Source organism: Flavobacterium sp. 2 (genome assembly GCF_049949195.1).
Lineage (GTDB): Bacteria > Bacteroidota > Bacteroidia > Flavobacteriales > Flavobacteriaceae > Flavobacterium.
In genome coordinates, this window is sequence record NZ_CP188206.1 from 1,730,144 (window position 1) to 1,787,814 (window position 57,671).

Consider the following 57,671-nt stretch of genomic DNA (forward strand, 5'->3'; position numbering starts at 1 on the left):
TCACACAGTATATCAATACGGGTCTGGTGGTGTGATAGGCTTAAAAATGAATCTTCATTTTCATCACCTGAACCAACCGATGACACAAAATAGTCCGTGTAGTTCATAAATTAATCTGATATTTCATTAAGAATCGTCCGGAAGGCTTTTTCAATCTGATCAAATGTCAATAGTTTGTCATGTATACCAGCGGCCAGCAACAGTCGGCTGTTCTCTCCCATCTCTAACTGTTCATTTAAAATTGCTGCTATCTCATTGCGAATATCATCCCTACCGGTAAGCATTTTTTTTAAATCTCTACCTAATATAACAGCTCCGGCAGTAAAGTCCGAATAATCATCATCGTCATAAATATCATAATGTTCTTCATCGAGATTTTCCTGGTGAATGGGAAGATAGGAATCTATTATATATGCCATGTCCTCTGCATCCTTGGTGGTTTTATAAAAACGGTCTTTCCAGGCAATGAGCTTCAAAATAAAAAAACCCGGCAAGGAAGCAACCTTTATTTCAACTTCTTCATCTATGATCATTGTTATAGTATCGCTCGTAATTTCCGTAAAGCCTTTAACGGACATTGCATGACTTTCCTCGGGTGGCCAGTATATTTTATCATCTTTTCGGGCTACTTCACCAAATGGCACTATGTCCAGTTCATATTTTCCATGGAAGTGGAACCTCTGCTTTTGATCAGGATCTTTGGTAAATCCATCTATAGCACACAGATCTGCTGATATTTTATCAAATGCGTCCCAGTCAGGTATAGCTATGGCTATATCAAGATCAAAGGTTTTTCTTGCAGGCTCCTGATTATAGAGGGCGCCAAAAACAATATCTCTTGCTGTAGCTCCAATAATAAAAAATTCCATACCGATTGAAGTGAAATATTGGGTCAATTCTTTCAGCAGAGGCTTTAACAGCGGATTATTGAGCTGTTCGTTCGAGATGTGATAACTCATTTTTCAATATGATATTTGCGGTTTCTATATTTCTTCCAATTCCACTTCCGATAAGATCAGCATAAACAAGTAGTGCAGGAACAATGGGCTGATCATGATAAAGTTGTCGATCCTCCCAAAACATTTTCAGCACTTCAACCTGACCTTCTTCAGAAGGTGCTAAACCGATATCACCAATAAGACTGCGCCAAATTCCGTCCGTATAAATTGTAAATTTTTCCGGAAACAGGTAATTAGTCATCATGGCTGCCGCAGGCTCACCACCCCAAAGCAGAACATCATCCGAATTTTTTAAAGGTACATTGGTCCAAGGCAGTGAAGATGAATTTGTAAATTTCATTTTCTTTTGTACAAGTCTGGGTCTTAACACATCATGGTACGAAATAACCCACCGATTAAGTAATTCTTCTTTATTTTTAAGAAATTTTCCATTTTTTGTTGTCATATAAAAATTAAGATCACCCAATTCTGCTATAACATTTGCTACTGATCCAAGTGCAACACCCGCTCTGGCTGCAAGCTCGCGATATGTAAAATTTATACTTTCTGGTTCACTTAACAAATGGAAAAGTATTTTTATTCCAGCTTCCTGAAAAGCTCTGGACTGATTCATTTTTTCTGGCTTATCTCTTTTTTGGCCTTCAATACGGACAAATAAACTTTTATGGGCAATAAAGCAGTTCCCAGCTGTATCAAGATAATTAATTTTCTCAAGAAAGTATTCCGTTGCTATATGTTGGGGGATATAATCAGCTATTAATATAACTGGGGAATTCTCATATTCCTGTAAATTTCTGAGCATAGACTTTATTACCCCACTATTCTCACGTGTTATATGTTTTTTGCACTCAATTATAAATGGCGTATCTGCAACAGTTAATATTCCATCATGATTATCCAAGTTTCTTTTAATAGAAATATCCAGCCCGGTCTTTTTCTCAAGCTGTAAAACTGCATCATCTAATATTCCCTCTCCTCTTCTCATTGTTCATTATTTTTTCGCGTTCATTTAAAATGAACAATCAAATTTAGTGAACATAATCATTATAACCAAATGAATGAATGAATTTTACAACATTAAAATACGCCTATAAAGTGATACCGTAACCAAAAATCCTTTTTCTTAAATATTACAGCTTTGTGATAGAACTGTCAGTTCCAAGCAAATGAAAAATAATTTGGGGAAACTATATATTCACGATTGTTTTTTATCATCCCAACTATTTGATTATCAACTAACAAAAACCTATTTCGGAAACGAATTAGTCACAAATATTACATAAAAACGTGACAAAAAAGATAAAATTTCCACAAAAAAATATGTTGAAATTGGGTAAAAAGGGTATGGGTATTTTTTATCTTGGAAAACTTAAGAGTTTTCCAAGATAAAAAATACCCATAGGGTCAAAGTTATAGTTTATTTTTTTTAAATGCAACTTTTCTACCAAAAGTATTGATTTTCAAAACATTAATTAAGGTCATAAAAAAGTATTAAAAGGATAAAATACCAATATCGTAAATGAATTTAAACAATTCTCAAAGCGAATCTGATAGTCTATAAAACTTCATACACGTTCCGATAATTATTTCATTTGAAGTATTGCTATGATAATCGTTAGTACAATTGCAACAATACCTAACCACTTTTGCCAATGAAAAGATTTCTTTGCCAATTCATCACTTCCTCCCATTTCATTTTTAATACCTTTTCCAACAGTAACTTGACCTTTATCAGTAGAGATGTTTCCGGTTTTTATCTTATCGCCGATATGAAAGTTATTTTTCACTATTGTAGGATTTGATATTTCTTGCACCTGTTGACGACTACCCAAAATATCAACAGCAGGTATAGAAATACTAAGAGTTTCATCTCTATTTTCTATAAGTGTTTTTATTGCATCCTTTAAATTTTTACCTTCAATAACCTTCCTCTCGAAACTAATAAATTCATTATTACTGGTATCTTTAAAAAAATCAAAAAGTTCTTTCAAAATCTCATCTAAGCTGTATATAACTAAAGACAGGCACATAAAATTGGAATTGGTCTCAACTCTGAAATTAATATACTTTTGTTTAGACTCCATAACTTTATCAATATCTTCAGTGGTAAAATCTCTTTTAAAATCACACACATCACCAATATTATTATTCCAGATACTAGTAAAATCTTCTTCTCCTGACCATACTTCTAATTCCTTAAGTTTGTCCGTTATTGGTATATAAACATTATCTAATAGTGGTGAGAATTTCTCTTCAATTTCAGATTGCACCTTATCATATAACTGCTTACTTATATAATTTTCATTTGGATTTAAATCCCGTCGCTTTCTATCTAAAACTGCCAATTCAGTACATATAGGAATATACTTCTCAATATATTCTTTCTTGTTATCATCTAGATAATCTATAAATTTGAATAATGCTACGACTTGTTTTGGTATCATTTATTTTTATGTAAAAAATTAATTGCAATGTATTTTAATCATAATTAGATCTAACAATCTTCATAGCTTCTTTACTCACCTGCTTCTCACTTTTAAACTCCTTCTCGTAAAAATAAAAAAAGATTTTATTATATAACGGAATTTCAAGAAAGATGAATTCGCCGGATGTATGCATATAATGAAACGATGTGTTTCTTGTTCTACCAACAACCAGATGAGAAATCCGTTTGGAATTGTCTTTAGTTGCAATTCTTTTCAATGATTTTCTGGTTTTTGTAGTAACTGTTCTAACTGAACCATCACGCATAAATGCAATTGAAAAATCAGATAAAAATGGTATGTAATCAGATTTTTTATGCCTTTTGAATTCTGTTCGTAAATCTCAAACTTGAAATTTATAATCAATTATTTCCAGCCATCGAATTATAACAAGCAAATCGTCAGGACTGTAATAAGTTTTCTTTAAATCTGCATTAGCAAGGATCTTTTGAACCTCTCTCTCAATAGAATTAAATAATTCCGAATTACATTTGGCGCACAATGGTATTGTTGCCTTAATATAAGCATGATCGAGTTCATTAACATCAGATTTGAATATTTTTTTCGGATTACTTTCAAATACCCACTTTGGAATAATATGTTCCTTAGTTAAATTTTCTTCTTCACCGCAAAACGAGCAAGAAGGAACTCTGATTTTATCTATCCATCCTGTTAGATAATCATCAAATAATTTCCTCATAACATACTTCCCGCGTTCTCTTGCAATTTTTCTTATCTCAAGCAATTTGGGTTCAATATTCATTTGTTTAGAGTTTATTATGATTATTTACTTATTTCTAAAATTTTTACTCTTTACTTTTTTTATCTCCTCTATTAAGAAAATAAATGAATTTTGAATTATTTCACCTGTCGATAAATGTTCTTTAGATGATGTCCACACAACTTCATTAGAATAATTTAAATTAAATTTATAATTATTCTCCGATAACATTACCGGCTTTTCATCTGGAAAGTAAAATCTGTTATCAGTAGCACTTGCAAAGCCTGACCATCGCCTTACAATCAATTTGTTATGCTCTGCTGTATTTGTAAATCTACCACTCCAATAAAAACTTACTGAAAAATTTTCACAATGAATAACGGTAGCATCTCTATCATTTGATTCATAAGTAAAATTTAAACCAGTAGATGTTTTATACAAATCAACTTTTTCTTTAAGTAGACTATTAAGAATATCAATTTCCTTGTCATAAATATTAACTCCTGCAGTGGAATTTATAATCTGATTTAATTCCCTGTTTAACCGTTCCTCGCTTAAAAAGCTACTTGCACTATCAATAATTGGGTCAAAGGTTGGCTCATTAAAATCAGGAATAGCGCCCAATACCGGTATATCTATAACTGGTTTATCATAGATAAGTTTTGCCAATTTAAGCAACTCACTATAGTACACCTTATCATCAACCATATTGTGATAAACTTTTGATTTAAGAAACCTTGGCGAACTAGTTTGAGAACTTCCAACTCTAAGAATAGGAAGAAATTTAATTTTTGTAATTGGTGATTCGAAAATCTCCTGAGTTATCATAGTACTTTCATAACCAACTCCACTTTTTCTTTCCTCGGCTCTAACTTTATAATTCGGTGTAAGTACTACTAAAACTTTATCCGCTTTTTCGATTGATTGCTCCATAAAATATGGTAAGTCTGAACCAGTATTTAGATGATATTGATCTAGAAGTACTATTACTCCATACTTCTCAGTCAAATCTTTAGCTAATTTTAAAACCCATTGCTGGTGTTCCGGGCTATCCCACGAATATGAAATAAATACAGTTTTTCTATTTTCTGACATTTTTATTTTCCTACTTATAATTATGATTTTACATTGACAATGTAAGATTATTTTTCGACACAGTGTAAACTCAGCTAAATGAGTTATAGACAAAGTACGTTCATAAACATACAAGAGTGGATACCTTTTTTATTACAAAAAATTAAAGCGCTTTTTTAATAATATTTCAAAATCAAAGTTTTGTGGGGGAATCATGGCGGAAACCACACACTCACCCAAATGCATCCGTAAGGAGCTGTTTTTCGCCGTATATGCTATGACCCTTCAGACAATTAAAATTGATGCCTCCTCAATCATTTTGTTGCGTTAAAAAAAAATAATAATCTGTAAGAAAGTTTTTCTATATTAGCCATACAGCAGTTGTAAAACATATTTCATTAAATGCAAGAGATAATTAAGAACATCTTTTTTATTGCTGAGGACTCAGAATTTTTATAAATCTAATTTAACTATGAGTATTGACTGGGAGAAAAAAATAGAGATTGATACACAGTGGATAGAAAGACAGCTAACAAATCATTTTAATGAAAAAAACACCAAAGTTGCAGTTAGAGCCTTTACCCCCAAAGTTTCTGGAACAAATTTCAGCTGTGATAATTTAATAGAACAACTCGGTTTTTTTTTACCTGAGTATGTTCATACCAACACTTCTAAAAAAAACAAACTTAAATCTTTAACAGCTAAGTACGGTCCCTTGCAAGCGGAAAAACATCTGAATCTTGCTTTATATCAGGAAGCTCAGGCTTTTTTCGGGAAAAAAAATCCTGCAACAGATGGAAAATATGGAGAACTTCTTTTGTTTGCCCTCACTGAAAGTATCCTTAAAAGTAAGATGGTTGCACATAAAATTGAGGGACTTTCAAATCCAAAAGATCAGGTAAAAGGAGGGGACGGAATTTTTCTTGGAAATTACGAAATCGAAGAAGGTGTTTTTAAGCCTGCAATCTTTATTGGTGAATCAAAAATAATGCAGGGATTCAGCGACAGTCTGGATGACGCATTTGAATCATTAAACAGGTTTCACAGCCCTGTTACACGTACCGAATTTAACTCAATGGAGTTTATTGTAGCCAATAAGACCTTTTTCACTGACAGCACTGATACCGATTATGAAGAGATTTATCAGATGCTTACACCTGGCTCAGATGTATTCAGAAACCAAGTAATGGTTCATCCCATCCTGATTATGCATAACAGCGCATCGATCGCTACATTAGAGAAAAAGGCAAAAGACAGTGAAGATCTAGAGTTGCTGCTAAGCTCTCATCTCAACTCAAAAAAAGCAAAAATAATTGAAAAAATAAAAAATAAATTAAACCAGTATCCTCTAATAGAGAAAGTGTATGTTGACTTCTTCTGTTTTCCATTTAATGATATCGATTATTTTAGGAATGGAATGTATTTCAACATTCATAAAGTCCAATATCCAAATCAGCCTTAGTTAAATGGAACATCTTTCCAAAATATATGATAACGACTCTCTTAATTTAGTAATCGAACAGCAGGTACTAGGTCTGCTAAAGAGAAAAATCGAGTCTTTGCCGAAAATAGCTGATGAATTTAGTGAAATTCGCAAAGCAGTCTGGCTTGCCTCTATTTTAGCAGAAAGCGACGATGAAAAACATCTAAAGAAAGTCCAGGATCTTGCTATTCTTCTCTTTTTAAACAATCCCGACGAAATCGAAATTTTGAAGATCGCATATGTTTTATTCTCCAGAATAGGAAACCTGGCAGCAACTGGACATTTAAAGACATTAATCAGCTTCTATCAAAAAAATGAAACTTTTGGAGAGGATATAATTTTGCAGCACGAGCTAATCACAAAAAGAACAGAAAATTCAATTCTTATTGATGAAAAACCTTACCTGCTGACGGATTTCCAGAAAAATCTTTTTACCAATATACATGAGCAGAAGTACATATCAATTTCAGCCCCTACTTCTTCGGGCAAGTCTTTCATCCTAAAAAAATATATTGAGACAGAATTAAAAATAAAAGAGAAATACTGCGTTTTCTATATTGTTCCCTCCAGGGCGCTGATCAACCAGGTAAGTGAGGAACTCAGGATTGACCTGCAGAACATCACCATTAAAAATGCTTTTATTGAGGATGAAAAAGACCACGAGGAGAAGCTGATTTATGTAATTACGCCGGAGAGGGCGGTAAAAATTATAAATTCTGAACATGGCCTTATTTTGCCAGACCTCATTTTTATAGATGAAATCCAAAATGTCGAAAATGAAGATGGAAGGGGAAATCTATTTGAATACGTGTACGAAGAACTTTCGAAAGTTCCGGAACATACCAAAATAATCACAGCTGGCCCCTTTATTTCTAATTCAAATGAAATCTTCAGAGAATTGTTCGACAAAGAAAGTAAAGTTGTAAATACCGATCTGTCTCCTGTTTTCCAGCTTAGAACAATTATTAAGCTCGAAGAAAATTCAATTTCGTTGACTCTTTTTGCAGGAAACAAAGTCTTCCACCAGATCAAAGAGGTAATAAAAATCCCTAAAATTGAAAAGACTTTCAACACTAATATAGGAAATGGACTCGCGCAGATCGTAGCTGCATTAAGCCATAAAAACGATAGTAACTTAATATACAGTTCTCGGGGCGACTATGCCGAATCTTGGGCACTAAAATTCGCCGAATCTGTCGCTTTGGATGGTGATCTGGAAGATGAATTGAAGGATTTAATTAAATATGTCAGAACGGATATACACGAAGAATATTTCCTACTTAAATGTCTCAAAAAAAGGGTGGCCTTTCATCACAGCTCCTTGTCGGAGTTTGTCAGAAAAGAAATTGAAACCCTTTTTGAGCAGGGCATTATCACCACACTCTTCTGCACCTCAACACTTCTTGAAGGCGTAAATCTACCTGCCGATAATCTCTTTGTCATTAAACCGGAAAAAAATACGGAGCAATTGAGTGATTTCGAATTTGGAAACCTTATAGGAAGAGCAGGCAGGCTTAAGAATACACTTTATGGAACCATTTTCTGTGTGAGCAAAAAGAATAATGTCGAATGGGCGGAAAACTACTATCAGGCTGATTATCTTAAGGAGGTAAGAACTTCCAGTTCAAGGGCACTGCCGGAAATTTCTACAGATGAATTAACTAAAACATCCTTAGAAATTGAGTCATCCAAAATTAGAAATCTAATAACTTCGTTAAGAAACAAAGCACTCAGAGATGATGAATCCATAGAAAAGTTCTTTGCCAAACATAAACTAGCAGCAACAGTTAAATCAGATATGATCCGATCAGTCAGATCTTCAGTTGAAAATGTGACTATACCATATAATGTAGTCAAAAGAAATCCAACAATCGATCCTATCCTTCAGGATAAACTATATAAAATAGTAGTGCAAGATTTACAAAGCTGGGTAATACATCCTAATTCAAATTTTAATGCACCATACAGAAGAGAGATAGCAAATAATATAGAATATAGTAATCAAAGTTTTTTCTGGCAGTTTGATTCTATCATTTCACGATTAAACGAAATCTTTGCCATGTCAAAGGAAATTTGGGTAAATGATCATATTTCAATTGCATCTTCCGGAATATGTATAAATGCAATGAACTGGATGCAGGGTAACAGTATTGGAGACCTAATTAGCAATAGAATTAAATTTTATTCAGAAGACGAACGAGTTAAGCCTGAAAATAGAATAGACGCTTCAAATCCCGAACATATCAACAGAATGATTAAAGAAGCGATTAAAATTAATTTAAAAGTGGTGACATTTTCACTATTAAAATATTTAAAACTACTTGTTGATATATTGGACGAAGTTCTGGACGAAAACCAAAAAGAAAGATACAAAATGACACTAGCCCTTCCTATTCAGGTTGAACTGGGTTCACAAGAACCTATTGTTCTTTCCTTAATTACGCAGGGAATTCCCAGAACTGTGGCATTGAAACTTTTTGAAATTTATAAAAAGACTGACGAATACAAAAATGAAATTAAAATATTTGAATGGATGCGACGACAGGAAATTATTCCAGGTCTAGAACCTATTTACAATAAATTCCTTGCGAAAAATAATTTTTTAAAGCAGCCTAATTTCCTCTAATACTTTGTTGCATTAATTTTTATAAATAGAAATAATCTTTTCAAAATTAAGCATTTACTTAAAAGATAAAGTTAATTTTCAATTACTGAATAATTTAAAATGTTTACGATTAATTAAAAATGAACAAAACATATATATTTCTTGACACAAATAACTGGATATACCTCTCCAATGGTTTTAACGTATATTCCAGCAAATATGAGGAACTGCATATAAAAGTATTTGAAATAATTGAAAAACGTGTTAAAGATAACAGCATCGTATTTTTAACAAACGATATAATTATCCAAGAATGGGAACGTAATAAGTCACAAGCATCTAAACAAATTACTGATTTTAAAAATAAATTTGACGGTCATAAGGATCACTTGAAAGCTATTGAAAAATTTATCGGTACTACCGACTCAGTTTCTGAAATAGAAAGTTTAAAAAATATTATAGAGGAAAAATATAACGAAAAGATTGAAAAACAAAAGCAGCATATTAAAAATGTTGAGCTTTTTTTTAAGAAACATACTTTAGTAATCCCCATTCCAGACTCAGCAAGACTTACAGCATCGAATCTGGCAGTGGAGAAAAAAGCTCCTTTTATTGGTGAAAAGCAAAATAGCACGGCCGATGCTATAATTCTTCTAAGCTCCATAGATTATTTATATGAAAATCATAAAATTCCATATTTCGATTTAGCTAGTAAGCCCGCCGCCGAAAGTTTTTACTTTCCAGACTCTTTTTTTGTTTCAAGCAATAGTGGTGACTTTTCTTCTGCAAAAGATCGGGAGCTCATCCACGATGATCTGGCACCATATCTGGAAAAAACTAAAACGAAATTCTACTTTTCTTTAGGAAAACTAATTAATGCCCTTGAAGAAAAATTTCTTTCAGTAGAGGAGCAAGATGAGCTAGAACAGATTGGAAATTTAGATTATTGTGAATTCTGTCATTTCGGAATAATTCAGTTTTCTCAATATTTTGAGGTTTTCAATCCGTTCAATCGTTATATAGATAAAGATCAGTATTCTTTAGATTTTGCAGAAGCAGAGTTGCAGGAACTAATTATTTCCCACAATAATTCTCCGATGTCAAAAATAGCAACTGGAGAATGCAGCGAGTGCTTTGCCGAATATATTCAATGTGAATGCAGTGCAATTACCCGAATTAAAGAAAACAATGCCATTTTTGAATGTGAAGGTAACTGTGGATTAAGTTATCGAGTTAATGCTGATATCGATAGAAAGGGTGTAATTTATAACTTGAATTACGAAATAATCAAACTTTATCAATGTGTAACTTGTCAATACGACTTTGAAGAGTTGGACGAAACAAACAATTGTGACGTATGTGCAGAATATAACAGGAAAATCAATGATTGATTTATATTTTAAATTCTTACATGTTATTTTCTTTATGCTGTTTTTTAAATCCAGTCTTGTTCTTTTCAAAATTACTTCAAAGATAATTTCTTCATAGCAGCCTAAATAAATTAAATAGAGCAAAAGTGTTCAACTGTCGAACACCTTGAGTAATTCTTTTTAAGAACATTATTTAATATAAAACATTATTTTTGGAGAATATATTAAAGAGAAAAGAATATTTTTGTTTTGAAAAAAAGTAAAAAATAAAAATCGGAAACTCTATTAAATCAAAGGGTTTCAAGGCGTTTTACCAAGTTTATCAATAAACATTAATATGGGAATTAGTTGTTCGATTGTAATCCCAGCAACTCCACATGACAAGGGAAAAATGCTTTAAAAAATTATCACTTCAAGTTTTGTGGCAGAATCGTGGCGCATACTATTTTTAACAATTAAGAATCCAGCAAAATCAAAGTCTAACGAGTTTAGGTTCGAAACTTTTAGACATTCACTTTTATGTATATACCAAATTTCTGATTGCGTTTATTGGTAATTGTTTTTTCGAGAGGCTCATTATATCAGCTTTCTTTGTTCACCAATAAGCACACACATTTTTGAAAGGTTTATGAGGTCATTACACAATTGATTTTTAAAGATGGGTACGGGATGATAACGTTTTATAAATAATACAAAAAAATTCTATTTTCGGAAGCAATACCTCCTCTATCCCCCTTGTAGCAGATTTTCTTAAATAGTCAGAAGAAGTTTCATTTATTTTTTAGTAATTGCGGGGATAATTAGGCTCTTCAAATCGTAATTTGTAGGCGATCTGCTTAAATTCAAAGCATAGTACCTTGCAAAAAATATCCGTCTGCGCAATGTTTTTTAATGATCCATACGTACCTGAGCAATAATAGATTTTAGATAAGGATGATCTGTATCTTTCATGAAATAAAAAATTTAATTATTAAAAGAAGAATTTTACTATAAGACATTATTATACTGGTAATCAGTTTCTTATAACTAAAAAAAAGTAAAAAAAAAGTAAAAAAAAAATAAGTTACGATATATTTTTTTTTTAATTTTATTATGTAAAACCAACACATATTATCTAAATAGGTATTTACAACTGCCCGACAAACTACACGAACCCGCACTTTCCTATTTTTATTATACTATTTATTCTATGCGTATATAATTCAGATTAGTATCTCATAAGCAGATACTTAACTGTTTTTACAGTCTTTCTATGCCTAATTTTTTTTGCAATTTGCAGATTCTCAAACACAAAAAAAATTACTTGGTTTTAATGTTAAACGTCTAAATCTAATAGTTAGAAATGAAAACCGCAACGCACGAAAAAGGGGTCAACGTTCAGCAGGAATACAGCTCTTTATTTAATTTTTTCAATCTAGAATTAGTGGTTTCTATAGCAGGAAAAAGCTGCAGACACGCCGCGGCTATGATAAATGTCACTGCGATTCTTTTAATGGTGATTTATCCTGTTCATGGCCAGCCGGAAAAACAACTTGCGGAAAAAACAGAAGGAACAACTTCGTTAGGCAGACTAAAACAAATTAATGCCGGAGTGTTGAATATCGGTTATGCAGAAGCAGGGCCTGCCAATGGGGAACCGGTAATTTTATTGCATGGCTGGCCGTATGATATCCATAGTTTTAATGAGGTAGTACCACTGCTGGCTGCAAAAGGATATCGTGTAATCACTCCTTATTTAAGAGGTTTTGGAACCACCCGTTTTCTCTCCGATAACACTTTTAGAAACGGTCAGCAGTCAGCACTTGCAGTAGATGTGATTGCTCTGATGGATGCTCTTAAGATAGAGAAAGCAATTATTGGCGGATTTGATTGGGGAGCACGGACAGCAGTAATTATGGCGGTACTCTGGCCAGCCCGCGTAAAGGGTCTTGTTTCAGTTAGCGGTTATTTGGTTGTAAATCTTGAGGCCAACAAAAAGCCATTACCTCCAAAAGCTGAGCTTGGTTGGTGGTATCAATATTATTTCTCAACGGAACGAGGAAAATTAGGATATACTCTAAACACTTATGAATTCAACAGACAGATCTGGCACCTTGCCTCTCCATTGTGGAATTTTGACAAAGCCACTTACGATCAAACAGCTAAATCATTTGATAACCCAGACCATGCAGCAATTGTCATTCATAATTACAGATGGCGTTTATCCCTTGAGCCAGGGGAAAACAAATACGATAGTTTAGAAAAACGCTTGGCATCAAGACCAGCTGTTACAGTTCCAAGCATTACAATAGGAAGTGATTTTGACGGTGCTGCTGCAGATGGTAAAGGATACGTTGACCAATTTACAGGTAAATATGAACATAGGGTGCTTTCGGGCATTGGCCACAATGTGCCGCAGGAAGATCCAAAAGCATTCGCAGAAGCTATAATCGATGTCGATAAGATTACAAAAAAAAATAAGGCACCTCCTAAAGTTCATAATTAGCAATACGCCGGCCCTGCATTCATAAATTTTAAAATAATATACAGATAAAAAAACATAATCATGGAAAATAACAACACAGTTCAAATCGACAAAGTTTTATACACCGCTAAAACCCATACTATGGGAGATCGTGATGGCGGAACATCACAAAGTTCTGATGGTATTTTAAATCTTAAATTTTCAGTGCCGGGAACAGGAACAGGCACCAATCCAGAACAATTATTTGCAGCAGGCTGGTCAGCATGTTTCATTGGCGCTATGAAACTCGCAGCAGGCAAATTGAAAGTAAGATTTCCAGCCGGCACAACGGTCGACACCGAAGTAGATCTCTGCTTGACTGATGATAAATTTTCTCTCCAAGCACGTTTAAACGTAAGCCTGCCAGGCTTGGACCGTGAATTAGCAAATTCTATTGTCGAGGCTGCCCATCAAATTTGCCCGTATTCAAAAGCTACAAGAGGGAACATAAATGTAGATTTAAATGTAGTATAAAAAAAATGTTATGCTAATTAATGCTGCATATCAACAAATTAGAATTTCAAAAAAGAACTCTAAATCACTGCAAATAAAAAAATAAAACTATGAATAGTAATCAATATACAGCACGTGTCATCACGATAATACTCATCGTGATCACAATGTCAGCGGCAGGCCAAAATGCAGTTGATGCTAAGGCGATTCGTCCCTTCAAAAAAATACATGTTTCCGATGCTGAACTAAAAGACCTGCGTCAACGTATAATAGCCACGAAATGGCCAACTAAAGAAACTGTATCTGATCAAAGACAAGGGGTGCAGCTGAACACTATGAAGAAGCTGGCAAAGTATTGGGCCGAAGATTATGATTGGCGTAAGGTGGAAGCTAAACTAAATGCTTTGCCACAATTTGTCACTACCATTGATGGCGTCGATATTCACTTTATACATGTTCGGTCTAAAAATAAAAATGCCATGCCATTAATAGTAACGCATGGTTGGCCGGGATCCATCATAGAACAGTTAAAAATTATAGACCCTTTGACCAATCCAACCGCATATGGCGGGAAAGCCGAAGATGCTTTTGATATAGTAATCCCATCGTTGCCTGGTTATGGTTATTCTGGCAAACCAGCCAATACAGGCTGGGACCCGGTGCATATTGCAAATGCTTGGATTACGCTGATGAAAAGATTAGGATACACTCGTTTTGTAGCACAAGGAGGCGATTGGGGTGATGCTGTGACTGAACAAATGGCAGTACTGGCACCGCCAGAATTGCTGGGCATTCATACTAATATGCCTGCTACAGTACCAGACAATATTGCAAAAGCACTTCAATTTGGCCCGGCGCCCGCTGGACTTTCTGCAGAGGAACAAAACGCATATGATCAGCTGGACTTTTTCTACAAAAATGGACTGGGGTATGCTCAGGAAATGGCAAATCGCCCGCAGACATTATACGGTATTGAAGATTCCCCGATAGGTCTTGCGGCTTGGATGCTTGATCACGATGCTCGCAGTCATGCACTTATCGCGCGCGTATTTGACGGTCAAACTGAAGGACTCTCAAAAGACGATATCCTTGATAACATAACTCTCTACTGGCTCACAGGTACAGCCATTTCTTCTGCAAGGCTCTACTGGGAAAACAAACTCGCCTTTTTCGAACCCAAGCACCTTGCTATACCAGTTGCTGTAAGTGTATTTCCTGATGAAATCTATGCAGCTCCAAAAAGTTGGGCCCAAAAAGCATTTCCAAAATTAATTTATTTTAATAAACTTGAAAAAGGTGGCCATTTTGCTGCCTGGGAACAGCCAGAGGCTTTTTCAAAAGAAATAAGAGCCGCTTTCAGGTCATTGCGATAATAAAGCAAAAAAAGCAATTCGAGGCTGTTAAGCATCTTATGTTAAGAGAAACAAACATTATTTTCTTAATCTGGGTAAGATCGCTATAAAGTAAAAATCAATAACCGTAATCAGATAAAACATAAAGCAATTTAAAAATGATTATAAAACCAATTTCAGTGACTAAAATTCAAGGCACTCCTATGATCTTAAAAAAATTAAATAAGGGATTTTGGAATATTACCTTTGATAATCCCCCTTTGAATCTTTTTGATCCCGAATTCTTAACAGGCTTGTCCATAGTAATGGATCAAATCGAAAGTGACCCCGATGTAAAAGTCATTCTTTTTGACAGTTCTGTAGAAAACTATTTTATAGCGCATTTTGATGTGGCAAGAGCCGCAGAAATGCCAAACCCAAAGACGGCCAGCGGTTTGCCATTATGGATTGATATAGCACAACGACTATTGAATTCCGCCGTGATAAGCATAGCTTCAATTCGAGGCAGAATAAGAGGTATCGGAATTGAATTTGCATTGGCTTGTGATATGCGTTTTGCCAGCCGGGAATTAGCCATCTTCGGACAGTTTGAAGTAGGAGTAAATTTAATTCCGGGAGGCGGCTCAATGGAAAATCTGCCTGTCTTTTTGGGCAGAGCGCGTGCGATCGAAATTATTATAGGCGCACAGGATATCAATGCGGATCTTGCAGAACGATACGGCATTATTAACCGTGCTGTTTCTGACGCTGAATTAGATGAGTTTGTGTATCGCTTAGGCTGGCGCATCAGTCAATTTGATCCACATATAATTGGCAAGGCAAAAGCCGTTATTAACGAAAGAGCGGGCGGTAAACCTACAGCTAAAGATATGCTTGACTCTCGCGATACATTTATGCAAAGCATGCAGCGGGATGAAGCCAAGCCTGTTTTCAAAAAACTATTTGAATGGGGCATTCAGCAAGATGGAGACTTTGAATTGAATGTAGGCAGTTATCTTGATAAAATAGGCGAAACAATTGACTAAAATGAACAAGCATTCATATAACAACTTAAAAATAAAAGCATTATGGAAAACAATCAAGTTTTTGTTGATTCTAGCTTTTCTGCTATTATCAACGCACCGATAGAAAAGATCGACATACCAGCGTGGTGTTTCGGTCTTCCTGAAAATGAATATCAATCATGCTCTCCGGCACACATTGCGGCTGGTTTTACTACTGCGCCTGACGGCACAAAAATGTCAATAAATGTCGAAATCATTGGAGGCAGTCTTATGGTGCAGCACTACGTAGAACAGCTTAGTGAACCCGCACACCTTATTCTGCTGTCAGTCTCAGATGTATTTACCCCCAACGGTCGAACCACTATACAGGTGCATTGGGAACTGAGCGTCAAAAAAATTGATGAAAAAACCTGTGAATTTACAAACAGAGTGATATCAAGACCAACCCCGGATTTTATCAGTTTTATTGATAAACAAGGCATCCCATTTGAACAATTCAAAGCGCAGCGCCAGCCTGCATCAATTTACCACAATCAAACCGAAACGCCTCTTTTTGCAAAAAGTATTGAGCATCACGCATTGCGTACAAACTGACTAGAATAATTTTAAATTTTAAATTTCTATACCATGAATCAAGTAAAATATAAACGAAAAAATACAGCATTGCTGTTTATTGATCCATACAACGATTTTTTGTCAGAAGGCGGAAAGATTTGGCCGAGAGTAAAAGAAATAGCCGAAGCTAATAATTTATTGGATAATCTGCGAACAATTGTTAAATCAATTCGTCAAGCAGGTATTAAGGTGTTTATTGTTCCCCACAAACAGTGGGAACCCACAGATTATCAACATTGGCAATTCCCTAATCCCACTCAGCAAATGATTATGGAGACACATTCATTTGCTAAAGGGACATGGGGCGGAGAATGGCATCCTGACTTTGCACCTCTTGAGGGCGATATCATCGTTAAACAGCATTGGGCTCAAAGTGGTTTTGCTAATACTGATTTAGACATGTTGCTAAAACAGCATGGAATTTCGCATCTGATAGCTATAGGACTCCTAGCAAATACATGTATGGAATGCACCTGCCGTTTTGCAATGGAATTAGGCTATCACATCACTCTGGTTAAAGATGCTACCGCCGCGTTTAGCCAAGAAATGATGCATGCAGCTCATGTTCTTAATGGACCTACATATGCACATGCCATTCTGTCTACTTCAGAACTTGTTAAATCTTTACCGCTTGATTGATTGTGTAATTAAATCATAAAGAAATAATTTTCATTCAGATCAAACGAAATTTAAACAAATGCGCTGCTATTAAGGTTTAAAGCATTTATAGCAGCACATTTTTTTTATAAATTTAAGTCAGCCACTGCATTAATGGGTTTTTAAAAAAAGATATTATTACAGTTTATAAAAGTCGATGTAATTGGTGATTCCGTTCCTATACCAACCTCAGAACAGGCTGAAAAAAGTAGGCAAAACAACAGATCAAGGGAGTAATCTATGTTTTGGACTTGATACCTTTTCTGCCACAAAAAGCTAAGGCGAATTAAAAATTATTTGCCATTTGAAATTTTGTGGCGCAATCGTCGCACAAGGCACTATGAAGAATTAAAAATTCAACAAAATCAATACTTACGAAGTTTAGGTTCGAAACTGCATTAATATTTTCATATATTTGTAATATGGAAAAAAAGAATAATACTACTCTTTCTGTTAATTCGTTAGTATTTTTTTGTGCATAATTTCATATTGAAAAAGAAAAAAATTGAATTTTGGGTGCAGAATCGGTGCACAGAGGTTCTGGAGGTGATACCTTTTTTGCCACAAAAAGTTAAGGCGGTTTTAAAAATATTGATTAGATTTTAATTTGATAAATTGTAAGAAGAAATAATTACAAAACAATTCATCACTCTATAAATTTGAAACCATGGAAAATACTCGAAAAAAGTGGCCGTTGGAATTTAAAATTTGTGCCGTCACAATCAGTAATCAATATAAAAGTGTATTAACTGTAGCTCAAGAACTGGGCATCAGTGAAAATAGCCTCCAACATTGGAAAAAACTTTACAAGGAAGGAAAACTGACCCTTGAAAAAAAATCAGATTTAGATGCTAACCAGAAAGAATTAATAAGATTAAAAAAAGAAATCAAAAATATTCAGATAGAAAAGGATATCTTAGAAAGCAGCGCAGAAATTATTTTACAGAAAAGACGGCTTCGCTATAAATTCATCATGGAAAACTATGATAAATTTCCAATTATTAAGATGTGCAAAATTTTCAAGGTAGATCCAAGCTGTTTCTACAGATGGAGGAAAGACCTATCTACGAGCAGAGCTGAAAGAAAAATATTTATAACATCTGAAATTCTAAGAATTTATCATTGGAGCCTAGGAAGTTACGGAAGCATAAGAATCACTAAAGAACTTTCAGCGATCGACATAAATGTATCCCGCACGTATGTTGGAAAGATAATGATAGAGAATCATCTTCAACGGATCACAAAACTAAAGTTCAAAAGAACTACAATCTCCTCTCCCAAATATCCTGTCGCTGACAATTTATTAAATCAAGAATTTAAAGTTAGAAACCTAAACCAAGTCTGGGTATCCGACATTACTTACATTCAAACTAAGAAAGGCTGGGTATATCTTACCGCAGTAATAGACCTCTTCGATCGTAAAGTTATAGGTTGGTCAATAAGCAACACCATGAAAGCAATAGATACAACGATAGCCGCTTTTAAGCAAGCCTTATGCAACCGTCCATTAATTCGAAACCAAAAATTAATATTTCATTCAGACCGCGGAATTCAATATGCCTGCAAAGCCTTTGTGTACATTTTGTCGCAAAGTGATCAGATTACTCAGAGCATGAGCAGAAAAGGAAACTGTTACGATAATGCAGTTGCTGAAAGCTTTTTCAAGACAATTAAATCAGAGTTAATTAATCACAACCAATATGCATCCATAAAAAAAGCAAAAACATCAATCACCAATTATATCAAAAATTTCTACAACACCTGCAGAAGACATTCGGCTCTTGAATATTTAACAATCCAAGAATTCCAAAAAACAATATCTTCCGTAAAAGCAATTAGTTTGCTTTTTATCCCACTTTGGTATAATTAATAATGTTTTTATTTCTTTATTTAACAGAATTGATACCATTTCTGTTGCAAAAATCTAGGACGAATTTACAAATAATCTACTACTCCAAGTCTGGTGGCGTACTGGTGGCGCATAAATTTCAAATGCTTCTTAAATTCATTAAAATCAAACTTTTCTCTAATAAGGTTCGAATTGCAGAGCATCCCTGTTCAAAACTAGAAAACATATAAATTATTCACAGGATAGGCAGATTTCTTTTCTTAGTAGACCACTTTTTAATTTGCTGTTCTAATGAAGCAAATAAGTGATTTATTCGTGTTATCGATTTATTAATTCAAAGCACTAAACTGATAGAGCTCCGCAAGATCATGTCCTGCAAAATCTAACGATTCTAAAAAAATCCTCACGTACTCTTTTATATATTTATTTGCTGCAGTATAGAATATATCGTTATTATTTTGATCTGGTCTGCGAGGCATAATTATCATGGGCTGCATTACATTGTATACTGTTACTACATGTGCAGTTGGCAGAAATGAAGCTATAATTTCACTTGAAGATCGTGAGCCGGAATTGAATTTTAGCGGTTCTAAACTAAAAATTTTGTTGTTGGTATGCAGAATTATTTTTTCTGTCATATCAGGTAACTGCTGCATTAAAAATTCAATTTTTTCCCGAGGAACAAACAAGATTACGATTTCTGCCTGGACTGCTTCATCTATAGAAACCAATTTTACATTCTTACCAATCGTTTCTACAACTTCACTCAAAGCTCGATTGTTTTGAATTTGGCTAATTAATACTTCATAACCTGCAATAGATGCTCTGTTGGCGAAATCAACAGTAATGCATCCTATTCCTATAATTCCTATTTTCATAGTGAAATTTTTTGATCTCTATTTTTCTTTTTAGTTTTCTTTATTAGAGCTGAAACATTATTAGTAACACTGTTACATTTTAGAATATCATTTCCATTTTCCTTCTCCTTTATATTTCACTAAGAATGGATTTTTTGAATCAATTGTAAAAACAGGTTTCGTATAAGTACCAGTTAAATAGTTTGTCTTAGTCCAGCTTTTTAGTATTTCCGGATCTGTAAACGGAAGGTCTTTCAGATAAATAAGGTATTTATAAAAATTGGCTAACATTTCTTGTTGTCCGCCGCCTTCAGCACTGTTGGCCAGATTACTAGTATGATTGTAACCCGAATGATGCGAATATTCATGTGACCAAACTGACATATTTCCTTTCCAGTGCCCGGTTATATAACTCGATTCCCATTGAGATGCTAAAGCCCCTCCTCCCCATGCCGCATCTCCTATAACCATTGCCATAGAAAGTTTTCTATTATCGATATAGGTATTATAAACCTGTAATATTTGCTCTTTGGTAAAATAATCATAAACTCCATTAAGATCCTCAGCATTTCCGTGCCAGTCGAGTGCTCCTTCTACAGCGGTGTTATTTGCTGCTGCCTGTTCTCTTTTATATCGGTCAAAATTGATAAAAGTATCGTAGTAGATCGGGTGACTTATCGCATAAGAATAATTAATGATCATCGTTATGGCTTCTTTTGCCAAAACAGGATTCATGGGTACGTATCGATCAGGATTTTTCAAATGATAGCTATCATCAAACTGAACGAGTCTTGTCGATTTTATTTTTTTGAACATGGCAAATAGAGCATCATTCGATTCGGCTGAAAATTCAATTGCACCAGCGGCAAAGCCTTCCATTTTATCAATTGTAATTGTTTTTCCATTTTCTAATAAATAATCATTTTTGCCCGCGACTAATGGAATCTGATGAAATGAGCGATGAAAGGCCGGTATTTTTGAAAAGTTATAAATTAAAATTCTTTGATCATTACCCGATATTTTGGCATATATTTTTACATCTGTCAGTTCTACAGGCGAATAAAGAGAAAGCTGAACAGAGTCTTTCCCTTTTTGAATTACCTGCAGAGGTTGATTTACCCTAAACCAGCGATCGGTTTTATCATACATTTTTGACGGACTTTCGTCATCTTCAAACATTGTCATGGGATGATTTCCTGCCGGTAAATCTGTTGCATCTATAATTTGCAGATAATTTGGCACAAAATTATCCTCCTGATCACTGCATCCAAAAATCAAAACTGTAAGCAGTACAAAAAACAAAAATTTAACGTTCAGTTTCATAGGTATTTAAAATTTGAGGGTTATTTTTTTAGGTCAAAAAGAAATTAAATAGAGTCTAATATTTAATAAAATCGAATTTATGGTCAAAATACAATCCTAAAAATGGTAATGGAACTTTTCTTTCCTTAACAGCATTCGAAATTCCAATGCTTATTATCAATAAGAGCAATAAATTCATTACTATAAAAATGATATAAATTAGTGGAAAAAATAAAATCAAATTAACATATAAAGTGCATAAAATAAACCCTATTGTTCCTAGTCCAAAAGATTGTTTTAAATGATAATGAGCCAAAATTGATTTATGTCCTGAGTAGTAAAACATATAGGAAACCATCCAGCCAATAATCGTAAGATAACTTATAATTGAAATCGTTTTTCTGTTCATTTTCATTCAAAGGTTTTTTATTAATTTGGTTTTATAAATGTTTAATTGGAATATACATCTCAAAAACATGCAAGTTTTGCGGATGCGTTTGTGGATCATTTAAATGTTTAATATAAAAATCCCGATTATCCGGCTGATAGCCATTTTCAACAAACCATACTTCGAAAATATATTCGAGGGAAGCAAAGCATTCTTCTATCGCAGATTCCTTATGAATTACAGCGTATAGTCCGCCGCTAATTGTTAAATCGGCAATAAAACCTTCTTCCTGTAAAGCGTAGGGTAACGTCAGACAAACATCGGTTTTTACATTTCCTGATAAATTATGATGCGTTCGAAAAACAGTCAATGCTTTTGATTCGGGAAATTTAATCTCGTTTTCTGGCCCTGCCCATCGATGAAGCCTTTCAAACATTCCTGAGTAAGTTGTGCTGTCATGAATGTCGATATCTAAATTCTGAACATACATGGCTTCGATTTCTGGCAATTCCACAATTTCAATTTTAATCGCTTTTTCCTTAATCATCAGGCAATTTTTAATAACATCAATTTTAATGGCCAGATAATTTTCGGTCATAATTTCTAACGACCAATTTTTACCATTGGTACAATTAACATTCCATTCTTCGGCAGTTACTTTCTGGATTTCCTTAAAACTTCTGGTAAAAGAAGACATGGTTGCAAAACCACATTCAAAAGCAATTTCACCAATGGTTTTATGAGGATAATTTTTAACAAAGAATAATACCCTTTCAATTCTTGCCCTTATGATATATTCATTTAACGGAATGCCTGTCACTGATTTGAATATTCGATGATAATGATATTTCGAAAAATTAGAAACCGATGCTATATTCTCTAATGAAAGTTCCTGATCAAGATTTGATTTTATAAAATCAATACTTTTATTGATGCGGAAATAATACTCTCTAATGGATTGATCTTTTGTCATGTTCTTTTCATTTTAATTCGTATAAGGGTAAAAAGTTATGATTGGGGCAATCTAATTTTTTTTTTGCAATGGCTTAAAATTTTTAAAATTCAGGCATAGAAAGTCTTTACTAAAAATTGCCTAACAAAGATCTTTGCAATTTCAGTATCAATAAAAGATTATTAAGAGTAACGATTACTCTTTTATTTCATCGTAAATAGTGTGGGAAGAATTAAATTATTGTTTAAAGAATATAAATCTGCCGGCATAGCCGTTATTGGCGTAATTGATTCCGTACCAGCTCGACTTCATCGCAGTTGGATATCCTGAACCTGTACCTTCTGTGGTCATAATTCTAAAATGCGTTGCATCGTAAGGAACTATATAAGATGCGGCATTATATCCTGATACAAACCAATTGGCATTTCGAACCCGGCCAACTGAGTTTACTAAAATATCCAGTTCTGTTGGTGTCAGTGAAGTGTAAAAAGGATGCTCTGTAGCATTAAAAGAAAATCCTCCTGGTAAGGCAAAAAGATAATCACCGTTACCCGCGGCTGAACCTGTTGCTGATTTTGCTGAATACATAAAATCAACTTCGATCTGATTATTTCCGAGATCACGGTATCTTATAAAATCATTTTCCCGCACAGTAGCTTTCGTTGGATTAGCTGTCGTTCCAGTAATAGTCAGTGCAACTTTAGCCGAAAAATTAGAATTTGAAGCTCCTAGTTTTACAACATTTCCAGTAGCATCAACTCCAATTGGATCACCGGTCGAAGCTATTCCGGAACCTGATACCAAATTGGTCAATTTAATCCCTGATGTATTAGCTACACCTGTTGCAATTTCAAGCGAAGTTCCGGGTGTGGCCGTTCCTATTCCAATTCTGTTATTTGTTCCGTCAATATAAAAAGTATTACTATCGAAATTAACATGATCTGTTACTCCTACTACTCTTCCGGCTTCAATTGTCCCGTTTGAAGTATAGATGGAAGGAGAAGAAGCAGATGAAACCCAGGTTGTACCGTCACAATATTCAACGGCATTTGTTGTCACATTAAAAATAAACATTCCTTTATTAGTAGCATTTGCTAAAGGTCTATTTGCCGTAGTAATTCTGGGTAGCATAAGCCCTTTGTTTGTTGCATCTAAATCAAGAATTGAATCGCTATTAGGAGTTATTGTTCCTATACCAACCTGAGCGAATCCAACTGTGCTAAATAATAACGCTAAAATTAGTTTTGTTCTATTCATTTCTAAAATATTTTTCTTTTAATTCTTTAACTTTTATAAAAACCAATTCTCGTGTTTTTTTACTAATTTCTTTGAATTTCGAAGTAAATGTTTATTTTTATAAAAAAAGTGTCATAATCGAACTTTCATGTGTCATTTCTTTAAAATCACTGTGATACAACTACATACAGTTTGTAAAAAATGTTTTGAATCATGGTTTTGAATCTTAGCTAAAAAAAATATCAATAATGGAAATTAGAATAAGCGAATTAAAGTTTGATTTTGTAAAGTATTACATTCTGCTCATTATTATTAGGCAAACATTTTTGTTTTTTATCAATTTATATTTTCATAATTATACCATCCTTTTTATTGATGCTATTGCCATTGCAATGCTCTCAACTGTTTATTATCTGCATTTTCATTTTCCATATAATTTTGAAAAAATGGCTAGAATTTGCTGTGTATTTTTTTTAATTTTTGATTTGGTTTACGGTGCTTTTAGTCAAAATTTTGTTTATTATATTTTTCTGAATACACTTTTATTTCCATGGGCATTTTATATGTTTTTCAATTTGAGACAAACCGTTTTGCTTTCATTAGGTACGCTACTGATATTTCCTTTAAGTAAAATATTCAATTACTTTTTAGATTATAAATTTGAACAAATCCAGTACGAAAAGACATTTATGATTTGCATTATATCTTTTAACTTAATGCTATTGTTTTTGCTTTTATACTATTATACTGAAATCACTGCCAGTCAGCGAATACTTTCTTTTTTAGAAAATAAGGAAAAAATTGATGTAGAACCCAATGCTAAAAAAAGTTCAGAATTACTGGTAGCAAATACTTCTTATAAAGCATTATTTGAGAGAATCGATGATCACATGAGTACGAAACAGCCTTGGAGAAATGCCGAATATAATTTAGAACAAATGGCAAAAGATCTCAATTTGAATATTTTTCAAATTTCAACAGCGATTAACTATTGTACTAAGAATAACTTCAAAACTTATCTTAATGATTATCGATTAAATGCCTTTACGGAAGAAATAAAAAATCAAAAAGATAATGATGTCCTTTTAAAAGAAATTTATCTGGATCTTGGTTTTAATAGTAGAGTTACTTTTAACCGAAATTTTAAAAATAAATTTGGTGTAAATCCCCAAGAATACATCGCTACTCATATTTTTTAAAATTAGATCAGCTTTGTTCTTTTAAATCTTCATCTGAGAAAAATTGCCATTTATGTGTTCTAAACAAATCAACAATTACAACCTTCCAAAATCATAAATTGAATTCATAATACTTTTTTTTTAGAAATTTCGCGGTTAACGATTTACAGCTATCATGTATAGATAATGGTTTTGATTTGAATGAAAAATGTGTTGTCCTAAAGTAATAAGTATTATAAAAAAGCTTACTATTTGTTGTTTTGTCATTGCTGAATGCTTCATTTTTAGTTAAAAAAAGTTGGTTAAAAATATTTTTATTTAAAAGAATCGAACTGATCGACCGCTTCTTTGGAAAAATTCGTATCGAAGGAAAATCTCATGAGATCCCGAATTATAATTGCTTAAATAAGTGGTATCGAAGTCATAAGCATATCCTAAATAAAGATTATCTGTAATTTGAAATCCTGCCAATGAACTTATTGAAGCACTCCATCTGTAAGCAATTCCAATTTCAAATTTATCCAGAAACATAAAATTGGTTGAAATATCGAATTGTACTGGCGCGCCTTCCACCATTTTTGAAAGTATAGCTGGTTTAATCCACATTCCCTTGTTTTCGTTTATTTTAAAAACATACCCTGCCATTAAATAATAATTGATTTTATCTTTATAAATGGCTACATCATTGTCATTATAACGCTTCGTTTCAATAAAATTAGGAACAGAAAAACCAACATATGCCTTATCGGAATGCCAATAAACACCGGCTCCAACATTTGGAGTAAGCCTATTGTTTAAGTTTTGAAATTGAGGATCGCCCTGCATGTCCTGATTCAATTTATTAATATCTAAACTGAATAAATTTGCTGTTGCTTTAATACCAAATGAAAGTTTAAAATCTTCCGAAGTTTCAACGGTATAAGAAAGATCTGTTGAGAAATTCGTTTCGCTTGTCGGACCAATTTTATCGTTGATCAGTGACGCGCCTATTCCTAGATGGCTGTCATTTATTGGCGCATTTACAGAAAAACTGCTTGTCTCAGGAGCGCCATCCAGGCCAACCCATTGCGTACGATATAGACCAAAAATATTTAATGTCCCGCGCGACCCCGCATAAGCTGGATTTATGGCGATAGTATTATACATATATTGCGTATACTGAGCATCTTGCTGCGCATAACTTACAATAGCTGTGAAGGTAAAAACGATAGATAATAACTTTGTTCTCATAAATTTAGTTTTTAATGATGACTATATGATCTCGTTTTACAATTATTGATTACTGATATAGAGGTATCCTGATTTTTCGATTGTTTTGCTGCCAGTATTATATTTTAATATGTAGAAATAAGTTCCTACGGGCAACCCTACTCCTTTTTTGATTGTACTGCGTCCATCAGAATATCCACGGAACATATTATCAGTTTCGTTATAAGCATTGGCTTCAAATACTTTCACTCCCCATCGATTGTATATTTCTACCGTATTATCTGGATATTTATCAATTCCTTTGATATGAAAAGTATCATTTATGCCATCTCCATTGGGTGATATTGCATTAAATACTACGACATCAGTATCAGGAATAACGACAACTTTTTTAACAAACGCCAGTGTAAAAATTCCGTAACCACTAACTTGGGCAGTTATTAGTTTTGAATAATTGCTGCCTGAAAGAGGATCACCAACTATACCTTTTTCATTAATCCATTTTGATGTGGTGTTATCCCAACGAACTATTGCTAACTCTTTTTCGCTGCTTTGTTCAAAAAAAGAAGCTGGAGTTGTATTGGAATCTAATGTCAGACTTAAAATAATTTTTTCACTTCCTTTATCTTGCGTTACACTCCAATATTCTGCCTGGTCGATTTCTAAAACTGAATCTTCTTTACTGCTAAAGGGATGAACATTTCCTGCATTTTCAAAAAGATATTGAATTGTGTAAACATTGTTTAAATCTGAACCGCCTCCTTTATAACTGGGCCGAAAGAAGCTTTTATCCCCAATTGGAAATTCAAATGTTTCATTGCCTCTTTTCTCTACATTTCCATCTAAAAAACTCAGATTACCGGCATCTGAATAAAATGCTTTTTCTTCAAAAATTAATCGGCCATCATAATCTGCTGCATTTATAATTCCCTTTTTAAATTCAGCTTTATTAGCCACAACAATTGCGGATCTTAAATGGAAAGGAACTAATTCTGCTCCATTCTCAAACATAATATTCTTAAAATAAGTAATTGCCGATCCTTCAATTGATTGCTGTTTTGTTCCTGCAAAAAAAGTTTTACCGTTACTCGAATTGCTAAACGTTACTAATCCATCATTTTTAAAATTGCCATAAATAAAACAGTTTCCATCATTCAAAAAGTCACCTGTTGCTGTATTATTAAAATCAGCAAGTGTGGAAAATTGTGTATTGGGTGAAATTGATAAATCTCCAATATTCACTATTTGTGCCGAAATTTTATGGATCCAAAACAGTAATAGTATACTAGCTTTTATATAAGTACCGCGCATATTTTTTTATTTAAAGTGAATCTGTACAATTTTTAAAAAAACTCATTTGATTTATAAAACACCTCCAAAATGAACTAATAAATGAGGTGTTTTTTTATTTCAATTAAGGGATAACATAACTTGTATTTACATTTTCCTGTGCATACTTAATGGCCCATACCATAGCATTAGCATACATTATACTGTTTTGTACAGAAATCCCTGCATTATATGGTTTTGGAATTGGTAATCCTGTAGCTGTAATTTTTGCAGGATAAATAACTGTATTTGTATCTGTTGCATTACCTCCAATCCATGCTCCCTCACCAACGAACATAAAACCTAAAGTATTGTGCTTAAAAGCCCATACCCTTGACGCATTCCCCGTTTGAGTAACCAGAGCAGTTGTGTTTGAAGGCAAACCTGTAGCGTAAATTGCATTTGACCATTCACTTCCTGTATACATTCCTTTTATATTTCCAAAAGGTCCATCCAGAACAGGATCAGAAACATTTAATATTGGATTGGTGTATGTTGCTCCTGTCCCGGTAAGGGCAACCGTAGTTGAACCACAAATAGCATTAATAAGATCAGTACTATTCGCTGCATAAGTTTTATCAGCAAAAATAAGGACTCCCTTTTTATTTTTAACAAAATCATTTAAAACTGCAATAGTTGCCGCATCAACAGAATAAAAGTATCCGACCACTATAATATCAATATTATTACTATTGATTGAGTTTTTTAATGTTGCTCCAGTATTGAATCCTCCGTCAATTATTGTTATACCCTGCACCTGAAAAGTACCGGTAGGTCCAAAATTTGCCGTTGAGGCCAAAACCGCTCTTGGAACTTCGGAAGCTCCTGCCGAACCCGGTTGGTAAAGAGAGTATCCAAGCCCTAAAACTTTCATAGTCCTGAAAACAAAGTTTATGCTTTTGTTACAAGCCACACCTCCGTTGGTGCTATTAGCAGTTATGGCATAAGAAAAAACACCTCCGGAAACCGGAGTTCCAGTTGCTGTTAAAACTACATTTTGAGCTCCTGTACTTGCAAATGTCCCGCTAGCTGAAAAACTGATGCCATTTACTGTGTTTGTTGTAATAGAATAAGCTCCTACATAGGTCACATTAACCGGAACAGTCATGGTATTTGCCGCATTCATTGCGATCCCGGGAGCATAACCTCCACTGGTTGTGATACCACCACAATTAGTTGTATAGGTAACAGGCTGCGCAGTTATAGGTACATTTACTGAACATGTTGCAGCACCGCCGGGAGTTCCTGTAACTGTGAGGCTTGTATTTCCTGAAGTTGTTGGAGTTCCTGTACCCGTTAAAATTATATTTTGTGGTCCTACTGCACTTAAATTTATCAATCCTGAAGTATAGGATATGCCATTAACAGTGTTTGTATTTATTGTTGTTTTACCCGTTGCAGTAACATTAATTGGCAATGTTATTGTATTCGAAGAGGTTAAAGCAAGGTCTTGCATATATGTTCCATTAGTTGTTGCTCCGCTGCAATTAATTGTATATCCAACGGAAGATACCGTAACCGGAACATTGCTACATTGTCCGGTAGCCAGCGTTACTGCATTAGATGAAATATTAAAATTATTTAATCCAGATGCAATAGGTTCGCCAGTTCCTAAAAGCTCAACTGTTTGATTTGGCGTTAAATTATCAAATGTTCCTGTTCCGCTAAAAGAATATCCATTTACTGTATTGGTGTTGATGCTCCAGAAACCGACAGTTATTGGGTTAACATTTAATGTTATTTTGTTGGAAGCATTCAGAGGAACTCCTTCAAAATAATTACCGAGAATACTTGCGCTTCCACAATTAAGAACAAAATCTACATCTGCCTTTTTAACCCAATTATTTAAAGAACACGAAGAAACTGTTCCGTCTAAAATAACACGGAGTGAATCTCCCGGATCTCCCGGATTTCCTGGATAACCTTTGTTTGGCGTACCCATTCCTGTCAAATACAAAACATAAGTACCTGCTGAGATAAAAAGTCCTGCTGTTGTAAAATAGTAACCACTTCCACCTGTTGGTGTCACAAAGATTGTATAATTACCTCTTTGGGTTACTGTGACAGTAAGGGTCATATAGTTAGATTGATTCAAAGGAACTCCTTGTTTGTATGTTCCAAAAATTTCTGCTTTGGTACATTGTGCCGGACTAATATCATACACTGCAGGAGGCAAAGAACCGCAAAGACTGACCCAAAGGTTTTGTCTGTCACTCCAATAATCAAAGCATGCCGTATTTGTATTAAATATCATTAATCCGGGCGTTATATTTGCCGGCAGAATGGCGTCTCTTTGTGCTGTCGTTAAACGTGGCAACAGTACCCCTTTATTATTACTTTCTAATTCTAGTAATACTCCCGCTCTTGCTTTTTCTGATCCGGTGCTTACAGTTCCGTCTTTTATTTTTGTACCCACAATTTGAGCAAAAAGAGAACAAAAACTGAAAAAACTAAATAATAGCATTAAGACATTTTTTTGTCTTCTATATAATTTTACTTTCATAATCTTATGATTTAAGTCTAGAAATAATTTTAGTTTTTCTTATGATTATTTAAAAATCGAATAAGCCTTAATTTCTATTTTTCTAATAGTTTTTCAAGTTTTTCAAGACGCAGATTCATTGCTTTTGTGGCTTCTTTTAATTCATTTATTTCTTTGTTTTTAGCCTCAATTTCCTTGCTCTGTGCTTCATTTACTTTGTTTTGCTCGATAATATGCAAATACATCTCTTCTGTTTTTTCTAACAATTGAATTGATAATTCTGACATATTGAATGCATATCCTTCTTTTGTTTTTTCCAATTCGTTTATTGGAGTTATACCAGGAAGGTGATTGTTCTTTTTGATATAATCTTCTACCTCTGCTAAATGTTTGAATTTATAATCTGCTTTAATATTTGAAAAACCTTTAAAATAATCTTCAAATACATAATCGGCATAATATGAGTTCACGGTAGAAATAGAACCATTTACTCTCAATTTTTCATTAGCTGCAGATGGACTTGTGTAGCCAATTCCTACCCAACCATTGGTATAGATATCTTCTGTATTTAAGGTAGCTCCAGTATTCGTTGCAGAGCTAAACCATGGCTCTCTAATTAAACCTCCCACATTCAGCTGATGTAACTGTTGATGTTCATCTGTATAATCTAAATTTCCCGTTGTCGCATTTACTTCTAATTTTGTCAAAGTTTCAGATTCTCCGATTAGGTCAGTCATTTTAAATTCTGTAGTAATTCCTTTTTCATCATTATAAATTAAGGAATGATTGGCACCGTCATAAACTAATGATGTCAATGTTTCAACGCCTTTTACAAGTAAGGATAAATCGATGGCGTTAGTGTTATTTGCCTCATCTGTATAGGTCAGAGTATGCACATCAAACAATTGTCCGGCTGGATCTGTACTTTGGGTTACTACGTCTTTTAAAGAGGTAACTGTTTCCTTAACATCAACCGGAGTTCCACCGGCTTCATTAGTATAAGTTGCAATGGTATTTCCCGTAGTGACAACTGGTGAAATTGCAGTAATTGTTTCATTTGCCTTGATTATTGCGCTGTCAACAAAGCCCCCACCATCGGCACCAACTGCTATCAGATTTCCTGCGTCGGTACTTATTACCTTAGAGGTAACAGCGGTGCCGGCTTCATTAGTGAAGGTTATTGTTCCAGTGCTTAAATCTTGTGACTGTGTTGTTACTGTTTCCTTGATATCTACAGGAGTTCCGCCTGCTTCATTAACATAAGTTGCAATTGAATTTCCACTATTTACGATTGGAGTAACAACTGTAATAGTTTCGTTTGATTTAATAGCCGGAGTCAAATCTAGTCCTGTACTTGCGACACCGTTTACCGTTGTTATTAAAGTTGCTCCAGTCAATGATGTTTCATTGGTATTAATTATTGGGATTACAGTTCCAGTTACACCATTTACCATTGTACTTAAATCATTTCCAGAGCTTATATTAGAAACCGTAGTTGCACTAGCAAGAGCCGGAGTCAAATCCAATCCCGTACTTGCAACGCCATTTACAGTTGTCACCAAAGTGGCTCCAGTCAATGATGTTTCATTGCTGTTTACAATTGGCGCTCCTGCACTCTTGATTCCGTTTACTGTTACGGTTGAAGTGTTATTTGCAGAAGCATTAGAAACACCACTCACAGCATCTGATGTTACAGAAACTCCGTTAACATTTGAGGTCAACGTATTGCCTGCCAAGCTCAAAACGTTTGTTGTGCCTGCTGCAATGGCAGAACTTAAATCAATTGCGTTGCTCGCTTCACCGTTTATTGTCGATGTTAAACTATTACCACTTACAGATAAAACATTGCTGTTTACAATATCAACTACCGTCCCCGCAACACCATTTACTGTAGTTGTTAAGCTATTTGCATTTGAAGTATTAGAAACTGTTGTTGCACTAGCAAGAGCAGGAGTTAAATCCAATCCCGTACTGGCTACACCATTTATCGTTGTTACCAAAGTGGCTCCAGTCAATGATGTTTCATTGCTGTTAACAATTGGCGCTCCTGCACTCGTAATTCCATTTACGGTTACTGTTGAAGTATTATTTGCAGATGCATTGGAAACTCCACTTACTGCATCCGATGTTACAGAAACTCCGTTTACATTAGAGGTCAACGTATTGCCGGCCAAGCTCAAAGCGTTTGTGGTACCGGCTGCAATAACCGAAGTTAAATCAATTGTGTTGCTGGCTTCACCGTTTATTGTTGATGTTAAGCTATTACCACTTACAGATAAAACATTACTGTTAACGATTGGCGCCCCTGTACTCGTGATTCCGTTTACTGTTATTGTTGAAGTGTTATTTGCTGAAGCATTAGAAACTCCACTCACAGCATCTGATGTTACAGAAACTCCATTAACATTCGAAGTCAACGTATTGCCTGTCAAACTCAAAGCATTTGTTGTTCCTGATGCAATAGCGGAAGTCAAATCCAATCCCGTACTCGCAACACCATTTACCGTTGTTACCAAAATTGCTCCGGTTACGGAAGTTTCATTGCTATTAATTATTGGTATTATAGTTCCAGTGACGCCATTTACCGTTGTACTTAAAGCATTTCCAGAGCTTATATTAGAAACCGTTGTTGCACTTGCAAGTGCCGGAGTCAAATCCAATCCTGTACTCGCAACACCATTTACGGTTGTAACTAAATTTGTTCCTGTTAATGAAGTCTCATTGCTGTTGACAATTGGAGCACCTGAACTTGTAATTCCGTTTACGGTTACTGTTGAAACGTTATTTGCAGAAGCATTAGAAACTCCACTCACAGCATCTGATGTTACAGAAACTCCGTTAACATTCGAAGTCAACGTATTGCCTGCCAAACTCAAAGCGTTTGTTGTGCCTGCTGCAATGGCAGAAGTTAGATCCAATCCTGTACTGACAACACCATTTACCGTAGTGATTAAGGTCGAACCTGTTAATGAAGTTTCATTAGTATTAATTATTGGGATTACAGTTCCAGTTACACCATTTACTGTTGTACTTAAATCATTTCCAGAGCTTATATTAGAAACCGTGGTTGCACTAGCAAGAGCCGGAGTTAAATCCAATCCTGTGCTAGCAACTCCATTTACCGTTGTTACCAAAGTGGCTCCAGTCAATGATGTTTCATTGCTATTCACAATTGGAGCACCTGAACTTGTGATTCCGTTTACGGTTACTGTTGATGTGTTATTTGCAGAAGTATTAGAAACCCCGCTTACAGCATCTGATGTAACAGAAACTCCATTCACATTAGAGGTTAAAGTATTACCTGCCAAGCTTAAAGCATTTGTTGTTCCTGATGCAATGGCGGAAGTCAAATCCAAACCTGTACTTGCAACCCCATTTACCGTTGTTACCAAAGTTGCTCCGGTTACGGAAGTTTCATTGCTATTAATTATTGGTATTATAGTTCCAGTGACGCCATTTACCGTTGTACTTAAATCATTTCCTGAACTTACATTAGAAACCGTTGTTGCACTTGCAAGTGCCGGAGTCAAATCCAATCCTGTACTGACAACACCATTTACCGTAGTGATTAAGGTTGAACCTGTTAATGAAGTTTCATTAGTATTAATTATTGGGATTATAGTTCCAGTTACACCATTTACAGTTGTACTTAAATCATTTCCTGAGCTTAAATTAGAAACTGTAGACGCACTTGCGAGCGCCGGAGTTAAATCCAATCCCGTACTGGCTACACCATTTACCGTTGTTACTAAAGTGGCTCCAGTCAATGATGTTTCATTACTAGTGACAATTGGCGCACCTGAACTCGTAATTCCATTTACGGTTACTGTTGAAGTATTATTTGCAGAAGCATTAGAAACTCCACTTACTGCATCCGATGTTACAGAAACTCCGTTTACATTCGAGGTCAACGTATTGCCGGCCAAGCTCAAAGCGTTTGTTGTGCCTGATGCAATAACAGAAGTTAAATCGATAGCGTTACTGGCTTCACCGTTTATTGTTGATGTTAAGCTATTACCACTTACAGATAAAACATTACTGTTTACAATTGGCGCTCCTGCACTCGTAATTCCATTTACGGTTACTGTTGAAGTATTATTTGCAGATGCATTCGAAACTCCACTTACCGCATCTGAGGTTACAGAAACTCCGTTTACATTCGAGGTCAACGTATTGCCGGCCAAGCTCAAAGCGTTTGTGGTACCGGCTGCAATAGCAGAGCTTAAATCAACTGCATTGCTCGCTTCACCGTTTATTGTTGATGTTAAGCTATTACCACTTACAGATAAAACATTACTGTTTACAATATCAACTGCCGTCCCCGCAACACCATTTACTGTAGTTGTTAAGCTATTTGCATTTGAAGTATTTGAAACCGTGGTCGCACTTGCAAGAGCCGGAGTTAAATCCAATCCTGTACTTGCAACACCGTTAACTGCTGTGATTAAAGTTGCCCCTGTTAATGACGTTTCATTAGTATTAATTATTGGCACCACAGATCCTGTTATACCATTTACCGTTGTACTTAAGCCATTTCCTGAACTTGTATTCGAAACTGCTGTTGAATTTGAAATTGACGCAGGAGTCAATAAGGCACCCCCATCTGTCCCAATTGTTATAATGTTTCCTGCGTCTGAACTTCTAATAATAGCTGTCTGCGCAATTGCATCTTCATTTGTATAAGTTATTATACCGGTTGCAATCGCCTGATTTAGATTGGTTTTTGTTTCATTCCCTTTCACGATAGCACTGATATCTACAGTCTGAGGATTTCCCGCTGAATCTGTATAACTAAACACATTGGTCGCCGAATCAAAAGTTACACTGCCTTCACTTTTACTAGAAATCTGCTGAAGAATTGAAGTTATCGAAGGATCATTTACAATCGAACTGAAACTCGATTTTACATCACCAACAACATCAATATTTACATCCGCTCCCGCTTCATTTTTATATGTATAAGATCCTGCACCGTTATTTACAATCGTAGTCAAAGTTTCATTGCCTTTCACGATAGCACTGATATCCACAGTCTGAGGATTTCCCGCTGAATCTGTATAACTAAATACATTGGTAGCCGAATCAAAAGTTACACTGCCTTCACTTTTACTAGAAATCTGCTGAAGAATTGAAGTTATCGAAGGATCATTTACAATCGAACTGAAACTCGATTTTACATCACCAACAACATCAATATTTACATCCGCTCCCGCTTCATTTTTATATGTATAAGATCCTGCACCGTTATTTACAAGCGTAGTCAAAGTTTCATTCCCTTTCACGATAGCACTGATATCTACAGTCTGAGGATTTCCCGCTGAATCTGTATAACTAAACACATTGGTCGCCGAATCAAAAGTTACACTGCCTTCACTTTTACTAGAAATCTGCTGAAGAATTGAAGTTATCGAAGGATCATTTACAATCGAACTGAAACTCGATTTTACATCACCAACAACATCAATATTTACATCCGCTCCCGCTTCATTTTTATATGTATAAGATCCTGCACCGTTATTTACAATCGTAGTCAAAGTTTCATTCCCTTTCACGATAGCACTGATATCCACAGTCTGAGGATTTCCCGCTGAATCTGTATAACTAAATACATTGGTAGCCGAATCAAAAGTTACACTGCCTTCACTTTTACTAGAAATCTGCTGAAGAATTGAAGTTATCGAAGGATCATTTACAATCGAACTGAAACTCGATTTTACATCACCAACAACATCAATATTTACATCCGCTCCCGCTTCATTTTTATATGTATAAGATCCTGCACCGTTATTTACAATCGTAGTCAAAGTTTCATTGCCTTTCACGATAGCACTGATATCCACAGTCTGAGGATTTCCTACAGCATCAGTATAACTGAAAACGTTCGTAGCCGAATCAAAAGTTACGCTCCCAACACTTGTATTAGAAATTTGTTGAAGAAGTGATGTTATAGAAGGATCATTTATAATCGAACTAAAGTTAGATTTCACATCGCCAACAACATCAATATTCACATCGGCTCCAGCCTCATTTTTATAAGTATAAGATCCCGCACCGTTATTCGTTAATGTCGTCAAAGTTTCATTGCCTTTAACAATTGCATTAATATCCACAGTCTGAGGATTTCCTGCAGCATCAGTATAACTGAAAACATTCGTAGCCGAATCGAAAGTTACGCTCCCAACACTTTTATTAGAAATTTGCTGTAGAAGTGATGTTATGGAAGGATCATTTATAATCGAACTAAAGTTTGATTTTACATCTCCAACAACATCAATATTCACATCGGCTCCAGCCTCATTTTTATAAGTATAAGAACCTGCACCGTTATTGGTTAATGTGGTCAGCGTTTCATTGCCTTTAACAATTGCACTAATATCCACAGTCTGAGGATTTCCTGCAGCATCAGTATAACTGAAAACGTTCGTAGCCGAATCAAAAGTTACGCTCCCAACACTTTTATTAGAAATTTGCTGTAGAAGTGATGTTATAGAAGGATCATTTATAATCGAACTAAAGTTTGATTTTACATCTCCAACAACATCAATATTCACATCGGCTCCAGCCTCATTTTTATAAGTATAAGATCCCGCGCCGTTATTGGTTAATGTGGTCAAAGTTTCATTGCCTTTCACAATAGCACTAATATCCACAGTCTGAGGATTTCCTGCAGCATCAGTATAACTGAAAACATTCGTAGCCGAATCGAAAGTTACGCTCCCAACACTTTTATTAGAAATTTGCTGTAGAAGTGATGTTATGGAAGGATCATTTATAATCGAACTAAAGTTTGATTTTACATCTCCAACAACATCAATATTCACATCGGCTCCAGCCTCATTTTTATAAGTATAAGAACCTGCACCGTTATTGGTTAATGTGGTCAGCGTTTCATTGCCTTTAACAATTGCACTAATATCCACAGTCTGAGGATTTCCTGCAGCATCAGTATAACTGAAAACGTTCGTAGCCGAATCAAAAGTTACGCTCCCAACACTTGTATTAGAAATTTGTTGAAGAAGTGATGTTATAGAAGGATCATTTATAATCGAACTAAAGTTAGATTTCACATCGCCAACAACATCAATATTCACATCGGCTCCAGCCTCATTTTTATAAGTATAAGATCCCGCGCCATTATTAGTTAAGGTGGTCACAGTTTGATTTGCAGCTATTATTGAAGAAAAATCTATCGCATGTGATGCTCCACCTGCATCCAGGAAAGTAAAACCCGAAGTCGCAGGATTAAAAACAACTGTACCAGGACTTGCTGAAATCTCATTCGAAATAACGAGTCTATTCCATTTATTAGCATACCAATAGTAATACCCTGGCGTTATGTCAAAAATACTAGCTGTATTGAATACCAACAAACTATTGACATTACCATTTTTAATTGTGGTAACATCTGTTGAACCAGTCAAATTTACTCTAGGAATTAATACACCTTTATCGCTAGCGACAACTTCTAACTGAGCAGAAGAATTTGGCATTGGGGTTCCAATACCAACTTGAGAATAAGCTGCATAACTGCCTAAAAATAAAAACAAGGGAAGTAATTTATTCTTCATAAGATTCAATAATTAGGGTTATAAAAACATTTAATTAAAACAGAACCAATAAATCAAAAACAAACATTCAGGGCGGTAATCGGTATTTTAAGACTGCGAAAAAAGTATACATGGATTGAACTAAAGCGATTAAATATTTCTAGTTATGTCCAATCGTTTTTGTAGTAAAAGAATTAGTATCTCGAAGTAAGGATTTATTTTTATTTGAAATGATTCAGAATAAAAATTTCATAAGTCATTTCGTTAATCAATTAAAAATCAACAATTTAAAATATAATGTTTTTTCTTTTGAAGTATTGTTTTGAACCCTTGTTTTAAAATAAGACTAAACTAATGACCTATTAGATTATTAAATACCTTAATATTTTTTGCAGCAAATTTCTTTTTAGGAAAAAAAATGTTTTTTTATTTCTAATAATAAAAATTGGAATATTATTAGGAAATAAAGAATAAAATCAAAGTTGAATTTTTCTAGTAATAAAATAGATTTATTTATGGAATACTCTGAAGAAAATTGTCTGCCTTGAAGTAGTTCTGAAAGTGGTAATATCTTACGATCAAAAGCAAGATAATTTACTGGAGATCTATTCTTCTCGATGTAAATGGTTAATTTTGCAGAAAGTAATCCTTAGCAAAATTTCATAAGCCATTTTTTCAAATCTACTGTATATTAGTACATTATTTTTTTGTCAATCTATTTTTGAATCTTTGTTTTCTAAAAAATCAACAGTGGAAACTAAAATCAATAAATTATATTTTGATTTTGTAAACTATTTCGTTTTACTTGTCACTTTACGGCATTTAATTTTATTTGGCGTGCATTTTTATTATCATAATTATACTATGGTTTTAATTCATGCTATTATTATTTCAATTCTTTGCGCTGTTTATTATCTGAATTGGCATTTCCCTTTTAATTTTGAAAAGATGGGCCGAATGGCTTGTATCTTTTTTTTAATTTTTGATTTAATTTATGGGGCCTTTAGTAAGGATTTTGTTTATTGCATCTTTTTTACTACAATTTTATTTCCCTGGTTTTTTTATTTGTTTTTTAATTTTAAGAAAACCATCCTTCTTACATTATGCAGCTTACTGATATTTCCGTTAAATAACATTGCTAACAAATTTTTTCCTGGTCAAATTGTAGATGTGGATTATAAAAACATGGTGATAAGCTGCATTAGCATCTTTAATGTAGGACTTCTTTTTTTGCTATTGTATTTTTACACTGAAATTTGTGCCTGCAAGCGAATCATGTTTTACGTAGAAAATAATATAAAAAATATAGAAGAAACACCTGCTAAAAAAATTACGGAAATAGTACTCAATACTTCCAATGAATCAATATTTGAGAAGATTGATCAATACATGACACTAAAACAGCCGTGGAGGAACGCTGATTATAATTTAGAGCAAATGGCAAAAGATCTCAATTTGAATATCTTTCAGATTTCAACAGCGATCAACCATTGTACAAAAGATAATTTCAAGACTTATCTGAATGATTGCCGATTGAATGCATTTACGGAAGAAATAAAAAGTCATGCTAACAAGGATGTTTATTTAAAAGAAATTTATCTCGATCTGGGTTTTAACAGCAGAGTTACTTTTAACAGAAACTTCAAAAATAAATTTGGTGAAACGCCGCAGGACTATATCGTTTCCAATAAAATCTAAATTGATAATTACTTCCTTTTTTTATTTTTTTAAATCATCCTTATTATCTTATTTGAAGCCAGTTTGCATTATCTGACTGCAAATATACAGTGCTGGCATTTGCAATAGATGTACTATTGGTATTTGAAAAATTTTTATATGTTGAGATTGTTAATCCAACACCACTTGTATTTCTCAAACAATATATCCTTCCTGAACAGGTGCTGGCAGCAGGTAAAGTTACCGTAGTTACACCTGGATTTAAAACGACAGTCGAATGCGTATCGTCTAATGTTGCCGTGGAAGATGTAAAAGTAGTGATATTGGTTGCCAATGATCCAAGAATCTGCAAAGTTGAATTGGCTACTGCGCCTGCTAAATTGATCCCTATTCTTACTGTAGTATTCAAACCTGTTCCCTGCATACGCATCATTTCCACATACGTTGATGTCGTATAATTAAATTTTTTGAAGATTATAGGCTCGTCTCCATCATCTCCTATTTGAAATTCAAGCGATCCGTTGTTAGCTGTTCCTGCTGAACCTATTGCAAAAAAGTCGGTCCCTGCAGCAGCTCCCTTTAGTTTGAAATTACCATCCGAATCAACAAAAAACATTGGTTTATAATATGTTGTCCCTGCTTCAAATTGCAATGCGCTTTTCAAATAAGTGACTCTTTCTGCCGTGTTGGTATAATCTGGAAGTGCCTGAACAAGTCCCAAAGTACCTCTCGTTCCAAATTCAAGTGCATTCTGATTATTCGATCGCAATTGCATTTTTACATTATCGGTCGTTCCTAAAAAATTGGTAGCCGGATCGGTTGCAGTGTTTCCTGTTAAAAGCCAGTTTTGCGTAGCAGTATCTTTAGAAGGAAGCCACTGGGTACCGTTGTAACGCAAAATTTGATTTACAACCGGTGCTGTAGCTGACACATTAACGCCTTGCAGCTTTGAAACTGTATTTGCGCCAAGAGTTCCTGTAACATCTCCTGACAGTGCAACGGAAGAATCTAAAATTAAATACCAGGCACTGCCCTTCCATTGATAAATGCCTTGTGTTGCGAGTCCTCCCAAACCCGTATTATACACAATAAGTCCTGTAGCAGGTGAAGGAACAGTCACAATATCCGAAAGTGATGTTAAGGCAACCTTCGTCAATAAAAAACCTTTTGAACTGGATTCTAAATGCAAAATTGACGATGAGTCGGGAGTAGTCGTACCTATTCCGACCTGTGCGTTTGCTGCAATAGTTAACAGAAAAAATAGTAAAATGTATAATTTATTTGATTTCATAGTTTCTAAATTAAAAGCCAATTCGTACCATCGGACTGTATCCAAATTGTTGTATTATTCGCCAATGTTGCTATTGAAACTCCTGCAAGATTTAAATAACTGCTTATATTTTTGGCACTTCCGGATGTATTCCTAATAATATAAACCCTGCCTTGACAAGTAGATGCTGCTGGTAAAGTTGCGGTAACAGTACTCGTTCCTCCGGTAATGACAACAGTATGATGAATATCGGTTAATATTAGATCTGCAGAGACTGATGTAATTCTTTTAGATATAGATCCTTTCACTTCCAGAATAGAAGTAGCAGCTGCAGCATTTTTATTAATACCCACCCTTACTTGAGAATTTAAACCTGTTCCCTGCATACTCATCATTTCAACTGCTGTCGATGCATTTAATTTTTGAAAAACAATTGGTTCGTCTCCCTCATCACCAATTATAACTTCACAAGAACCCGAGTTAGCCACATTACCTGCGGCTCCAATTTCAAAATAATCATTGGATGCGGCGCTTCCTTTTAATCTGAAATTATATAATGAATTCACAAAAAACATAGGCTTATAGGTTAACGCATTTGGTGCTTCAAACTGCAGTGCGCTCCTCAAGTGAGTGACAAGCTGGTTGTCATTTGTATAATCTTCCCGTGCAACTGTCAGGCCGAGAGTTTGTCGACGTCCAAATTCGAAATAAGTCTGATTATTCGATTTTAAAGTCATTTTTACATCATCAATCGTTCCCAGAAAATTACTGCCTGAGGTTGCGCTATTTCCAATTAATAACCAATTCTGTCCTGAAAAATCATTTGAATTTACCCATGTAGTACCATCAAATCGCAGTAATTGACCAGCAGCAAGCGATGTAAATAAAACAGGATTATTTCTTATTCCTTTAACTGTCAAGGATGAAAAACTATTAATAACATCACCATTTAAAGAAGTAGACTGATCCATCAATTGTTTCCATAAGGTACCATTCCACTGGTAAATTGATTGTGATGTCAATAGTCCACTGCCGTTGTTATAAATAATTAAACCATTGCCAGGAGAAGCAACAGTGGTAATATCTGTTACCGAATTAAGTCCCACTCGGGGAAGCAAAAAACCTTTATTACCAGCGCTTAATTCTAATACAGCAGACGAATGAGGAGTAGAAGTTCCAATCCCGATACCATTTTGCGCATTTAAGGTTAAATTACATAATATGATGAAATATAGTAACTTCATGCTATTCCTTTTCAATGATTGAGGCATTTCTAAATACAATTTCATTTTATTTTACAAATGATTTTCGGGCAAACTAAATCAATACTTTCTCCCTGAATTTGTAATAATAATTTTTTTGTTTATTTTTATATTATCGGCTGTGAGGAAGGTTGCAATGTAAATTCCGGAACTAAGTCCCGAAGTTGAAAAATTGTAATTCTGTTCGCTTCCTAAGTTATTTTTAGACAGTAACGCTTTACCCGAAATATCATAAAGAATAAATGATTTTATTATTACGTTGTTTTGATTCATCGCTTTCAAAATCTGATTTTTATTGTCCTGCATAATAAAAAAATCATTTTTAATTTGATCAACTGTTCCAAGTGCTTGATTTATAAAACTTATTTTAAACCTTTCCGTATAAGTTCCTGGAGCAATAGCCACTTCATAGTTTCCGTTTTTAATGTCGTGATAAGACATATCCAATGAATCGTAAATGTAAATTGACTGTGAATTGTCAAAACTTACAATTTCTGGTACATAAAATTTAAAGGTTACGTTGGTGGCCGCTTTAACAGAAAGTGGAATTTTCTTCGAAGGATCGAATTCAATTCCTTCTATCACATAATTTCCGTTTTCTATCCAGAAAGAAACGTCATTAGGAAGACTATCATCCATATTTTTAGCATCAATACCCCTATCCACACCATCAGTTGCTGTGGGCACAAATGCCAATGCAAGTTGTCTTGTAAATTCATTGTTTATTATGGCATTGATTCTAAAATGTGAAATTGCAGTAACTGTTTCTGCTTTTATTTTACCATTTGGATTTCTTGCAGGTTTTTCAAATTGCGATAAGCCACTTCCTTCCAAATAAAATATCCGATGCGAATTTTTAAAGGTTACTATTCCATTTGAAGCTCCATTTATTAAAAAGCCCTGACCAATTGGAAGATACTTTCGTGCTACAATCGGACTTGTTCCGGTTGGAGGATTATTGTTTACAGTTCCGTCACTATTATATGATTTAAATGCAGCTGGAGTATAAATACCAGAAGAAATTAAATCAACAGGCGCATATGCAGCATAGCCCCCTCTGTAAGCTGAGAGGAGATGAGAATTTACCGTTTTATCCTGTTGCCAAAAATAAGCAATACCTGTTGCAGCAGTATTTGTTCCATCTAAAAGAAAAGCATTTAAATGCAAGGCTGATGGATAAGGATTTCCAGTCAACGTTGCCGCATTATTGGCCCCTACAGTTACATTGATATTTCCGTCATTTGGTTTTCCTCTAAAATCATATCTTTGGGCACTTCCCGGATTATTTACAATTCCGCTTCCTTCAGGATCTGTACTGTCTAAACCACTTGTCCCTTTCATCGTAAAACCTTCACCCGGAGCAATTGCAGTTGCACTTCCTACCTGTAACCATTGTGAATAATTGTTTGCATTTGTCAATTTATAAATCCAATGCGACGCAATAGTTAGCGGATTTGATAACCCATTATAACTTCCAATCGGAAGCATCGCTGCTGCAGAAGAAGCTGTTGAAGAAATGGGCTGGTATAGCTGCGTAATTCCAAAATTAGTATTGCCGACAGAAGCGATATTATTTCCTACCGGAGAGCACCAGTAATTATAATCAAAATTATCAGATGTTCCTTCCTGATAAATCGATACGATTCCGGTTCCGGTATTAGCAGAGACACCTGTTGTTCCTTGTATTAATTGAGAATTGTTCCTTAAATAGAGATTTGAATTAGTGGCTAAATTTATGTCTTGCGCTACATATAAGATCTGATTTTTCACGTAAACAGGTGCATTAGTACCTATGTACATTTGTGAAAAACCTTGAACTGAAACCAAAATTGATACTAAAACTAATTTCCTTTTCATATCGCTATATGTCATTTTTTCTAAATTATATTTCAGGACTCCATTCCTTTTGATTTTATCGGATAACCTTATTGTTTTTGCTGCCTCTCGAATAAATGAAATAAATTCCCATAAAAATTGCTGTAAAAAACAATAATCCCTTTATTTGGTCTATAGGCGCTGCAACTACAGGATCTTCGAGCCCTGGCGGTGGAGGATTATCCGCAAAACAAATCAGCGGAAGAAGCAGTAATGCAAATGCTACAAACTTTCTCATTTAATTTAAATTTAACGTGAACATACAGTGACATAAAAACGAATAATTTCTTTTTAAAATAGTCTAAAAAAATGCCGTTTTTTTTTACGTTAAAATTTGCATACTATTAATAAAGATAATTTATCATTCAATATTAATTATTATCCCTATTTTAAATGTTTCATAATCTAAAAACTATAAGTCATTTCATAAAACACTGAAAACAAACGATATATATTTATTAAAATTTGTTTTGAATCTTTCTTTTGATACTTAAGACTTAAAAATAACCGTAAATATTTAATGGAGTTGATACCTTTTTGCTGCTAAAATTTAAGATTGCAGCCTGCAGAATTCAATCATCATAAATTTTGGAGGTGATACCTTTTTTGCCACAAAAAGTTAAGGCGGTTTTAAAAATATTGATTAGATTTTAATTTGATAAATTGTAAGAAGAAATAATTACAAAACAATTCATCACTCTATAAATTTGAAACCATGGAAAATACTCGAAAAAAGTGGCCGTTGGAATTTAAAATTTGTGCCGTCACAATCAGTAATCAATATAAAAGTGTATTAACTGTAGCTCAAGAACTGGGCATCAGTGAAAATAGCCTCCAACATTGGAAAAAACTTTACAAGGAAGGAAAACTGACCCTTGAAAAAAAATCAGATTTAGATGCTAACCAGAAAGAATTAATAAGATTAAAAAAAGAAATCAAAAATATTCAGATAGAAAAGGATATCTTAGAAAGCAGCGCAGAAATTATTTTACAGAAAAGACGGCTTCGCTATAAATTCATCATGGAAAACTGTGATAAATTTCCAATTATTAAGATGTGCAAAATTTTCAAGGTAGATCCAAGCTGTTTCTACAGATGGAGGAAAGACCTATCTACGAGCAGAGCTGAAAGAAAAATATTTATAACATCTGAAATTCTAAGAATTTATCATTGGAGCCTAGGAAGTTACGGAAGCATAAGAATCACTAAAGAACTTTCAGCGATCGACATAAATGTATCCCGCACGTATGTTGGAAAGATAATGATAGAAAATCATCTTCAACGGGTCACAAAACTAAAGTTCAAAAGAACTACAATCTCCTCTTCAAAATATCCTGTCGCTGACAATTTATTAAATCAAGAATTTAAAGTTAGAAACCTAAACCAAGTCTGGGTATCCGACATTACTTACATTCAAACTAAGAAAGGCTGGGTATATCTTACCGCAGTAATAGACCTCTTCGATCGTAAAGTTATAGGTTGGTCAATAAGCAACACCATGAAAGCAATAGATACAACGATAGCCGCTTTTAAGCAAGCCTTATGCAACCGTCCATTAATTCGAAACCAAAAATTAATATTTCATTCAGACCGCGGAATTCAATATGCCTGCAAAGCCTTTGTGTACATTTTGTCGCAAAGTGATCAGATTACTCAGAGCATGAGCAGAAAAGGAAACTGCTACGATAATGCAGTTGCTGAAAGCTTTTTCAAGACAATTAAATCAGAATTAATTTATCAGAACCAATATGCATCCATAAAAAAAGCAAAAACATCAGTCACCAATTATATCAAAAATTTCTACAACAGCTGCAGAAGACATTCGGCTCTTGAATATTTAACAATTGAAGAATTCCAAAAACAATATCTTCCGTAAAAAGCAATTAGTTTGCTTTTTAACCCACTTTGGTATAATTAACAATGCTTTTACTTATTTATTTCTTTATTTAACAGAATTGATACCATTTCTGTTAAATATAGCTAGGACGAATTTAGAAATAATCTACTACTCCAAGTCTTGTGGCGTACTCGTGGCGCATAACTTTCAAATACTTCTTAAATTCACTAAAATCAAACTCTTCTCTAGTAAGGTTCGAATTGCAGAGCGATCGTATAGAAATCATTACAGTACCAGCTATATTTTAATATAAGTCGTGCATTTAAAGGAGTTCCCGCCGTAAAATGAATTTCTTCCATAGGATAACTTTCATTTACAAACCTTGGTTCGATTAGACATTTTTTCTTGTATGCATATTACATATCCTTAGTTAATTCTTATTCTGCTAAAGCTAGAAATTGATTTATTTCTGTTCCAACGAGGTTAAAAATTCATTTATTTATGTCCAGAATGTATGTTGATCTGATTTTTTTGAAAGACCAATAAGAGCTGCCTACTGGCAGCTCTTATTAATTATTATAAAGCAAGCAATTCCATTAAAGCTAATTGATTCGATTTTGTAATCCTAATAGCAAAACTCCGTTGGCGAAAACACATTCTTTACCATGGCTAAATTCTTTTATCATTTTAAAGGGATTTTGATAGCAACCATCTTCACCTTTATACTCAGCAACACAAATTGGAATTTCTTCAAGGAAAGGACAGTAAGATTTTTGATTTTTAATAATTTTATTTATGACGAAACTGCTTGAAATCAAAAATAAAAAGCTTTCTTCCATTTTTGCGCAATGATTAGCATTTCCATGAATCATAGTTGCATCAGAGTATTTTACTATTCCCGAACCATATTGATCAACTTTTCTGTTCCAATATTGCATGGAACTGAAATCATCTGTAGGATTATACAATCGCAGCCCTCCAGCTGTGGATTCTATATTTTCAAGTATGTAAGATAAAATATTATATGCAAACTCCAACAAATGGTTTTCGTGCATCTTTGCTCTGGCCTTTTCCAAAATCCCTTTACAATGTTCTTTAGATTCATGTAAATCCTTCGAAAAAATATCCTTATTTATGGATTTTGACGCCCATTTTTCTACAAGAATATTGAAATCAATTTCATTGATTTTTGACCTAATGGCCAACACCCAATCATTAAAATGTTTAAGATAGTTCTCTGGAATGTTAGTTGCAAGACATTTCTGCATCAAGCTGAATATACCTCTTGATAAGTTGGTGAAAATTTGAAAGCCATAGTAATATTCGTAAATAATCCAATACTCAGCTCTACTGCTGAATTCGTTATTGTTGGGAGAAAAAACGTTAAAAGTCCTATTGTACTCGTGAATTTCAGCGTCATTTTTCCCTAAAAAGGTCTGTGCTCCTAAATGAGCCATGTGCTCCCGGATCACCTTTCCAGATAACGGCATAGTAATCTTTCCATTAGTTAATGTTAAATAGCCTCTATTATTATTAATTAACTTATATTCTATTTGATGACCGTCTTCAATCTCAAATTCATTGTACAAATTCACTTTTTTGACCACTTCTCTTCGCAGCTGTAATCCCTGAACCAGCAAAGGATTATTCAAATTAGTTTCATCTATGGGAAGAGATAAAACTTGTTTATTACTGGCAGATGATGCTCCAATTTTGATTAAAGCGTAAGTGAAATCAGCAAAAATAGTACAGCCCCAAGTTGTAGAGAAATTCTGCAGATAATGTATATATTCATGAATGAAAATCGAAGCATCATTCAATCCAGCTTCAGTAACTTTTTTGTTAGGATCTAGAATATTCAGATCGCCCGCTTGGCATCCAACATGAATAAATTGTTTTTCCCAGTCATAGAATGGTTCGAGCGAAGTAAAATAATGGTAATCTCTTGCGTTCATCATATTTGCTTGCAGTAATGTATTTATTTTGTAAAAAATCACACAAAAACTCTCATATAGAAATTAAACATTTGCTATAAAGATCCAAAAAAATGTGCTATTCAAATATATCTTTTTTTTCATATTAATCAACTAAATCATTACAATTGCTGTTTTTTTAAATGCCGTTAAAGACTGTGACTTTTTATACGGTTCAAGTGGAGCGGATACCTTTTTGTCACAAAAGTTAAGGCGTATTTTAAAGATATTTAACATATTTAATCCTTGTGGCAGATAAATAGCATTTGTACTTAAACTCGCTTCTGTCCTTTCTTTAAAATCCATCTTTATCCCTTTAAAATTAATTCAGTGATAACACTTTTCAGGGTCAATCACCAAATTTACAAACATTTATAATTGTGTCCGCAGTGCGGACACAATTGAACTAGTTACAAAAAAAGATGCACAAAATGATAATATGATCTATATTTTTATTCCACCTATTATGTCAAAAAATATAAATGCCATACTAAATTATGGCATTCATTTTTACGAGAAAATTATGGAATCCAAAACCTCTGTCCTACATGGACTTAACATTCTAAGTTAAAGATTTTGATTTGGCTAAAAATCATTTCTTTTATAAAACTATCAAAAAAATTTCTAGAATTAAAAAAACATTTTATCTTTGCACCCGCAATGAGAAAATGATTGCATCATACTGGAGGAATGGCAGAGCGGTCGAATGCGGCAGTCTTGAAAACTGTTGACTGTAACAGGTCCGGGGGTTCGAATCCCTCTTCCTCCGCTGAGAGCTTAAAATGAGACTTTTCAAAGTTTACAAAAAAGGCCAAAATTAACAAGAAACCCTGCAAGTCATAAGATTAGCAGGATTTTGTTTTTTATACGTATCTTCATTTTTCGAAACTGCTTTAAAGTTAACTGTAACAATCGTGGCACAGACCAATGTGGACTTCATACTTTTTCCCGCAAAAAAAGTTAACTCGAATTTTACTTATTTTACTCCACTTTATGTTTTGCGGCGGAATCGTTGCACACAGCTTTTTGTGAAATCAAAAACTCAACAAAAAAATGGCTAGACAAATTTAGTTTTGAGTAGATGTAGCATCCCTCTTCAAACAAAGAAAACATGAAAAATACTAAAAGAACAGGCTAATGATTTCTTACCAAACTACTTATTGAATTTCTGTTCTACTGAGGTGAAAAACTGGTTTATTTCTTTTTTAAATTACTTCAAATTTATTTTCACGACCTAGTAATCCTTCTTGTTCAAAGGTCTCTTTGTCCATGTCGTAACCACTTTCCAGCCTAACTCTTATCGTACATCTTGAGTGGTTTGTTATATAAGGGCATCTTCTGAATATTCGTAGCCCATATTTTACTGGATATGCTTAGTAAATAATTCTATTATCTTTTCTTTATGCGTTTTGCATAAACTCCAATTCCAATGTTCATTCCGAAAAATCATATCAGATTTCAATGAATCTATATTTTTTTTGGCTTTAAATTCTGCTTGCTTTACACTATAAATCTTATTGCTATATTCGGAATTCATTCCTGGAGACAATAAAACTAAATTTCCAAAATCATCCTTTTTTTTGCGAACGACTTCTGATTCATCAAAATGATCGTAAACAATATTTACTTCTTCAGACTTAGGATTTTGCGGAGAAATGTGCTCAACAGAATTCTTGGCTGTCATTCTATAATCTTTCCAGTTTTCAAATCCGAGTTCAAAACGATTTTCCCAAAGAATGTATTCTGTTTTATAAAACCAGTAACTAGGATAACTTGTTCCTAATGATGAATTCAATGTTTTCTCAACAGACTCCATATTACCGTTAAGCTGACCATCACTTTTGCTTAACATCTCATAACTCATTGTTCGCAAATCTTTCCTTTCATTACAAAACATGCAATTATCAAGTTTTCTTAAATACTTATAAAGTTCTTCGGAATCCTCTTCATCAAGCATTTTATTTAAAAATGGAGTCAACCAATAATGTGTAATTATTTGTTGTGAATGATATAACATACTTTGCAGTAAAGCAAAACCTTCATTACTACTTGGCGATCGTCTTTGAAAAGCTGTTTTACTTTGATACAATTTTTTAATTAAATGAACTTCTTCGTTGTTTTCAATATTTCCAACCCATTTAATTACATGCCTGTCAAAATTTTTTCGAACATTCCAGAGTAAGTCTATAAAATTTTTAACATCTTCGGATTTAGTAAAATAATCACTATGTGTCTTAAAAATTTCTATTAAATCTTTTCCTTTTACTTCAACACTTTTCTCACTATCTAAAATATTTCTATATCTAAATTGAAATAAACGTAACGTATGCAATAATAACATAGGGAAGTTGATTATACTTCTAACTTTCCCTGAATCATAATCTTCTAAAACGTTATCATTGTTTTTAATTTGCGCTAGATCAACATCGTTAATTCCTTCCTTTAAAATAAAAAGTAATTTTTTGGTTTTTATTTCTGAATTTTTATTTTTTAATCTGTCATGAATTTTGTTTGGAAGTTGCACAATCGTCTCTCCTTCATCTGATTTTTCTGGAAACAAATCTTTCCAACCTAAATCAGCAACAATTTTTATATTTTTCTCTAAATATTCATCCATCACAGAGCAGGCATCCCACAATAGACTATATTGATGCATTTCTTCTCTGTTATCTTTTAATGCACTTAGCAACTGAGCCTTTAAAATTTCATGTTGTTGTAATTGTACACCCCGATTGTTCATTGCCTCAAAAACTTTATTCTCATCCGTTTCTTTTGGCATTTGAGTAGAAATCAAAAAAACTTTTGTGTAAATGAATGACGCAAATTCTTTTTTTTCTTCTTCCCCTTTAAGCTCTTTACTAAAATTTTCAATTACGTTTTCTGCAGTCGAAATAGGTTTTAATTCTTCTACTTCGTCTTTTGTTAAATTTAATTCTGAATTAGTTGAATTAAAGTATTGATTCGCGAAATCACGGACAGCAAAACTCATTCTCGCCTTTTCTAATTTATCAATTGTAATATGACTAAAATTCAATAAATCATATCCAAGTTTTTTGCTTATTAACCAAAGTGTAGTAAATCTTTGCTGGCCGTCTATCAAATCGAATTTACCGTTATTTTGAGTAACCATTATTCCTCCCAAATAATATTTCGGCTGATTCTCGCTAAAAGCTTTATATAAATCTTCCAATAATGTTTTTATCTGATCATCACCCCAAACATAAAGTCGTTGATAAATAGGAATATTGTATAAATCTGAACTAGCAACAACTTTCTCTAAAGTTATTTCTATAGAAGTTATAGGCAAGTTATTTTTTTCTAATATATTCATATATCCATTTCTCTTTAGCAATTAATTCACTGTTTTCTTCCTTTTTATAAAATGAAAGATTAGCATTCTTGTAATTATTTCTGACGCCATAAACAGGATCTGATGTTAAATCAACATCATAATGATTTTTATCTGTAATTGATCTTATAAATTCAAACACATCTTCCGGGCGATAAGACATTTCAATAACATCTAGCAAGTTTTGAACATTATCTCTTAAAATTTTAATTACGGTTTGCGTTACAATAGTTCGCTGATAAATACGATAACTTCCTAATAAATAATCCATCCATAATGTAAATTCCTGTAATTTTTTATCTTTAAATTTATCATAATACACAACACTGGCAAGTTTGAAAAACATTTTCAAATAGTAGCTGTTCTGTGTAATCAACTTATTGTATACTTTTATAAAAGTTTCATTCTTTTTGTCGGTAAACAATTGATTATAAACTGCAAAATATTTCTCTGTATATAGAAAAAAACCAACTCCCTTTTGAATAGGTTGACGTATTGAAAATGGGTATTGAGATGCTGTGGATTGAAGATTTAAAATGTTTGGTTGGACACATAATCCAAGTTGGGAATCATACGTTAATTGATTAGCCAAAGTATTACAAACATTAGGATACAGTCGTATTATATCATTATTCTGCTCTTTAATTGTTTTCTTTTGAAAATCTTTTAAAATGGCATCTTTATTTTCAAATGACAAATTTTTTCCTTTCCAACTCCTGCTTCGCCAAAGAATAAAATCAAACAACTCCGTTAAAAATTGTCCTTTATTGTTACTATCCCACTGTTTTGCAAATCTGCGTTGCAAGTCTTCATTTCCTTTAAGCTCTCGCAAATGATAGGATTTTAAAAAATCTACTGCACTTAAACTCACTCCTCGACTATTTTGACTATCAAAAAAAGTAAAGGCTTCATCTTCTGAATTCGTTTTTATGACTGTAAAAACCAATTTTGAAAAAATATCATTTAAATGATTCTTTATTTCTAGACTTACATTTTCCGATAAATATTTGAAATTATGTTTAATAACAGCAGTCGAAAGCATCGAACTATATTCTAAATTCCATTTCTCTTGAGCAAGATAACTTTTACTATCATTACAAGCATAATCTAAAATCAGCAGACTAGTAACACGTTGCTGTCCATCTATGATTTCAAATTCTTCTTCACTTTTTTGATATAATAAAACACATCCTAAATAATAAGGTTGCGCATTCTCATTATAATCTCCATCATAAAAAAAGTGATCTTTAAAATCTTTTAGAAGTTGCTTTAATTTCTCTACGTTCCAAACATAAGGGCGTTGATAGTCCGGTAACTTTACAGATACATTTGTTTCAAAAAAATCAGTCGCACATACTGTTCCTACTTCGAGAACGAGTTCTTTAACTAAACTTTCTTCTTTTTGCTTCTCTATATCTGTTTTTATCATTACAATTTTATCTTTTCTAATTGTTCAACATAAATAATTCCACTCATTAATCTTGGCAATGAAATATCACGTGCTTCGGGAGACAATTTACCATTACTCGGATTTATAGGTAAAGAATTAGCTTGAATAATTTTGACATTGCCATAACAATTTTGCGCAAAACGTAACAGCACTAATACTAACAAAGGATCTACATATTCTGCGACTTTAAGTTTAGAATTCATTCCCTGCATCCCAGAGCTCTTTTTCTTTTTTTTTGTTGGGTCATGAAATATTGTAAAATCTGTATTTAGTTAGATTTTTATCAATGGCTAAAATATCGAATATTTCAATAATAAAATTGTGGAAATCCATAAAAGGATATAAAAATAACATCGCATAAGCGCAAAAATATACTGCAAGATGTTTGTCTAGAAATCGACACCTATAAATTTGTGGAAGAATCGTGGCACAGCTGAAAAATTACTAGCCAAGCCATTTAATGCCTGCAAATGAGAAAAATGGTTCGAATCGGATTGAGACCGCTGTCTTGTCTATTTGGCAAAACATATTCCATTTTTTTTTATCTATTCACGTTTTTAAATGGTTCACATTTAGTGAACACTACAAAAAAATGAACATGATTTAACTTAATATAAGCTAACTAAAAATAAATATACTTTCCAGTTTTGATGTCTTAAATTAAAACGTTCTAAATTTGAAAGGTGGGTAGAAAGGTAGGTAGATAACATAATTAAACAATTATATCATAATTGAAGAAAATTTAAAGCCCGTCTTACTAACTGATAAAAATTTAAAATTATAATGGGTAGAAACATAGGTAGAAAAACAAAATTTCGATGCCATTTAGTTAATTATTTCTAGCACTCTCAATTATTAATTTTAAATTCACATAGAAAAAGAATCTTAAAATTAAGTAAATGCAGAAACATCAAATTTATGATCTCTATTTCAAAGTAAATATTACTTGCCTTTACAACATTTCACAGGGCTTATTGCAAAAACAAAAAAACTAACAATCAACCGTTTAACCAAAACAAAACATCTCCAAACTCTTGACTTTCTCAAAAAAAAAGACTAACTTTGCCTAAATGGATACATGAGACGCTTATTGCTTAAACAATAACGCTTTTTCCAAAATTAAGTAAGCAATAAGCGTCTCATGTATCCATTTAGAGACTGATAGTTCTTCATCACAAAGACTTCGTCTTTGTGATGAAGAACTATCGTAAATTTTACCATCCGACTTAAAAATCCTGTACATTTAACTTTCCACCTTAAAGTAAATTACAAGGTACATTCTACAAAAAAATCACTCCATTCCATAAGAACATAAAATTAATATATTTGTCGCAAATATTTACTATATTTGCGACAAAATAGCACTTAAAAAATGACAGAAAGCACTGAAGATAAAGTAATTGAACGTATAAAAAAAGCCAAGAGGGGGTCTGTGTTTTTTACTGACGATTTTCTTCGTTTCGGAAGTGCAAAAACAATCAGTAAATCCTTAGAACGACTTACTGAAAAAAAAGAAATCATGAGAGTTTCCAGAGGTATTTATACAAGGCCCGAAATAAACAAAACCCTTGGAATCACAATAACTCCTTCAATTGAGAATATCGCAAAGGCAATAGCGCGTCGAGATCGGGCACGCATTATTCCTACCGGTGCATATTCTCTAAACATTCTTGGACTTTCTACACAGATACCAATGAATGCTGTATATCTTACTGATGGTGTTGCCAGAAAAATAGCAATAGGAAAAAGATCGCTACATTTTAAAAAAACGGCAACAAAAAATCTGGCCTCCATTGGAGAAATAAGCGGACTGGTAATTCAAGGCCTTAAGGCATTGGGAAAAGACCAGCTTAATGAGGACGAGATATTAAAAGTAATTGAAATATTAAAAAAAGAAAAGATCGAACGCCTGCGTCATGATATCAAATTAGCTCCTGAATGGATCCGAACAATAATGAAAGCGGCATTACCAGAAAACCAGCAGCTATGATAAAAAATTGGATTTCATTAACAGATGAAGAAAAAGCAGGTTTATTTACAGAAGCAGCAGCACAAAAAGGGCTTCCTGCTTACGCTGTTGAAAAAGACTGGTGGGTCACTGTGACACTGCTGGCAATTTTTACCTCCCAATATTCAGATCATCTCATATTCAAAGGAGGAACTTCATTAAGTAAAGCTTACAATTTAATTGAACGATTCTCTGAGGATATTGATCTTGCTATAGATAGAAGTTTCCTTAAATTCCCAGGAGAACTTTCTAAAACTGCGATCAAAAAACTTCGCAAAGCTTCTGGGCAATTTATCATTACTGACTTCAAAAATGAACTTGAAGCACAACTTTTAAAAATTGGGATACCAAGTACTCTCTTCAGCCTCAAAACTGATGAAAATATCGATGACACAAGCGACCCGCACTCAATTGAACTAATATACAAGCCTGTAATTAATCATGGATCAGGTTACTTGCCTCAAAGAGTTCTGATCGAAATCGGAGCCAGATCACTAAGAGAGCCCTCTGAAATGCGTCCTATTTCATCCATACTTGATGAAACATTCCCTGAACAATCTTTTAATATCCCTGCTTTTAATGCAAACGTAGTATTACCATCCAGAACTTTTCTTGAGAAAGTTTTTCTGCTTCATGAAGAATTTAGTAAGCCTGTTGATAAGATCAGATTTAGTAGGCTGACCAGACATTTATATGATCTAGAAAAAGTTATGGATAATGAATACGGAATTTCTGCGGTTAAGGATAAAAATCTATTTTTTACCATTGTAGAATTTAGGCAAAAATACACCGCAGTGAGAGGTATATCTTATGAAAGACACACCCATTCTACTTTATCATTCCTTCCACCTCCAGAAGTAGATGAAGCATGGAGACAGGACTATACAGAAATGAGAGAAAATATGTTCTATGGCGCAACACTTAGCTATGATATGCTAAAAGAAAGACTAAATGTTCTTAATGATCGCTTTAAAGAGAACGGCCTTAACTCACAGAACGACAACTAAAAGAAAAACATCAAATCTAAATTCGAAACCATTGGTAAAAAAAATTTCCTATCTTAAATTTTTAACAATAAAAACCTTATCAGCGGCAAATCTTTCATTTTCACCTCTCTGAACATACCCAAGCTGGTTTGTTACCACATTTGTATTTCCAATTTTAAAATCTTTAGTATTATAATGGCTGTGTCCATAAATCCAGCACATTGGGTCGAACCTCTCAATAAGCTCTGAAAGCTCAACAGCAAAAGCTTCATTCAATAGGCTCTTTTTATACATTTTCGGATATTTTTTAAAAGTTGGAACATGATGAGTTGCAACGACAACTTTTTTAAAATCTACTATTTCCAAGGCGTTACTAATAAAATCTACATTCTCAAAATACAGCTTATTGTAATTATCTGCCGAAAACCTGTCTCCATCGTATTTGACAACATGAAAATCACTAAGTCCTTTTTCAATATTTAATCGGGAAACCTCACTAATGTGAGACCATAGAGTCGAGAAAACCAATTTTAAATTATCATATTCTACAACATAATTATTTAGAAGGATTACATTATTCCTAATCTTTTCATAAAAAGTTCCTGTTTTCAGAAGAGCATCAAAATAGTAATACTCATGATTTCCAGGAATCCAATATGTCATTTGGAAATTATCGGATAAGAAATCAAAAAAATCCTGATGTTTATCCATGAGCGAAAAAGGTACAATATCCCCAGCCAGAATTAAGATATCTCCGTTTGGAATTAAGGGATTATCTCTAATGAATTCTTTGTTTTTAATAAACTCCAGATGCAGATCTGAAGCATATTGAATTCTGTTTATCTCCATATTATTATTATTTTTTTAAAGAAACAAGACTCCCAAAAAGAAAGAAAGTTGCTCTTTATATTGTTATAAAAAAAGATTCATTCAGAGACTATTTTTACGAAGAGTTTCCTCAATCTTCACACTATCGTAAAGAAATATATCTCCTAGTTTAGTATATGGAAGAATCCCAGTCTGCCTGTATTTTATAATAGTATTATTAGACAGACCAAATATCTTTTTTAAATCTTCATTTCTGTAATAGGCAGGTCTCAAGGTTTTCCCTTTACTGATTTTTGAATCGATCACTTCCAGTTTTACCATTAAAGGATCTATAATATTTTTAATCTCCATTATAAAAGCCTGTCTCTTTTCTTTCTTTGTCATATTGAATTGTTTGTTAATGTTATATTTTTTTCATCCCGACCTTACCAGTTCTCAAGTTTTCTTTTTCGCCCCATCAATATCCCAATCAAGTCATCTAAAAATTTAATCTGTTTCTCTTTATAAGTATAACCTTTACACTCTGAAAACTGTCTACTTATTCTAGTTATTTTTTTCTGAACTCCTTCATTATTTTTATATGTAAAATTTTCACTTACAAATTCCTGAATACTGATTCGATTTTTTTTCACATCAGTTGGATCAAAAAATAAAAGACCTTCATCCATTAGGATATAAAAAAGAATTGCAAGCTCACTTTTACTATAAGAGCTTTTGCATCTTTCAGACGATGATTGATTACTCTGAAAATCATTTAAGAGCAATAAGTTTTCAATCTTTTTCACCCTCATATCGAGCTTAAAGAAATTATCTAAAATTTCAGAGGTCTTGGCTTTCGTCATTTAAATAAATTATTATTTCTGATTTTTTCCCAACAGAAGTTTCTGTCGAACAATTAGCCATAATGCTTTTAGCTATTAAGCTGTAAAACAAATCTGACTATAAACAATGCTAAAGTAATTGTCGAAAATGGGATTATCTGTATCATTTGTCACACTCGACCTTTTTATTTATTTAACTTTTAAGTTTTTACATTACATTTAAAACATATAAACTCCCGCAGAAAAGAAGTATTGGAATACAATTATGTATTTTAAGAAAATTATGATAAGGGTAAAAATCTCCAAATTTTGAAGTATTAGTAATTTTACTGCTTTAGCAGTAAAAAATGTATTTTGAAAATTCAGAGGATCCAAAATGAATATAAAAAGGCTCTTTTACTGCTAAAGCAGTAAATATTGCTGTTTTATAATGACTTTAAGAAAAGTGTGCCTCTTAATCACAAATAAACACGTTAAAATGCTTAAACATATTGAATAGCTATCAGGTGCATATTTCAATACACTTCGGGTCTTAGGTCTCCAGGAAGATTTTCTTAAACTTGCAAATGATGATACTTTTGGACGAAATTACAAGACTTAGAGTTGTTATAATTTAGTAGAGGTGGCCCTGTTATTATTAAATATGTATATTCTATTATATGCAAAAGCATATATTCTTAAAAGTATACGCTTTTTTATATTCAAAAGCATATAATTTGCTATAGAA

42 protein-coding genes and 1 tRNA gene (1 of these 43 cut by a window edge) are annotated in these 57,671 nt (G+C 33.7%); 16 read left to right on the forward strand and 27 right to left on the reverse strand.

The annotated features are described in order from the left end of the window. The 6 genes from ACNFIH_RS07405 to ACNFIH_RS07430 form a co-directional block, all read right to left on the reverse strand. Positions 1–107, reverse strand: partial view of a PP2C family protein-serine/threonine phosphatase gene (locus tag ACNFIH_RS07405; RefSeq protein WP_426486123.1) — the start only. 571 nt of this gene lie to the left of the window's left edge; only the first 107 of its 678 coding nucleotides appear in the window; its start codon is at positions 105–107; the stop codon falls past the left edge of the window. Between the two features lie 3 nt (positions 108–110). Further along, positions 111–959: a hypothetical protein gene (locus ACNFIH_RS07410; RefSeq protein ID WP_417959868.1), complete on the reverse strand. Its 849-nt coding sequence runs from the start codon at positions 957–959 to the stop codon at positions 111–113. Beyond that, positions 925–1,944, reverse strand: a complete 1,020-nt coding sequence (locus ACNFIH_RS07415; protein WP_426486124.1) for a type IV toxin-antitoxin system AbiEi family antitoxin — start codon at positions 1,942–1,944, stop codon at positions 925–927. The genes ACNFIH_RS07410 and ACNFIH_RS07415 overlap by 35 nt, the downstream gene beginning before the upstream one ends. A 598-nt stretch (positions 1,945–2,542) precedes the next feature. After that, positions 2,543–3,403: a hypothetical protein gene (locus tag ACNFIH_RS07420; protein ID WP_426486125.1), complete on the reverse strand. Its 861-nt coding sequence runs from the start codon at positions 3,401–3,403 to the stop codon at positions 2,543–2,545. A 382-nt stretch (positions 3,404–3,785) separates the two neighbouring features. After that, complete coding sequence (locus tag ACNFIH_RS07425; RefSeq protein ID WP_426486126.1) at positions 3,786–4,205, reverse strand: hypothetical protein; 420 nt, start codon at positions 4,203–4,205, stop codon at positions 3,786–3,788. Positions 4,206–4,229: 24 nt separating this feature from the next. Beyond that, positions 4,230–5,258: a toll/interleukin-1 receptor domain-containing protein gene (locus ACNFIH_RS07430; protein WP_426486127.1), complete on the reverse strand. Its 1,029-nt coding sequence runs from the start codon at positions 5,256–5,258 to the stop codon at positions 4,230–4,232. Between the two features lie 451 nt (positions 5,259–5,709). Here ACNFIH_RS07430 and ACNFIH_RS07435 point away from each other — a divergent pair, with 451 nt between their 5' ends. The 10 genes from ACNFIH_RS07435 (at position 5,710) to ACNFIH_RS07480 (ending at position 19,149) form a co-directional block, all read left to right on the forward strand. Then, positions 5,710–6,699, forward strand: a complete 990-nt coding sequence (locus tag ACNFIH_RS07435; RefSeq protein ID WP_426486128.1) for a Hachiman antiphage defense system protein HamA — start codon at positions 5,710–5,712, stop codon at positions 6,697–6,699. Positions 6,700–6,703: 4 nt separating this feature from the next. Continuing rightward, positions 6,704–9,346, forward strand: coding sequence for a DEAD/DEAH box helicase (locus ACNFIH_RS07440; RefSeq protein ID WP_426486129.1), 2,643 nt, complete (start codon positions 6,704–6,706; stop codon positions 9,344–9,346). A gap of 119 nt (positions 9,347–9,465) precedes the next feature. After that, positions 9,466–10,716, forward strand: coding sequence for a PIN domain-containing protein (locus tag ACNFIH_RS07445; protein ID WP_426486130.1), 1,251 nt, complete (start codon positions 9,466–9,468; stop codon positions 10,714–10,716). Positions 10,717–12,037: 1,321 nt separating this feature from the next. After that, positions 12,038–13,180: an alpha/beta fold hydrolase gene (locus tag ACNFIH_RS07450; protein ID WP_426486131.1), complete on the forward strand. Its 1,143-nt coding sequence runs from the start codon at positions 12,038–12,040 to the stop codon at positions 13,178–13,180. A 60-nt stretch (positions 13,181–13,240) separates the two neighbouring features. Further along, a complete protein-coding gene (locus ACNFIH_RS07455) occupies positions 13,241–13,672 on the forward strand; it encodes an organic hydroperoxide resistance protein (RefSeq protein ID WP_426486132.1) in 432 nt (143 codons plus the stop codon). An 89-nt stretch (positions 13,673–13,761) separates the two neighbouring features. Then, positions 13,762–15,024, forward strand: a complete 1,263-nt coding sequence (locus ACNFIH_RS07460; RefSeq protein ID WP_426486133.1) for an epoxide hydrolase family protein — start codon at positions 13,762–13,764, stop codon at positions 15,022–15,024. Positions 15,025–15,161: 137 nt separating this feature from the next. After that, on the forward strand, positions 15,162–16,028 hold the full coding sequence (locus tag ACNFIH_RS07465; RefSeq protein ID WP_426486134.1) for an enoyl-CoA hydratase/isomerase family protein: 867 nt from the start codon (positions 15,162–15,164) through the stop codon (positions 16,026–16,028). Between the two features lie 42 nt (positions 16,029–16,070). Beyond that, positions 16,071–16,601 (forward strand): hypothetical protein, encoded by a 531-nt coding sequence (locus ACNFIH_RS07470; RefSeq protein ID WP_426486135.1) that lies wholly within the window; start codon positions 16,071–16,073, stop codon positions 16,599–16,601. 33 nt (positions 16,602–16,634) lie between these two features. Beyond that, positions 16,635–17,261, forward strand: a complete 627-nt coding sequence (locus tag ACNFIH_RS07475) for an isochorismatase family cysteine hydrolase (protein ID WP_426486136.1) — start codon at positions 16,635–16,637, stop codon at positions 17,259–17,261. 685 nt (positions 17,262–17,946) lie between these two features. Further along, positions 17,947–19,149, forward strand: a complete 1,203-nt coding sequence (locus ACNFIH_RS07480; protein WP_426486137.1) for an IS3 family transposase — start codon at positions 17,947–17,949, stop codon at positions 19,147–19,149. A gap of 308 nt (positions 19,150–19,457) precedes the next feature. Here ACNFIH_RS07480 and ACNFIH_RS07485 read toward each other — a convergent pair whose 3' ends face one another. The 5 genes from ACNFIH_RS07485 to ACNFIH_RS07505 form a co-directional block, all read right to left on the reverse strand. After that, complete coding sequence (locus ACNFIH_RS07485; RefSeq protein ID WP_426486138.1) at positions 19,458–20,006, reverse strand: NAD(P)-binding domain-containing protein; 549 nt, start codon at positions 20,004–20,006, stop codon at positions 19,458–19,460. Positions 20,007–20,093: 87 nt separating this feature from the next. Beyond that, positions 20,094–21,308, reverse strand: coding sequence for a hypothetical protein (locus ACNFIH_RS07490; RefSeq protein WP_426486139.1), 1,215 nt, complete (start codon positions 21,306–21,308; stop codon positions 20,094–20,096). 55 nt (positions 21,309–21,363) lie between these two features. Next, positions 21,364–21,702 (reverse strand): DUF4870 domain-containing protein, encoded by a 339-nt coding sequence (locus ACNFIH_RS07495; protein WP_426486140.1) that lies wholly within the window; start codon positions 21,700–21,702, stop codon positions 21,364–21,366. 25 nt (positions 21,703–21,727) lie between these two features. Further along, positions 21,728–22,648, reverse strand: coding sequence for an AraC family transcriptional regulator (locus ACNFIH_RS07500; protein ID WP_426486141.1), 921 nt, complete (start codon positions 22,646–22,648; stop codon positions 21,728–21,730). A 216-nt stretch (positions 22,649–22,864) separates the two neighbouring features. Then, positions 22,865–23,884 (reverse strand): hypothetical protein, encoded by a 1,020-nt coding sequence (locus tag ACNFIH_RS07505; protein WP_426486142.1) that lies wholly within the window; start codon positions 23,882–23,884, stop codon positions 22,865–22,867. Positions 23,885–24,111: 227 nt separating this feature from the next. Between ACNFIH_RS07505 and ACNFIH_RS07510 the strand changes: the two genes are divergently transcribed. Beyond that, complete coding sequence (locus ACNFIH_RS07510) at positions 24,112–25,062, forward strand: helix-turn-helix domain-containing protein (RefSeq protein ID WP_426486143.1); 951 nt, start codon at positions 24,112–24,114, stop codon at positions 25,060–25,062. A gap of 297 nt (positions 25,063–25,359) precedes the next feature. Here the strand turns inward: ACNFIH_RS07510 and ACNFIH_RS07515 are convergent, their stop codons facing one another. The 4 genes from ACNFIH_RS07515 to ACNFIH_RS07530 form a co-directional block, all read right to left on the reverse strand. After that, positions 25,360–26,271 (reverse strand): PorP/SprF family type IX secretion system membrane protein, encoded by a 912-nt coding sequence (locus tag ACNFIH_RS07515; RefSeq protein WP_426486144.1) that lies wholly within the window; start codon positions 26,269–26,271, stop codon positions 25,360–25,362. Between the two features lie 42 nt (positions 26,272–26,313). Further along, on the reverse strand, positions 26,314–27,561 hold the full coding sequence (locus ACNFIH_RS07520; protein WP_426486145.1) for a gliding motility-associated C-terminal domain-containing protein: 1,248 nt from the start codon (positions 27,559–27,561) through the stop codon (positions 26,314–26,316). 103 nt (positions 27,562–27,664) lie between these two features. Next, positions 27,665–30,082 carry a hypothetical protein gene (locus ACNFIH_RS07525; RefSeq protein WP_426486146.1) on the reverse strand — a complete coding sequence of 806 codons (2,418 nt, stop codon included), beginning with the start codon at positions 30,080–30,082 and terminating at the stop codon, positions 27,665–27,667. A 74-nt stretch (positions 30,083–30,156) separates the two neighbouring features. Further along, positions 30,157–37,629, reverse strand: coding sequence for a hypothetical protein (locus tag ACNFIH_RS07530; RefSeq protein WP_426486147.1), 7,473 nt, complete (start codon positions 37,627–37,629; stop codon positions 30,157–30,159). A gap of 843 nt (positions 37,630–38,472) precedes the next feature. On the opposite strand from ACNFIH_RS07530, the gene ACNFIH_RS07535 reads away from it, so the two are divergent. Next, the gene (locus ACNFIH_RS07535) at positions 38,473–39,306 is read left to right on the forward strand and encodes a helix-turn-helix domain-containing protein (protein WP_426486148.1); all 834 of its coding nucleotides are present in this window, start codon (positions 38,473–38,475) and stop codon (positions 39,304–39,306) included. A gap of 43 nt (positions 39,307–39,349) precedes the next feature. Here the strand turns inward: ACNFIH_RS07535 and ACNFIH_RS07540 are convergent, their stop codons facing one another. The 4 genes from ACNFIH_RS07540 to ACNFIH_RS07555 all read right to left on the reverse strand — a co-directional run bounded on the left by ACNFIH_RS07540 (position 39,350) and on the right by ACNFIH_RS07555 (position 43,930). Beyond that, positions 39,350–40,576 carry a hypothetical protein gene (locus tag ACNFIH_RS07540; RefSeq protein WP_426486149.1) on the reverse strand — a complete coding sequence of 409 codons (1,227 nt, stop codon included), beginning with the start codon at positions 40,574–40,576 and terminating at the stop codon, positions 39,350–39,352. Positions 40,577–40,581: 5 nt separating this feature from the next. Continuing rightward, on the reverse strand, positions 40,582–41,799 hold the full coding sequence (locus tag ACNFIH_RS07545) for a hypothetical protein (RefSeq protein WP_426486150.1): 1,218 nt from the start codon (positions 41,797–41,799) through the stop codon (positions 40,582–40,584). 78 nt (positions 41,800–41,877) lie between these two features. Continuing rightward, entirely contained in the window at positions 41,878–43,674 is a 1,797-nt protein-coding gene (locus tag ACNFIH_RS07550; RefSeq protein ID WP_426486151.1) for a T9SS type A sorting domain-containing protein, read from the reverse strand. 55 nt (positions 43,675–43,729) lie between these two features. Then, entirely contained in the window at positions 43,730–43,930 is a 201-nt protein-coding gene (locus tag ACNFIH_RS07555) for a hypothetical protein (protein WP_426486152.1), read from the reverse strand. A gap of 477 nt (positions 43,931–44,407) precedes the next feature. Between ACNFIH_RS07555 and ACNFIH_RS07560 the strand changes: the two genes are divergently transcribed. Then, positions 44,408–45,568, forward strand: a complete 1,161-nt coding sequence (locus ACNFIH_RS07560) for an IS3 family transposase (protein ID WP_426486153.1) — start codon at positions 44,408–44,410, stop codon at positions 45,566–45,568. A gap of 563 nt (positions 45,569–46,131) precedes the next feature. On the opposite strand, the gene ACNFIH_RS07565 is transcribed toward ACNFIH_RS07560, so the two are convergent. Continuing rightward, entirely contained in the window at positions 46,132–47,487 is a 1,356-nt protein-coding gene (locus ACNFIH_RS07565) for a hypothetical protein (RefSeq protein ID WP_426486154.1), read from the reverse strand. 129 nt (positions 47,488–47,616) lie between these two features. Continuing rightward, positions 47,617–47,808 (reverse strand): hypothetical protein, encoded by a 192-nt coding sequence (locus ACNFIH_RS07570; RefSeq protein WP_426486155.1) that lies wholly within the window; start codon positions 47,806–47,808, stop codon positions 47,617–47,619. Between the two features lie 378 nt (positions 47,809–48,186). Here ACNFIH_RS07570 and ACNFIH_RS07575 point away from each other — a divergent pair. Next, positions 48,187–48,271, forward strand: a tRNA-Ser gene (locus ACNFIH_RS07575). Between the two features lie 591 nt (positions 48,272–48,862). Here the strand turns inward: ACNFIH_RS07575 and ACNFIH_RS07580 are convergent. From ACNFIH_RS07580 to ACNFIH_RS07590, 3 genes are read right to left on the reverse strand one after another with little or no spacing between them, the layout of a single operon-like run. Further along, positions 48,863–50,833 (reverse strand): DUF262 domain-containing protein, encoded by a 1,971-nt coding sequence (locus tag ACNFIH_RS07580; RefSeq protein WP_426486156.1) that lies wholly within the window; start codon positions 50,831–50,833, stop codon positions 48,863–48,865. Next, a complete protein-coding gene (locus ACNFIH_RS07585) occupies positions 50,811–52,280 on the reverse strand; it encodes a DUF262 domain-containing protein (RefSeq protein WP_426486157.1) in 1,470 nt (489 codons plus the stop codon). Before ACNFIH_RS07585 ends, ACNFIH_RS07580 begins: the two co-directional genes overlap by 23 nt. Beyond that, positions 52,280–52,513 (reverse strand): hypothetical protein, encoded by a 234-nt coding sequence (locus ACNFIH_RS07590; RefSeq protein ID WP_426486158.1) that lies wholly within the window; start codon positions 52,511–52,513, stop codon positions 52,280–52,282. Before ACNFIH_RS07590 ends, ACNFIH_RS07585 begins: the two co-directional genes overlap by 1 nt. 1,160 nt (positions 52,514–53,673) lie before the next feature. Here ACNFIH_RS07590 and ACNFIH_RS07595 point away from each other — a divergent pair. Both ACNFIH_RS07595 and ACNFIH_RS07600 read left to right on the forward strand, forming a co-directional pair. After that, on the forward strand, positions 53,674–54,291 hold the full coding sequence (locus ACNFIH_RS07595) for a DUF6088 family protein (protein ID WP_426486159.1): 618 nt from the start codon (positions 53,674–53,676) through the stop codon (positions 54,289–54,291). Then, positions 54,240–55,316 carry a nucleotidyl transferase AbiEii/AbiGii toxin family protein gene (locus ACNFIH_RS07600; RefSeq protein ID WP_426486160.1) on the forward strand — a complete coding sequence of 359 codons (1,077 nt, stop codon included), beginning with the start codon at positions 54,240–54,242 and terminating at the stop codon, positions 55,314–55,316. The genes ACNFIH_RS07595 and ACNFIH_RS07600 overlap by 52 nt, the downstream gene beginning before the upstream one ends. A 48-nt stretch (positions 55,317–55,364) precedes the next feature. Here ACNFIH_RS07600 and ACNFIH_RS07605 read toward each other — a convergent pair whose 3' ends face one another. The 3 genes from ACNFIH_RS07605 to ACNFIH_RS07615 form a co-directional block, all read right to left on the reverse strand. Next, positions 55,365–56,144 carry a metallophosphoesterase gene (locus ACNFIH_RS07605; protein ID WP_426486161.1) on the reverse strand — a complete coding sequence of 260 codons (780 nt, stop codon included), beginning with the start codon at positions 56,142–56,144 and terminating at the stop codon, positions 55,365–55,367. An 81-nt stretch (positions 56,145–56,225) separates the two neighbouring features. Next, complete coding sequence (locus ACNFIH_RS07610) at positions 56,226–56,507, reverse strand: helix-turn-helix domain-containing protein (protein WP_294787275.1); 282 nt, start codon at positions 56,505–56,507, stop codon at positions 56,226–56,228. Positions 56,508–56,548: 41 nt separating this feature from the next. Continuing rightward, positions 56,549–56,965: a hypothetical protein gene (locus ACNFIH_RS07615; RefSeq protein WP_426486162.1), complete on the reverse strand. Its 417-nt coding sequence runs from the start codon at positions 56,963–56,965 to the stop codon at positions 56,549–56,551. Between the last annotated feature and the right edge of the window lie 706 nt (positions 56,966–57,671).

What these genes read in the sequence shown, in the direction of transcription:
- ACNFIH_RS07410 (WP_417959868.1), bottom strand. Translation starts at nt 959, where the DNA reads ATGAGTTATCACATCTCGAACGAACAGCTCAATAATCCGCTGTTAAAG.
- ACNFIH_RS07415 (WP_426486124.1), bottom strand. Translation starts at nt 1,944, where the DNA reads ATGAGAAGAGGAGAGGGAATATTAGATGATGCAGTTTTACAGCTTGAG.
- ACNFIH_RS07420 (WP_426486125.1), bottom strand. Translation starts at nt 3,403, where the DNA reads ATGATACCAAAACAAGTCGTAGCATTATTCAAATTTATAGATTATCTA.
- ACNFIH_RS07425 (WP_426486126.1), bottom strand. Translation starts at nt 4,205, where the DNA reads ATGAATATTGAACCCAAATTGCTTGAGATAAGAAAAATTGCAAGAGAA.
- ACNFIH_RS07430 (WP_426486127.1), bottom strand. Translation starts at nt 5,258, where the DNA reads ATGTCAGAAAATAGAAAAACTGTATTTATTTCATATTCGTGGGATAGC.
- ACNFIH_RS07435 (WP_426486128.1), top strand. Translation starts at nt 5,710, where the DNA reads ATGAGTATTGACTGGGAGAAAAAAATAGAGATTGATACACAGTGGATA.
- ACNFIH_RS07440 (WP_426486129.1), top strand. Translation starts at nt 6,704, where the DNA reads ATGGAACATCTTTCCAAAATATATGATAACGACTCTCTTAATTTAGTA.
- ACNFIH_RS07445 (WP_426486130.1), top strand. Translation starts at nt 9,466, where the DNA reads ATGAACAAAACATATATATTTCTTGACACAAATAACTGGATATACCTC.
- ACNFIH_RS07450 (WP_426486131.1), top strand. Translation starts at nt 12,038, where the DNA reads ATGAAAACCGCAACGCACGAAAAAGGGGTCAACGTTCAGCAGGAATAC.
- ACNFIH_RS07455 (WP_426486132.1), top strand. Translation starts at nt 13,241, where the DNA reads ATGGAAAATAACAACACAGTTCAAATCGACAAAGTTTTATACACCGCT.
- ACNFIH_RS07460 (WP_426486133.1), top strand. Translation starts at nt 13,762, where the DNA reads ATGAATAGTAATCAATATACAGCACGTGTCATCACGATAATACTCATC.
- ACNFIH_RS07465 (WP_426486134.1), top strand. Translation starts at nt 15,162, where the DNA reads ATGATTATAAAACCAATTTCAGTGACTAAAATTCAAGGCACTCCTATG.
- ACNFIH_RS07470 (WP_426486135.1), top strand. Translation starts at nt 16,071, where the DNA reads ATGGAAAACAATCAAGTTTTTGTTGATTCTAGCTTTTCTGCTATTATC.
- ACNFIH_RS07475 (WP_426486136.1), top strand. Translation starts at nt 16,635, where the DNA reads ATGAATCAAGTAAAATATAAACGAAAAAATACAGCATTGCTGTTTATT.
- ACNFIH_RS07480 (WP_426486137.1), top strand. Translation starts at nt 17,947, where the DNA reads ATGGAAAATACTCGAAAAAAGTGGCCGTTGGAATTTAAAATTTGTGCC.
- ACNFIH_RS07485 (WP_426486138.1), bottom strand. Translation starts at nt 20,006, where the DNA reads ATGAAAATAGGAATTATAGGAATAGGATGCATTACTGTTGATTTCGCC.
- ACNFIH_RS07490 (WP_426486139.1), bottom strand. Translation starts at nt 21,308, where the DNA reads ATGAAACTGAACGTTAAATTTTTGTTTTTTGTACTGCTTACAGTTTTG.
- ACNFIH_RS07495 (WP_426486140.1), bottom strand. Translation starts at nt 21,702, where the DNA reads ATGAAAATGAACAGAAAAACGATTTCAATTATAAGTTATCTTACGATT.
- ACNFIH_RS07500 (WP_426486141.1), bottom strand. Translation starts at nt 22,648, where the DNA reads ATGACAAAAGATCAATCCATTAGAGAGTATTATTTCCGCATCAATAAA.
- ACNFIH_RS07505 (WP_426486142.1), bottom strand. Translation starts at nt 23,884, where the DNA reads ATGAATAGAACAAAACTAATTTTAGCGTTATTATTTAGCACAGTTGGA.
- ACNFIH_RS07510 (WP_426486143.1), top strand. Translation starts at nt 24,112, where the DNA reads ATGGAAATTAGAATAAGCGAATTAAAGTTTGATTTTGTAAAGTATTAC.
- ACNFIH_RS07515 (WP_426486144.1), bottom strand. Translation starts at nt 26,271, where the DNA reads ATGAGAACAAAGTTATTATCTATCGTTTTTACCTTCACAGCTATTGTA.
- ACNFIH_RS07520 (WP_426486145.1), bottom strand. Translation starts at nt 27,561, where the DNA reads ATGCGCGGTACTTATATAAAAGCTAGTATACTATTACTGTTTTGGATC.
- ACNFIH_RS07525 (WP_426486146.1), bottom strand. Translation starts at nt 30,082, where the DNA reads ATGAAAGTAAAATTATATAGAAGACAAAAAAATGTCTTAATGCTATTA.
- ACNFIH_RS07530 (WP_426486147.1), bottom strand. Translation starts at nt 37,629, where the DNA reads ATGAAGAATAAATTACTTCCCTTGTTTTTATTTTTAGGCAGTTATGCA.
- ACNFIH_RS07535 (WP_426486148.1), top strand. Translation starts at nt 38,473, where the DNA reads ATGGTTTTAATTCATGCTATTATTATTTCAATTCTTTGCGCTGTTTAT.
- ACNFIH_RS07540 (WP_426486149.1), bottom strand. Translation starts at nt 40,576, where the DNA reads ATGAAATCAAATAAATTATACATTTTACTATTTTTTCTGTTAACTATT.
- ACNFIH_RS07545 (WP_426486150.1), bottom strand. Translation starts at nt 41,799, where the DNA reads ATGAAGTTACTATATTTCATCATATTATGTAATTTAACCTTAAATGCG.
- ACNFIH_RS07550 (WP_426486151.1), bottom strand. Translation starts at nt 43,674, where the DNA reads ATGAAAAGGAAATTAGTTTTAGTATCAATTTTGGTTTCAGTTCAAGGT.
- ACNFIH_RS07555 (WP_426486152.1), bottom strand. Translation starts at nt 43,930, where the DNA reads ATGAGAAAGTTTGTAGCATTTGCATTACTGCTTCTTCCGCTGATTTGT.
- ACNFIH_RS07560 (WP_426486153.1), top strand. Translation starts at nt 44,408, where the DNA reads ATGGAAAATACTCGAAAAAAGTGGCCGTTGGAATTTAAAATTTGTGCC.
- ACNFIH_RS07565 (WP_426486154.1), bottom strand. Translation starts at nt 47,487, where the DNA reads ATGATGAACGCAAGAGATTACCATTATTTTACTTCGCTCGAACCATTC.
- ACNFIH_RS07570 (WP_426486155.1), bottom strand. Translation starts at nt 47,808, where the DNA reads ATGGATTTTAAAGAAAGGACAGAAGCGAGTTTAAGTACAAATGCTATT.
- ACNFIH_RS07580 (WP_426486156.1), bottom strand. Translation starts at nt 50,833, where the DNA reads ATGAATATATTAGAAAAAAATAACTTGCCTATAACTTCTATAGAAATA.
- ACNFIH_RS07585 (WP_426486157.1), bottom strand. Translation starts at nt 52,280, where the DNA reads ATGATAAAAACAGATATAGAGAAGCAAAAAGAAGAAAGTTTAGTTAAA.
- ACNFIH_RS07590 (WP_426486158.1), bottom strand. Translation starts at nt 52,513, where the DNA reads ATGCAGGGAATGAATTCTAAACTTAAAGTCGCAGAATATGTAGATCCT.
- ACNFIH_RS07595 (WP_426486159.1), top strand. Translation starts at nt 53,674, where the DNA reads ATGACAGAAAGCACTGAAGATAAAGTAATTGAACGTATAAAAAAAGCC.
- ACNFIH_RS07600 (WP_426486160.1), top strand. Translation starts at nt 54,240, where the DNA reads ATGGATCCGAACAATAATGAAAGCGGCATTACCAGAAAACCAGCAGCT.
- ACNFIH_RS07605 (WP_426486161.1), bottom strand. Translation starts at nt 56,144, where the DNA reads ATGGAGATAAACAGAATTCAATATGCTTCAGATCTGCATCTGGAGTTT.
- ACNFIH_RS07610 (WP_294787275.1), bottom strand. Translation starts at nt 56,507, where the DNA reads ATGACAAAGAAAGAAAAGAGACAGGCTTTTATAATGGAGATTAAAAAT.
- ACNFIH_RS07615 (WP_426486162.1), bottom strand. Translation starts at nt 56,965, where the DNA reads ATGACGAAAGCCAAGACCTCTGAAATTTTAGATAATTTCTTTAAGCTC.